Genomic DNA, 55588 nt, shown 5'->3' on the forward strand with positions numbered 1-55588 from the left:
TCGACGCGGTCGTCGGAGGCCGCGAAGTCCGGAACCGCAGTCGGTTCGTCGCGGAGTTGAATCACGATGTCGTCGGTGCCGCGGTCCATCAACTCGTCGGGGCTGGCGACTTCGAGGATGCGCCCCGAATCGAGGATGGCCACCTCGTCGCAGAGGCGTTCGGCCTCCTCGATGTAGTGGGTCGTGAGGAGAATCGTGGTTCCGCGTTCGTTGAGGTCGATGATGGTCTCCCACAGCTCGTGGCGGAGTTGCACGTCCACGCCCGCGGTGGGTTCGTCGAGGATGAGCAGGTCGGGGTCGGTGATGAGCGCCCGCGCGAGCATGAACCGGCGCTTCATCCCGCCAGAGAGCCAGTCGAATCGCGTGTCGCGCTTGTCGTAGATGCCGACCCGCTTGAGCACCTCGTCGGCGCGTGCTTTGGCTTCGCTCTCGGGAATCCCGTGGTAGCCCGCCTTGTGGACCAAGATTTCGTGAATCGGGAAGAACCGGTCTACGTTGTGCTCCTGCGGGGCGAGTCCGATGACGTCGCGTGCCTCGCGGTAGTCGTCTTCGACGTCGTAGCCGAAGACGCGCGCGTCGCCGCCGGATTTCCGGACGAGTCCGACGAGGATGTTGATGAACGTCGTCTTTCCTGCCCCGTTGGGTCCCAAGAGTCCGAAGAACGACCCCTGTGGTACGTCGAGGTCGATGCCGTCGAGCGCGTGGACCTCGCCGTACGACTTCGTCAAGTCGCGTATCTCAATCGCAGATTCCATTCGTTGGTGGCCGGTCAGACGTGGACGCGATTAAGCGTGCTGTCCGCGGAATGGCGTGGTTGGGCGTAGCACACCGCGACCATGGCATGCAATAGCATGTCATTTTAACCACCTAGTAGACCTGTGTGCCAAAATAAGTCATTAACGAATATTATCATTATTATTCATTAACTTTATCTCCGAGTTCGAAGACAACCCAATCGAGGTTCAGCACATGACCGTATCCGCAGTATCCGACGCATCCGCCGCAGCACATCTCACCGAATCGACCGATTTCGACCGCTATCGACCACGAACACCACCGAACATCCAATGACAGACCGAACTGACTCGACCCGAACCCGTACCGACCGACCGACCACGACCCCCGCGCCGACGCGAACTCCTCGCCCGCGCAGGTACCCCAACAACGAGGAGAACATGAACGCGCCGTTGGTCCCGCTTCTCGACCAACCGACGCAGGAGAACGACATCGAGCAGATTCGCCGCGACCTGACCGCCCTCCGACTGCAACTGACCCGCATCGAACGAGCGATGCAGACCGAAAACCAATGAATCCACGAGAACTCGACAGCGACGTCTTCACCCGCGATATCGACAACCCGAACGGCCGCGCCTTCCGCGAGATGCTGGACACCCAGAACTTCGTGTTCGCACCCGGCATCTACCACGCCCTCGACGCCCGACTGGCAGAGATGGCCGGTCACGACGCCGTCTACATGTCCGGCTACTCGACCGTTCTCGGACAGTTTGGCTTCCCCGACCTCGAGATGGTCACGATGACCGAGATGGTCGAAAACGCCAAGCGCATGGTCGAAGCCACCAACCTACCGGTCATCGCCGACTGCGACACCGGCTACGGCGGCATCCACAACGTCCGCCGGGCCGTCCGCGAGTACGAGAAGGTCGGCGTCGGCGCGATTCACATCGAGGACCAGACCTCGCCGAAGCGCTGTGGCCACATCGCGGGCAAGCAAATCGTCTCGCGCGAAGAAGCCCGCTCGCGGTTCGAGGCGGCCGTCGATGCCAAGCAGAGCGAGGACACGTTCATCATCGCCCGAACCGACGCCTACGGCTCTGCGAACGGCGACTGGGACGAACACCTCGAACGCGGCCGCATCTACGCCGACGCCGGCGTCGATATGGTCTGGCCGGAGATGCCCGACCCCAGCCGCGAAGACGCCATCAACTACGCCGAGACGATTCACGAGACGCACCCGGACCTCCCGCTCGCGTTCAACTACTCGTCGTCGTTCGCGTGGTCGCAAGAGGAGGACCCGCTGACGTTCGAAGAACTGGGTGACCTCGGCTACGAGTACATCTTCATCACCCTCTTCGGCCTGCACTCGGGTGCACACGCCGCCTACGAGGACTTCAAGACGCTCGCCCAAGAGGACGAGCGCGGACAGTTCGACCTCGAACAGCGCTACCTCGGCCACGAGACCGAGAGCCACCACGAACTCTCGTTCGTCTCGCGCTTCCAGGACATCGAATCGCAGTTCGACCCCGAAGCGCGTCGTCGCATGGAACAGTCGGCGGGCTTCTCCGAAGAGAACGACGCGCCGATCCAGAGTCAAAACGACGACTGACAGTCCGCAAAAACATCATTTCGACGACAATTCTTAACCCAAGATAATGCAATTGATAACACATGACTGAACGAAGACACGGCAGACAGTTCGTGCGGACGTTCTTCACCTCGCCGACGGCCGTCGAGGGCGAAGACGACTCCGCCAAGATGCTCCGACGAGCGATTCAACTCCGCGGCATGCAGGCCCCGGACGTGTGGGTCCCAGACAACGAGGACGCGACCGCGCCGTCGATGCGGGACGAAGGTGCCCGGAACATCGTTGAGGTCGTCTCCGAAGACGGTGCCGACTTCCCCGGCGAGATTCACCCGCGGGTGGTCTGGCACCGCGATAGCCCAAGCGCCCGGTATCGGGGCTTCCAACACATGCTCGAAATCACCGACCCCGAAGGCGGTGCCGTCGAGCACATCGACGGCTTCGTCATCCCCGAGGTCGGCGACATCGACGACTGGAAGAAGGCCGACGAGTTCTTCACCATCGTCGAGAACGAACACGGCCTCGAAGAGGGCAGTCTCACCATGTCCGTCATCATCGAAAGCGGGCAGGCCGAACTCGCCATGGAGAGCCTCCGCGACGAGATGGGCAAGCCCACGAACAACCTCGAACGGTTGTTCCTCCTCGTGAACGGCGAGGTCGATTACACCAAGGACATGCGAGCGATGACGCCGACGGGGTCGCTCCCGCCGTGGCCGGAACTCCGGCACAACACCTCTCGCGGGGCCAGCGCCGCCGGTCTCATCGCCGTGGACGGTCCCTACGACGACATCCGAAACGTGGAGGGCTACCGCACGCGCATGACCGAGAATCAGGCGAAGGGGATGATTGGCATCTGGTCGCTGACGCCGGGGCAGGTCGTGGAGGCGAACACCTCACCGCTCCCACCGAAGACCGGGAGTTGGCTCCTCGACGTGGACGGCCAGCGAGTCGAACTCGAATCCGAAGACGGCATCGAAGTCTACGATGGCGACTACGTGTCGCTCGACGCACTGGGTGACGACTACGAACTCCTCGTGGGAAGCACGACACGGACGCTCACCGGCGAGGAGTTACACGAAGAACTCCTCAAGATGACCTCGTACGTCCCGAGCATGGACGACATCGTGGACTCCATGGAGGAGTTCGAGGCCGCGAAGGAAGCGGGTCGCGGTGCCATCGCCATGGAGCGCTCGACCACGCTCCGAATCGGCCAGACCGAGTTCGACATCTCGACCGACCGAATGTGGGACGAAGCGACGTACCAGGCCGCGATGACGCCGATTAGTCTCTTCCAAGACGTGTACGAGAACCGCCCGGACCAACACGAAGAACTGGAAGAGCGCTACGGCGCAGACGTGGTCGAGCGCGCGATGCAAGTCGGTCGCTGAAGGCGACGACGCGGTCTTGATTTTTTCGAAACCAGTCAACGGACGCTGACTGTCTCGTTCCCCCGACGCCACGCTCAAGTAGAGTCCGCGCCAGAGTAGTGTGATGGACGATTCGTCAACAGTGATGTCGAGCGGAAGACGTCACGACGTGGGAGAACCCGTCATCGTCGATTTCGAGGAGACGGCCGACGAGATAGACGACGAGGTGATGAAACGCCTCCGAACGGTCAGTTTCTACCTCGACAACGCGATCGAGATTCCCGGGACGAACTATCGTATCGGGCTGGACCCGTTCTTGGGACTCATCCCCGGCGTCGGCGACGCCACGGGTACCGCGCTCTCCGCGTACATCCTCATCGAGGCGGCGACGCGCGGCGTGCCCCGCGAGACGCTGCTTCGAATGTTCGGGAACCTCCTGCTCGATTCGACCGTCGGCGCGGTTCCCGTCGTCGGCGACGCCTTCGACGCCGTGTGGAAAGCCAACGCGCGGAACGTCCGACTCATCGAGTCGCACGGCGAACTCCCCGCGGAGCGACAAGCGGCGGACCGGAAGTTCCTCCTCGGTGCCGTCGTCGTCATCACGGTGCTCCTTCTCGGTCTCGGCATCACGACGACGCTCGCCGTGCTCTGGTTCCTCGGCCAGTTCGGCCTGCTCTAAATTCTGATTTCTGACACTGCACATTGTGAGTGTGGGACAGGCTATCGACGGACAAAACATAAAGTAAAAGACATTTATGCGCAGGGTGGCAAATTTTGCGACATGGAACGACGAACGTTCATCGAGAGCGCGACGAGCGCGAGTGCCCTCCTCCTCGCCGGTTGTCTTGGCGGTTCTGTTCCGTCCGGGTCCGAAGGCGAGAGTACAACCGAAGCGACGACCACGACACCCGAGCCGACGCCGGCACCGGAGTCGGATATCGTGTTCCGCACCGAGAGCGGCGTCCTCCGCGCGGTCCACATGGGCGGCGACGAAATCGAAGCCGAGTCCACGACCGAAGTGTACGTCACCGTCGATGGCGAGCGTGCCCTGACGTGGGTCGATGAGAGCGAAGAGACGCAGTCGTACCCCATCTCGGTCGGGAACTACGTCGAAATCCCGTCCGCGGAAGTGGGTTCGACCGTCGAAGTCGTCTGGGTCGGTGCCGCCGGAAACGAGGAAGTCCTCGCCACACACGAGGTTCCTGCTGCTGAGACGGCCACCGAAACGACGACTGCGGCCGACGAGACGACGACCGCGAACGAGACGACCACGACCACGACGAACGAAACGGCAACTACCACCGAAGCGACGACGACGGCCGCGACGAACGAGAGCGCGTAAGCGCGCTCGCGGTGACGACTCTTCTCAGTATAACTCGGTCCCGAGCGCCGCGTACATTTAAATACGAATTCGCCTCAGTCGTCCGCAGGGGCGTGACCCCGATTCGAGGCTTCCGGCGAGACGAGACCGCTCCGAATCCCGAGACGGACGAGTCTCGGTTCGAGCGCGTCACGCTTCATAAAGCCGAACCCGACGAGGATGAGCACGAAGCCAGTAATCGTCGCCGGGCCGACGTGCTCGCCGAGGAAGGCCCACCCGCTGATGGCGGCGACGACGGGAACCGCGTAGTTGACGAGGCTAATCTCCACCGCGCCGAGTTCGTCGAGGAGGACGAAGTAGATGAGAAAGCCGACGGCGCTACAGAGGACGGCGAGAAACAGCAGCGCTGCGACGACGAGCGGCGACCGCGCGACCGATTCGAGACCGGGTTCGCCGAGTGCGGGGCTGACGGCGTGGAGCATCCCCGACCCGAGGAGCATCATCCACGCCTGCATGGGGACGACAGGGGGGTTGCCGGGCAGGCGTTTGACGAGCACCGAACCGAACGCCCACGCCACTGCCGCGAGGAACAGGAGGACGACACCCACGAGTTGCCCGCCGACCGACCCCGACGAGAGCGCGATGACGACGGTGCCGACGAGACCCAAGAAGACGCCGACGAACCCCGTGAGGTCGAGGCGCTCTTCGGGGAGTAACGACCACGCGAACACCGGCGTGAGGACGGGTGTGAGACTCAGGACGATGGCCGCGACGCCGCTCGTGACGTAGCGCTGGCCGGAGAAGAGGAGCGTGAAGTGCGTCCCGATGAGGAGCGCGCCGCCGACGAGGACGACGACCCACTCGTCGCGGCCGCGGGGTCGCCAGTCTTCGGCCGCGAGGAGACCGTAGACGAAGAGGACTGCCCCGGCGATATCGTAGCGGAGCGCGGCGAAGAGCGCCGGTGGGAGAACGTCTAACCCGACCTCGATGGCCATGAACGAGGTGCCCCAGAGAACGGCGAGGAGAGAGAACAGTGCGAAGTTTCGATGCGAAGATGAGGTGTGTGTCACGAGAAGGTCTCCTAATCCCAGGTGTTGCACCGGCTACCACGTCGCCGTACATTAATTTTCTCGGAAATAAGATAGCACGTAACCCGGGTGAGAATGCCACCCACTGGACGGGACGGCAATCCGAATCCAGCGCAGAACAACGCACCCCGCCGAACAAAGCAAGATAGTTACGCCCGCCGCGTTAGTCCCCGAGTATGAGCATCCTTGCGGACGCCCGAGAACTCGCCGCGAGCGGGCCGGTGTGTGACGCCTGCCTCGGCCGGGTCTTCGCCGAGCGGAGTTTCGGGTTGACGAACGCCGAACGGGGGCGGTCGCTCCGAATCGCCGCCGCACTCGACGACGACGAACCGTACGACCCCGTCAATACCGAAGACTGCTGGGTGTGTGAGGGCTACTGCGCCCAGTTCGACGAGTGGGCCGAACGCTGTGCAGAAGCCATGGAAGGAACCGAAGTTGCGACGTATCAAGTCGGCACGCGTGCGCCGCCGCTCGTCGAGGAGAACGAACTCCTCCTCCGCGAGGGTGCGGGGTTGCCCGAAGACGCCGGCGAACGGTTCAAATCCGAGTTCAACCGCGAAGTCGGCAAGCGCGTCGGCCGACTCACCGGCACCGAGGTGGATTTCACTCGACCCGACGTGCAGTTCTTGCTCGACATCGACGCCGACACCGTCGAGGCGCAGATTAACTCCGCGTTCGTCTACGGCCGGTATCGAAAGCTCAAGCGCGACATTCCGCAGACCGAGTGGCCGTGCCGCGAGTGCGACGGCTCCGGATTCGTCGGCAAAGAGTCCTGTGACCACTGTGGTGGCTCTGGCTACCTCTACGACGAGAGCGTCGAGGGCTTCGTCGCGCCCGTCGTGATGGACGTGATGGACGGCGTCGATGCGAAGTTCCACGGTGCAGGCCGCGAGGACGTGGACGCGCTCATGCTCGGCACGGGTCGTCCGTTCGTCGTGGAGATTCTCGAACCGCGTCGCCGCGACATCGACGTGGAACAACTAGAGGGCGACGTGAACGCGATGGCCGGTGGCTCGATAGAAGTCGAAGGTCTCCGACTGGCCACCTACGACATGGTCGAGCGCGTGAAGAAACTCGACGCGAGCAAGCAGTACCGCGCCGCCGTCGAGTTCGACGACGACGTTTCTGAAGAAGCACTCCAGAGCGCACTGGACGAACTGGAGGGCGCGACCATCGAGCAGTACACCCCGCACCGGGTGGACCACCGCCGCGCCAGCATCACCCGGACGCGCCACGTCTACGACACCTCCGGCGAACTCGAAGACCCGCGCCACGCAACCGTCGAAATCCACGGCGAGGGCGGTCTCTACATCAAGGAACTCGTCTCTGGCGACGAGGGCCGGACGAATCCGAGTCTCGCGGGCATCCTCGGGACCGGAAGTATCGTCACCGCGCTCGACGTCATCGCCGTCGAAGGCGAGGACGAACCGTTCGAGGACGACGACTTCTTCAAGGAGTAAGATGCGAATCGGCATCGACGAGGCCGGCAAGGGACCCGTCTTGGGTCCGATGGTCGCCGCGGCGGTTCGGGCGGACTCCGACTCGCTGCCCGACGGCATCGCAGACTCGAAGCGACTGACGCCCGCGCGACGCGAGGAACTCGCCGCGGAACTCCGGGCGCGAGAAGACATCTCGGTCGGCGTCGCGTTCGTCGAACCCGCGACCATCGACGACCCGGAGACGGACATGAACCTGCTGACGGTTCGGGCGCAGGTCGAGGCCGCCGTTGAAATCGCCGTCGCCGAGGACGAGGTCGTCTGCGACGCGGGCGACGTGAGCGAGGAACGATTCGGGCGTCGCGTCCGCGACGGAATTGCAGAACGGGGAACGAGCGTCACCGTCCACGCCCAGCACCGCGCCGACGACGAACACGCAATCGTGGGCGCGGCGAGTATCGTCGCCAAAGTCGAGCGCGACCGCCGAATCGAAGCGCTCGAATCGGAGTACGGCGAGGTCGGAAGCGGCTATCCGAGCGACCAGACGACGCGCGACTTCTTGCGGGAGTTCGTCCGCGAGCACGGGATTCTCCCCGCGTGTGCTCGCAAGTCGTGGTCCACGTGTAGCGACCTGTTGGCGGCCCACGAACAGGCGTCGCTCGGGGACTTCTGACGCGAGAAAAATACAGCGGGGTGTTGCGGGGTTCAGGCCATCTCGGCCAGCGAGACGTACGACCCTTCTTGTGCAGAGAGCCACGTCGTCAGCAGTTCGTCCTCGGAGAGACCAGCGGGGAAGATGGTACACTCGTCTGGGGCGTCGTCGTACGGCGCGATAATCGCCGTGTACTCCACGTCGTCTGCCGGAACCGATTCAGATTCCAGTAAGTCGAAATTCGTCGCAGCCGAGTCGTTGGGTCGAACTGGTGAGGTACTCATTGGTTTGGAGGGCGTGTTGTCACCGACACGCGGCGGTAATTCATACCACGCTTCGTTCAATAGTCGATTCACCATCTATATTATTGTGTCGGAAAGTATGCAATGGTTGAAATAATGACTTTCATCTACACAGTAAGAACCGGGATAGTTATACGATACCACGGGTGAAACCGAAGAATCCCTTCGAATCGGCGGAATGCCTTCGCTTTGGGCGATTGGAAGACGTGTCGAAAAAGAGAGTCGTTAGCGGTCGTCGGTCAGGAGGATGCGCAGGATGTCACCGTAGGCGGGACGGGTGACGAGCACGCCGACGAGCACGCCGAGGATGGTGAAGATAGCGAACCCTTGGAGGTCACCGAGCGAGAGCACCGCGAGCGGACTCATTGCGATGATAGTCGTCGCGGCGGCCGCGGCGATGACCCAGAACGCGCGACGGAAGCGCGACTGGAAGACCTTTCTCGACTTCACGGAGCCTTCGGCCATCACCTCGTCGGCGATGATGATGAGGTCGTCCACACCGGTCCCGATGACGGCGATGAAGCCGGCGATGACCGAGAGGTCGAGCGGGTAGCCGATTGCCGCGGCGAACCCGAGCAAGACGTACACCTCGGAGAGACCGGTGACGACCATCGGCAGTGCGACCTCGGGTTTGCCGTAGCGGAGGAAGACCACGCCAGCGACCGCGAGCACGGCGATGATGCCCGTCAGAAGCGAGTCGAACTTGAAGTTCTCACCCTGACTCGGTGAGATGTACGACGAGGTGCCGCCATCGACCCCCGAGAGGTCGAGTTGCGCCGGCAGCGCACCCGCACGAAGGTTGATGGCGATTTGCTGTGCCTCGGAGGTGTTGCGCGTCTGGAGTTGGAAGCTCGGTGCTTCTGCCCACTCGCCCGTTCGCATGCCGTCTGCGAGACCCGGACTCATCCCGAAGGCGTTGACGACCTCGCCGTTGACGACGAGCAGGAGACACGCTTCGGTCGTGTTCGGGTTCTCCATGTAGGTACAGCGCGTCCCGCCTTGCTGGGCGAGACCGGTCTCGACGACGTCCTCTTGGAACGTCTGGGCTGGCTGGTCACGAACCGAGACGGGGACGAACGCGCCGCCGCCGGTCTGTGGTTCCTGTGCCGTTCCGATAGACGTGAAGTCGTCCTGCGTCAGGACGGCTTCGCGGGTGTCGTAGCCCGACCCGCTCTCGTTCGGATAGTAGATGTCGATTTGGACGGTCCCGCGCTCGCTCACGAGGTCAACCACGTCGCCGCGGTCGCGGTTCGGCACTTCGATGAGGACGAAGTGCTCGCCCGTCGCGGTGGTCACCTGTTGGACCGTCCCGCCGGAGAGACCCGCCTCGTTGATCTTGGATTCGAGGACGCGAACCGTCTCCTGGCGCGTCGTCTCGGTCACGCCGTCTCTCACCTCGCCGTGGGCGTAGCCTGCGGCGTCGAGCGCGCTCGTGAGTTCGTCCGCGGTGACGTTTCGAGCGGTCACTTCGACGGTGTTCGACTGCGCGCCGAGACGTGCAATCACATCTGCAGCGTCGGCACCCTCGATTTGGGCGGCCACGTTCTGCTCGACGACGCGTTCGGAGTCGCCGTTGAACTCCACTTCCTCGGCGGTGATGCCGATGAGCGGGGCGCGAATTCGCGTTCCGCCGTTGAGTTGAAGCCCGTACTGGAGGTTCGTCAGGGAGGCGTCCTCGCCGACGGCGGGTTGACTGCCGACGGTCGGCGAGAAGAGCGCGAACGTCGAGAGGAGGATGGCGACGACGAGGAAGATGACTCGCCAGTTGTCTCGGAGCGTGCTCATCGTTTCACCCCCTCGTACTTGTACCAGCGAAGCAGGCTCACGTTGAGCAGGTAGGTGTTCATCAGATCGGCGGCGAGACCGAAGACGAGAACCGTCCCGATTGCGGCGAGCAGTTGGATGCCGAAGATAGTCGCCGTAATCGTCATCACGATCATCGCGGCGATGGAGGTGAGCGTCATCGTCACACCGGTGCGCATCGCCCGGTAGGTGGATTCGTAGAAGTCACCGGAGCGTCGGAGGACGTGGTTGTTCAGGAGGATGTCGGAGTCCACCGAATACCCGATAAGCATCAAGAGCGCCGCGACGGTCCCCAAGGACAACTCGATGCCGAGAATGTTCATCAGGGCGACGGGAATCACGATGTCCGAGAACGCGGAGATGACGACTGCGATAGAGGGGACGAACGTTCGAAAGAGCGCGAAGACCAAGAGGCTCATTCCGACGAACGCGACGGCGACGCCGCCGAGCGCGAGGAACTGCGTGTCTGAACCGAAGTTCGCCGACACGGCGTCGATAGAACGCACTTCGTAGCCGGCCGCAGCGGCCTGTTCTTCGAGTTCGGTCGTCGTTGCACTGCCTGCTTGGAACGTCAAGACGTACGTGTTGTCGGACGGCACAGCGCGAATCGAGTCGGGAGCGGGGGAGAACGCTTGTTGGACTTCGCTCTGTGGGGCGTCCGTTGCGATACGGAGTTCCGTGCCACCGGTGAAGTCGATACCCGGGTCCACGGGTGCGCCAGTCACGACGAACCACCCGGCGATGACGAGCAACGCCACCGCCAGTACGGCCAGTGGTATCGCCGCGAGTTGGCGATTCGTGTACTGGGTATAGTCTACATCCGGTACCGTAAACTCAACCATGAGTTCCGGTCCCGAGCGATGCGGAATAAGGTTTCTTATACGAGGTAGGGGTACGGGTTGTGAACCCGCGACAACGACATACGCCTCGAAGGCGAATCGTGACCTATGGCGACCGAATCGGCGACGAACGTCGTCGTCTCCTTCCCGGACGAACTGAGCGCGTGGGGGCGCGACCAACTGTTCGCCTCGCGCTTCGTGAACTACCTTCGGCGCGTCCACACGACGGCCGCCGTCGGCGACGAGTGGGACGAGTTCCTCGACGTGGGGTGTTGCGGCGACTCGCTCACGCTCACCCTGCGAGTCGAGGCAGTCGAACCCGAGGGAGCGACGGCACTCACCGGAAAGACGGAGATAGAGTACGTCGAGCGCGAGGGCGCGGTCCACGGCGGGTGGCGCGTCCAGAGCGCCGACGGTCCGGCCGCGACGACCGGCAAGGAATCGTGAGAAACGACTCCGAGAATCGAACGAATCAGGGCATGTAGCGAACCGCGACCACGCCGGGTGACGAACGGATTTCGACGCGGTTCACGTCGAGACGGGCGGCCCGCGAGAGCAGGCCCTCGCGGTCGTCGAGTAGGTCTTCGACGGCCTGTTCGGTCAGGTCTTCGGGGACCGAGAGGATGTGAATCTCGCCGCGGCCGGCGCGCTCGGTGCGGACGAGTTCGCCGTCGCCCTTGTCGCTGGCAATCTCTTTGGAGTTCGTCGTCGGCGACTCAGAGGACTGTTCGATACTGAGTTCCCATCGCGTCTCGATATCGACGAGTTGCCACGAGACGTTCATCGGCGGGTCGGGTGCGACGGTACCGCGAACGGCTTCGTCTTCTGCGACGCCGGGGTTGGACGAGAGCGTGTGTACTTGCCCGGATTCGACGTTCTTCAGTACTGCCGACTCCTCGTCGGCGGCCGTCACGAGGAACGTCCCCGTTTGTTCGGACTCGGTCATCGTCCGCTGTAAGTCATCAGGCCTTTTCCTCGTTTCGAGGTCAGTCGCCTTCAGCGAAGCAGTCGGTGCGCGCCGAAGATGGCCAGCGCGCAAACGAGCGGCGGAATCAGCCCAGCGAGCGGCGGCAGGTCGTAGAGGAACTGGACGACGGGGACGAGCGCGGAGATGGTGATGGGGCCGAGCGTGAACGGCGCGGGCGGCGTCTGCAAGTCCACCGGAATCGAGATGACGAGACCCACGTAGACCGAGAGCATGAACGCGAACCCGGTCAGTGCGAGGGTCACGTCGTAGCGGCGGTCAGAGCCAGTTCTCCGATGTCGGCGGGCGACGAAGAGAATCGGGGCGACCAGCGGCCCGACGATGAACAGTCCAACGAGGATGTAGAACGAGCGCGAGAGGGTCAGCGCCCCGCCGGGAATCGCCGCCGTCGCCGCGATGAGGACGATGAGTCCGAAGACGACGAAGAGCGAGACGATACCCGCGGCGAGCGCGCCGAGGACAACGTAGGCTTTGAACACCCACGAGTCGCTGTGCCGGAACGCGTACGGAAATGCCCCGAAGACGCCGCCGTAGTCGTCAGCCATTAGCCGGTCTTGGAAGGGACGCCGATTAAACCGACCGGTGTCGTTTTCACGCCGGCGCGCGGGCATTTTGACATGCAGATAGACCTCGGCAACGTCCTCGATACGGCGTCTGTCCACGGCGTCTCCCGAGAGACGCTCGAACGACTCGACGACCGCGTCGCGGCCGCTCACGACCGAATCGAGCGGGGACGCGAGACCGACGAACACGGCTACGCGTCGTTGAACCTCCCGTCCAGCACCGACCCCGCCGAAATCCGCGAGGCCGTGGGTGGGTTCGAAAACCCCTCGGCCATCGTCACGGTCGGTATCGGCGGGAGCGCGCTCGGCGCGGCGACGCTCACCGACGCCCTCGACAGCGACGTCGAAGCCCACTACCTCGACAACGTGGACCCCGAAGCGGTCGCCTCGCTCCTCGACTCGCTCGACCTCGGTTCGACCGTCGTCAACGTCGTCTCGCGCTCCGGCACGACCGCCGAGACGCTCGCCAATTTCCTCGTCGTCCAGGAAGCGATGGACGACGCGGGCGTCGATTGGGCGGACCGAACCTTCGTCACGACCGGCGAGGAAGGAAATCTGCGCGACCTTGCAAACCAACACGACCTGCCCGTGCTCCCGGTCCCCGACGGCGTTCCCGGCCGGTTCTCGGTGCTCTCGACGGTCGGTCTCGCCGCCGCCGCGCTCTGCGGCCACGATATCGAAGCGGTGCTGGAAGGGGCGGCCGCCCAGGAAGCGCGCCTCTCGGACTCGCTGTTCGACTCGCCCGCCTACGCCTACGGCGCGGTGTGTTTCGCCCTCGCCGAGCGCGGTTACACGGCGAACGCGATGATGCCGTACGCCGAGTCGCTGGAGACGTTCTCCGAGTGGTTCGCACAACTGTGGGCCGAATCGCTGGGCAAGGACGGACTGGGCCAAACCCCACTTCGCGCGCTCGGGGCGACCGACCAGCACTCGCAACTTCAACTCTACCGCGCCGGCCCGCGCGACAAACTCGTGACGCTCGTCCGAGCGACCGACCGCGAGGACGTGTCGATTCCCGAGACGGACCTCGACGGACTCGCCTATCTCGGCGGCTCGTCGCTCGGCGAACTGCTCGATGCGGAGTTCGAGGCGACCGAAGCCAGTCTCGTCGCCGCCGGGCAACCGAACGTCCGCATCGAACTGGACGAAGTGAACGAGTACGGACTGGGCGAACTACTCTACGCGATGGAGACCGCCTGTGTCGTCTACGGCGAACTCGCCAGCGTCGAGACGTTCGTGCAACCGGCGGTCGAGTGGGGCAAGCGCGCCGCACGCGGCCTGCTCGGGGGCGGCGACTTCGAGGAAGCGGACGCGGTTGCGGACAAAGAGCGACTGATTATCGACTGACAGCGCGGGCCGCCAGCGAGGGGAGCGGGACGCGTTGCCGTGCTGTGGTCGCCGTCTCGCCCGCCGGGCGGGACACATCGACGGCTTCGACGACGACGACCGTGTCGATACCCTGGTCGGCGAGGATTTCGCTGCGAATACTATCTGCGAGTCCCACAGGCGGGGTTCCGTCCTCGGTGTGGACTCGCACCGTTATCTCGACTTCCTCGCTGAACAGTATCGATTGGAGGAGCGAGACGTCGATTCGAATCTCGACGAGGCGGACGCCCTGATACTGGTTCTGCGCGAGAACGTCGGTGACCTCGCCAGTCAGGTTCGACTTGAACTGGGCGTCGGCGACGGAGAGCAAACTGACGAAGGTGAGTACCAGCCCGAGGACGACGAGCGCGAAGACGATGATGCCGAGCAACTGGAGGGTCCGTTTTCGAGCGTATCCGGTCTGGTCTTCGAGTACGGGGCGATAGCCACTGACCCACAGCAGCGAGAGCGCGACGAGGTTCACCGCGAGGATGTTCACGAGGAGGAGCGTCCCGGCTTCGAACACCGCGAGCGGGGCGTTCCACGCGATGCCGATACCGACGGTGGCGGCCGGCGGGACCAACGCGACGGCAATCATCGCGCCGACGAGCACCGACGAGACACCGCGCGTCAGGCTGAACACTGCCGCGACGCCCGCCCCGATTGCGAGCACGAGCGAGAGGACGTTCGGCGTCAAGCGTTCTTGGACCTGCGGCACCTCTATCGGATTGAACCCCGGCGGGACCAACAGCGCCTCTTTGACGAGTATCGAGAACGCGAGCGCACTGACGATAGCGAGCGAGACGCCGAGCACTTGCAGGCCGACGCCGCGACGGAACAGTTTCGGTTCGTACAGCACACTGCCGACGGAGGCGGAGATGGCCGGTCCCATCACGGGCGCGATAATCATCGCGCCGATGATGACCGCCGCCGAGTTCGAGAGCAGTCCGGTCGTCGCCACGACGGCGCTCACGATGGTCATCACCACGAACGTCGAGAGCGCCGGGGCCATCTCTTCGGCCCGCGAGACGAGTTCCGCCCGCGAGAGCGACAGGTCGGTGTACTGCGCCCGCACGTCTGCGAATCGCTTCGAGACGACTGTCTCGGCAGAGAGGACGATGGTGTAGCCGTCGTCTTCGATGCCGACGTTTCGGAGGCGGGTCAACACCGGTTCGACGGCGCTCGTCGGGACGGGAAACGAGACCTGCGCTTCGTACTCGCCTCTGCCGACTTCCTCGCTCACCGCGTAATCGATACCTTCCGCGTCCAACTCGTCGAGGACGGCTTCTGTCTTCCCGATGGGAATGAGAACGTGGACCAATCGCATTGACCCGTAATTATACAGTGCTGACAAGAATAAATTAGTGAGACAATAGTCCGTTTAATTCTGAATTTCAGGCGATTCAGACCATGTCGCACTCGGGACGGTCCGAAAGGGACAGACCCGAATCGGTTATCCGCCTCGCATACGAAACGAAGTCCAATGGCGCACGATACCGCCCGGTCTTCGGCCACCCCCGCCGACCACCTCCAGGCCTACGGTGGCATCATCATCGTCGTAGCTCTCTCCATCATCGTCGGCGGTCTCTTCGGTTCTATCGCACTCGGACTCGCTTCCGGGTTCGTTCCGGCGGATAGCCCCGTCGCAGCTGCGTTCAGCACCGCCGCGCAGTTTATCGGCTTCGGCGCGGTCGGACTCGGCTATCTCGCCGTCCGCGACGAGTGGGACTTGATTCGCCTCGAACGCCCGACGCGACGCGACATGCTATGGGTCGGCGGCGGGCTTCTCGCCCTCTTCGCCGTCTACCTCGCCGGAAGCGCGGTCATGTCAGCACTCGGCATCGAAAGCGGCGACAGCGTCCTCGCCCAGCAGGGCGAGGCCAATCCGGTCTACTTCCTCTATCTGACCGTCATCACTATCCTCCTCGTCGGCCCCGCCGAGGAACTCATCTTTCGGGGCATCGCCTACGGCGAACTCCGGCGACTCTGGGGACCGATTCCCGCAATCATCGGGTCGAGCGCAGTCTTCGCGTCGATTCACGTCTGGTCGTTCTCGGGCGACGGCGCGATTATCTCGCTTCTCATGGTCTTCATTCTCGGGAGTGTCCTCGCCGCGATTTACGAACGAAGCGGGAACCTCGTCGTCGTCGCCGTCGCGCACGGCCTGTTCAACGCGGTGCAGTTCGTGGCGAGTTACCTGAGCGTGACTGGATTGCTCTGAAAGCGACGTGACTCGATTGCTCTGAGCGCGAATCGAATCGAAAAACGAGCCCTCGTTACGCCGGGTTCTTGCGCGTCATGTGCATCCCGCAGATGGGACAGCGCTCTTTCTTCTCGTCGAACTCGCGGCCACAGCCCTGACACTGGAACTTCCACTGTCGCTGTTCTTTGATGCCCTCTTGGGCGATGACATCGACCGCGACGTCGAGACGTTCGGCCACGTTCTGCATGGCGTAGTCGTCGGTGACGAGCACCGCGTCGAGTTCGAACGCCGCCGCGATGAGGCGAGTGTCCGTCTCCGAGAGCACGTCCTTGTCGCCGGTTTCGCCGGCCGCGCTGAGCACCTTCTCCACGGTTCCCTGTCCGGGGATGTGGACGTACATCCCAGCGCCTTCGAGCGCGTCGAACCGGAAGGCGTGCTCGCCGGTCAGTTCCTCTTTGACCATCGGGATAGACGCCGTCTCGTCGTCGGTATGATACTCGTTGATGAACGCAGAAGAGTCGAGAATCCGCATCTGAATCTATCGCTGAACGACGATGTAGTCTTTGACGGCCTGCACGCGGTTCACGGGAATCTTGAAGCGTCCGCGGTCGTCGCGGTCGAAAGCGACGCGACCCGGTGCGAGTTCCTCGTTGGGTTGGACGAGCAAGTCGTGGAGGGCGCCCGATTTCAGGTCCATCGTGATGTTGTACAGCATCCCCAGTTCCGTGCCGTCAGACCCCATGACGGCCTTCCCCGAGAGGTTCTCGGCGAGTATGTCGGCCATACCCTGCCTTCCTCGTCACGTCACATAAACGCCACGGGCGCGTCTGACGCTGGGCAGACGACGAGACCTGTCCGAATGACCGAAGGAAGACGTGACGATGGACTTAACTTGAATCACCGACTCGAATCGGACAAGTAACCTTCTCCGGGGCGATTCTCCATGTCCGACACTGATTCGCAAACACATACCGATACACTACGCACACCCATCGTGGCCGTCCTCGGTCACGTTGACCACGGCAAGACCAGCCTCCTAGACAAAGTTCGCGGCTCCGACGTGACCGGCGGCGAAGCCGGTGCGATTACCCAGCACATCGGCGCGACGGCCGTCCCCCTCGATACCGTCTCGCAGATGGCCGGCGCGCTCGTCAACCCCGACGACTTCGACCTGCCGGGCTTGCTCTTTATCGACACGCCGGGCCACCACTCCTTTAGCACCCTCCGCTCTCGCGGTGGCGCGCTCGCCGACATCGCCATCCTCGTCGTGGACGTGAACGACGGCTTCCAACCGCAGACGAAGGAGGCCATCGACATCCTCAAGCGAACCGGGACGCCGTTCATCGTCGCGGCCAACAAAATCGACACCACGCCCGGCTGGAACCCGCAGGAGGGCGAACCGATTCAGAAGTCCTACGAGGCGCAGTCCCAGCGCGCCCGCTCGAAACTGGACGAGAAGCTGTACGAAATCATCGGCGAGATGTCCGAGATGGGCTTTTCCTCGGACTTCTACTGGCGCGTCCAGAACTTCCAGAAGAACATCGGTGTCGTCCCCGTCTCCGCGCTCACGAGCGAGGGGATTCCGGACCTCCTCGGCGTCCTCATGGGTCTCTCCCAGCGCTACATGAAAGACGAGATGGCCATCGACGTGGCCGGACCCGGTGCCGGGACCGTCCTCGAAGTCAAGGAAGAACGCGGCTTCGGTGCGACCCTCGACGTGGTGCTCTACGACGGCACCATCCGCAAGGGCGACACCATCGTCGTCGGCGGCGCGAACGAACCCATCGTGACCGAGGTTCGCGCGCTCCTCCAACCCCGACCGAACGCCGAGATTCGCACGGAAAAGCGGTTCAACAAGGTTGACGAAGTCGCCGCCGCGGCCGGTGTGAAAATCGCCGCCCCCGACCTCGAAAACGCGATGGCCGGCGCGCCGGTTCGCGTCGTCCGCGACCGCGACATCGACGACGTAATCGCCGAAGTGCAGGCCGAACTCGCAGATATCGAAGTCACCACCGAAGAAGAGGGCGTCGTCGTCAAAGCCGACACCCTCGGCAGTCTCGAAGCGATGGCGAACGCCCTGCAAGAGGCGGAAGTCCCCATCCTCCGGGCCGAAGTCGGCGACATCGCCCCGCGCGATATCGCCGTCGCCTCGACCGCCCGCGAACCCGAACACAAAGTCATCCTCGGGTTCAACGTGGACGTGCTCTCGAACGCCGAAGACGAACTCGACCACAGCGACGTGAAACTGTTCGAGGACGACGTCATCTACCAACTCATCGACGAGTACGAGGAGTTCGTCGATGAGATGAAGCGCGCCCAGCAGGAGACGATTCTCGACAACATCGTCCGGCCGTGTCGCTTCCGCATCCTCAAGGACCACGTCTTCCGCCAGAACAACCCCGCCGTCGTCGGCGTCGAGGTCATGTCCGGCACGCTGAAAAACAACATGAACGTCGTGAAGTGGGAGGGCAACGACGCCAAGCGCGTCGGCCAACTCTCCGGGATTCAAGAACAGGGCGAGGACGTATCGAGCGTCCGCGCCGGCTCTCGCGTCAGCGTCGCCATCGACGGCCCGACCGTTGGTCGCCAAATCGGCGAGGGCGACGAACTCTGGATCGAACTGCCCGAGAAGCACGCGAAGATTCTCGAACAGGAACTCCGCGACGACATCCCGACCGACGAGTTGGAGGCGCTCTCCGGCTATCTCGACAAACACCGCCGCCGCGACCCGTTCTGGGGCAAGTAAGGAGACTAGACGCTAGTCAACAGACTACCGCTGCCCCCACGTCAACACAGTTATATTATTTTCTTATTTTATATAGGAACAGTATCTCTTAACCAATGGTTGGCGACAATTCAAGTCAATTTGAAATCGACATAGAAGAAGCAAAACGCCGGATTGATTTTCAAATTGAAACAGTTCGTGTCAAGAGACACCAAGCAACTCGAGTAATACGCACATTGGTCGCAGTGACGGGTTTGGTTATTTCAGCTTCTTTCGGCCTATATAACCTATTCATCAATGGTAATATCCAACCTCCAAATTTGGTACCCCCTTCTGTTGCAGCCAAGAACCTCGCTAATTCATTGGGTTTTTTACGACCAACTGGCGCAAATTTCCTGTACTCACTGGCCGTTATATCTGCCTTGGTTAATTTTGCTCTAGCTCAAGGTCGTCTCACTACAGGATTACAAGCTGTATTCGCAATTATATCTCCAAAAGTAGTAGAACCAGGTCTGGAAGCTGAAACAATCCAGAATAGATTAGATAATCCACAGGACTACCAAAACAAGCATCAGGCCCAAATTGAGGCACGCGAAGAATATTCTCGAGTTGTAAGAGAAAATCAAACAGTCGTTTCCGATGTTAAACGAAACTGGGAAGAGACATACACCAGTTTACTCAGAGGTGGTCTAAATTTATTTGTATTAATTTTCACTGCCGGGTCCCTGTTGAGTGGTAATTCAGGTCTCATAGAAATCACACTCGTTATCCTCACGTTCCAGATCATATTCGGGATTAGCACCCATATTCCGAAAGAATGGCTGAAAAACACATACACCTACAATATTAAGTCAGATTCCCCATTCATCATCACCTTTCTATACCTTATCTATCTATTCGGTCATCCACACCAAGAAACAATTCTATATTCGTTAGTCGTTTTACTGGGGTTACTTTTGTCGATACTTTCGTCAATTTGGTCTGTATGGGTATCCCAGAATGAGCACAATTTACACACAATCATTAGAAATACTTCAATTTCTATTCTATTGGTAGTTCTAATGACAATTTTCCAACCATTCTCCTTCAGTTCCGGAAGGTACGGTATCGAAGTTATTGGTGCTAGTTTGCTTTTCACATTTATCTGGCAAGCGATGATAATCACCACGGTCAACTTATCCACAATCGTTATGAATTCAAAGTCACGTCTGACCAATCTAGCGAGAAGTGCTATAGAGTACATAATGAGTGAATGGTCGAGAGGCCACTGGTCTTCTAAGCACAATCGAAATGAAGATAATTGAAACAGAGCCAACAATGGCCCTCCTCTTCTCGGGACTTCAATAGAAAGTGAGAATGGGTGGACTTGTCAAACCGCACGACAACGGCGAAACGTATAATATCCGAACCTTCGTACTGACTCGGTAGTGGTATCATGCGCTCACAAACACCCCATAGCGACGGCATCGGTTCGCAGACGACCTTGTACGACGTTATTCTCGTTACCTTACCCCTCCCGTTCGTGGTCGGCGTCCTCCTCGGACGGATGACGACACTGCCCACCTCGCTCGTCGTCGGCGTCTGCGGTCTCGTCTCGGTCGCGGTCCTCGCGTATGGGCTGTTTATCGCGCCTCCGACGACGCCGCTCGCGTCGAACCACGTGGAGTCGCCACTCGACGGTGTCGAAGCGAGTACGACCGAGAACGCCGGACAGAATCGGCGTCGCGGGAGTTTCTAAGCGGACTCTTCTGGCCGACCCCACTCCCAGAACCAGTAGGCCGCTCCGAACAGCATCAAGCCAGCGCCGAGCGCTGAGGTCGCAGGTTCGGGGAAGACGAACAGGAGGAACCCGACGAGGATGAGCGCCGTCGGTCCAATCTCGTCGGCGTAGGAACTGAGGGATACCATAGGTCACCTACGCGGGCGAGCTAAAAGTGCCTTGTCACGAGACAGTGCTGCGGGCGAGAAGACGGAGCGTAACGTGAAAACGGGGCGTCCCGGTCTCTGGTCGTCTATCGAGCGGCCGGTGTCAGGTCGTCACCGACGGCGTTCATCACTTGCAGCGCCGCGCTGGCGGCGAGACCCTGTGCGACTTCGTTGCGGTCCTCGTCGGTCAGTCCCGTTTCGAGTTCGTCGGCGTCGGGGCGGAAGCCAGCACTCACCGGATGGCCGACCGGCGGGTGGACGGCGACGGTGGCCAGCGGGCCGTTCGGTCCCGTCGAGAGTTCCGACCCGACGGCGAACCCCTCCGGGAGGTACGATTCGGTCTGCGAGACGATACCGGCCACCGCGCGTTTGAGCGTCGCTATCTGTGCTGTCGTGAGCTCAGAATCGGATAGCTGACCGGCACCAGACACGCCGGGAGCGCCCGCATATGGGTGATTCCCGTTCATCAGTCGCTATCGCTACGCGTAGGACGTGTAAAAAACCGTCGTCGGGAATCTGTCCCGGAGGCCAACGGGACGGAGATGGCGACGACAGTCCCGTGCTGGCCCGGGCACAACACCGACAACGTCCCGTTCGACGCCTCGACGATGGCGCGGACGAGCCACAATCCGATACCGCTGGTGTGCCGAAGCGGCGTCTCGGTCCCGGCTTCGAGCGCCTCTTTGTCGATGGGAGGTATTCCCGGTCCGTCGTCCGCGACGGTCACCTGCGCGGTGTCCCGAAAGTGTTTGACGGTCAGTTCGATGGACGGAGAATCGGACTCGGCGTGGACGACCGCGTTTTCGAGGAGTTCCGTCAGGCTTCGCGGGAGGGCCGGGTGGGCGCGGACGACGACCGATGGTGGCGTCTCGACAGAGACGAACACGTTCTCGTATTCGAGCTGCAGGTCTTCGGCGGCATCGCGTACCGACCGGGCGAGGTCGATATCGACGGCCGTCCCTTCGGCGACTTCGACTTCCCGAAGGAGCGAGACTTCGTCGCTCACCTCGACCAGCTGGCTCGCTCGGTTTCGAATCGCCTCGACCGGATGGACGCCGCTCGGAGCGTTTGCGGCCGGTTCGACGAGCTCCGAGTAGCCGAGAATCGACGTGCACGCGTTGCGGATGTCGTGCCGGAGGATGCGATGAAGGACGCTCGTGTGCGTGAGCAACGAATCGAGACGCGAGGTGGCGTCTCGAACGTCCTCGTTGCTTCGTTTGATGAGCACATAAAGCAGGAACGCCGAAAAGAGCACGAAGAGCCACCCTTTTGCAGTCTGGACGAGCGCGGCGTTCGGGAGTCGCGCGACGAGTCGGTCGCCGACGAAGATCCACGTGAAGCCGGAAATCGCGTACAGGAGTGTAATAACCAGGGGCGAGAAGCGGAGGCGACTCCCGCCGTTCATTTCGTCTACTTTAGCGCTCTATGCAATGAGTACATCGGTCGGGTACTGGCAACTAGATAATGGGTTCGCTCTGTCCGTAGGCCGCGACCGTGACCACCGTCGTGTAGCCCTCGCCCTCGTGAGTGGCCGTCGAAATCGTGACCTGTTCGTCGTCGAACTCCCACTCACGAAGGTCACGTCCGGCGTCCAAGCCGTCGAGAATCGACGCTTCGACCGACGCCTCGTCCGCGCCCGAGGCTTCGTAGAACAGACCCGGACCGGGACCGGTCGTCCATCCGAGTCCAGCGGAGATGGTTTGGCCTTGCTCCGAAGTCGTCTCGCGCGCCTGGACCACGGTGAGTCGGTTGCCGGCGGGGCCGAGGTCGGGCGCGATGGGGACTTCCTCGACAGTCGCGTTCGCGGGGACGACAGAGGAGACGGCGACGAGGTTGTAGTTGTGGACGTTCGCGTCCGCGAGTGCCGCATCGTAGGACGCCATCTCGGTGGGCGCAGTGCCGACACCGCGGACGACGTAGATGGTGCTCATTGTGTGACCACTCGTGCGCGGGAAAAAGGCGGTTACGAAACGCGCCGGGACCGTGGTTCGACCCGTTCGCCGTCCGCACTCGTTCAGTACTGGTAGTCGGTGAACCCGGAGATGGGACCGATACCCGTCGAATCGGTCTTCGAGAGCTTTTCGTAGGCCGCTTCGAAGTCAGCCATCGTCACCGTGTCCCACTCGTCGCGGATGGCGACCATGCCCGCTTCGGTCGCCAGCGACGCCACGTCGGCACCCGAGTAGTCGTCGAGGAGTTCGGCGAGTTCCGTGAGGTCCACGTCGTCGTCGGTGTTCATGCTGTTCGTGTGGATGTCGAGGATGCGCTTTCTGCCCTCGACGTTCGGCTTGGGCACTTCGATGAGGCGGTCGAACCGACCGGGACGAAGGATTGCCTCGTCCAGCATGTCGAAGCGGTTCGTGGCGGCGATGATGCGGATGTTGCCGCGTTCCTCGAAGCCGTCCATCTCCGAGAGCAGTTGCATCATCGTCCGCTGGACTTCGGCGTCGCCGGAGGTCTTCGAGTCGGTACGCTTCGATGCGACGGCGTCGATTTCGTCGATGAAGATGACCGCAGGTTCGCGTTCGGCCGCGAGTTTGAACAGGTCGCGGACGAGGCGCGAGCCTTCGCCGATGAACTTCTGGACGAGTTCCGAACCGGCCATCTTGATGAACGCCGCGTCCGTCTCGTTGGCGACGGCCTTGGCGAGCATCGTCTTCCCCGTGCCCGGCGGTCCGTACAGGAGGACGCCGGACGGCGGGTCGATGCCGACCTCTTCGAACATCCCCGGGTTCTCCAGGGGGTCTTCGACCGCTTCTCTGACTTCGCGGACTTGGTCGTCCAGGCCGCCGATATCGTCGTAGGTGACCTCGGGAGACGCGACGACTTCCATCGCCTGCGCACGCGCGTCGGTCTCGTCGTCCAGAATCGTCTGAACGGCGAAGGAGTCGTTGATGGCGACACGGTCACCGGACTCGATGTCCTCGACGGAGAGATGCGGCGCGAGGTCGGTCAGCACCTCCTGGTTGTTCCCGTGTTGTTTGATTATCACACCATCGTCGCTCACTTCTTGGACCGTCGCAATGTAGTACGAGGCGGTCTTCAACGCGTCGTTCCGCGCTTTCATCTGCTCGACCTCATCGACCAACTCCGCACGACGGTCGTCGGCGGTTTCGAGTCGCTGGCCGAGTTCGCGGTTCACTTCCAGCATGCGCTCGAAGTGGCTACGAAGGGCAGACAAGCGCTCACCATCCGACATGTCGGGGTCCAGATCGAGATGTGGGCGTTCTGGGAGAGATGGACTCCGTGACATGTAATTGAACCGCACTTAGGCATGCGCGTAAATGTGCCTTTGGGTCGAAGCACACTCGTTGCTAGCCAGAAGTCTCTTTTATCCTCGCGCTCGGCGCGAGTGAGGTGGTTGGAAGGAAGTGCGGAAGCGGACGATTCACAGGTCGCCCCTCGCTCGGCCCGGACGTTCCCCGCTTCCACTCATATACACGTCCTGGACGAACTTGAAATAAATTAGCCATTCCCGAGAACGTCGGGAAAACGATTATGTTGGTAACGAACCGGTATTATTCGGTTCGCTCGCCCTGATAACTCCCGTCGTAGGTGCCGTCGTGGTCGGCCGTCGAGAGGACGAGTTGGGCGACTCGCGCGCCGCGTTGGAGTTCGATTGGGTGGTGGACCTGGAGGAGTCCTTCTCCCTTTCCTTCGTAGCCAGCGTCCCACACCGCCGTGTTGAGCATACACGAGTTTCGCATCAGCGACGAACGGGGGTAGATGTAGCCGACGTGGTCTTCGGGAATCGACACCGTCTCGGCGTACTGAAGCACGTAGCCGCCGGGTTCGAGGCGGTACGTCTCGGTGTCCGGGTCGGCGAAGGCAACGGGTTCGCGCTCGCCGATCGTCTTGCCGTCGCGGGCGAGTCGGCCGACCGAGACCTGTTCGAGGATGGCTTCGAGCGTCAAATCGACACCGTTCGGTTGGACTTGCTCGTCGTCGATTTCGGAGAGGTTCGAGGCGACGAACGACCCTGCACGGAACATACGTGGAGGAGGCGAGAGCGAGTCCAAAATGGTGCCGGTGTTCCCGCACGAGCGGGCTGTCTCCCCCGGCGAACGACACCGTCATCCCCGTGTGAGTGGCGTGTCTGTTCCACGGGAGTAGTGCCGATGTGCGCCGTGAAACAGGGGTAACCTAGAGAAGTGGTGACGTGCCTCAATGGGAAACCAAAAAGGAGTTTAATCGACCTTAAACGCTTGAAACCCCGAGACAGCGCAATCCTTCACGTTCGACAATAGGGAAGTACGCGGGATTTATATTCGTAGCCAATCGACTGGCGAATGTTATGGGACAGACGCTCACGGAAAAGATTCTTTCAGACCACCTCGTAGAAGGTGACCTCACTCCTGGAGAGGAGATTGGTATCGAAATCGACCAAGTCCTCATGCAGGACACGACTGGCACGATGGTGTGGCTCCAGTTCGAGGCGCTCGACCTCGACGAAGCCCAGACCGAACTGGCGGCACAGTACTGTGACCACCAGACGTTCCAGTTCGACTTCAAGAACACGGACGACCACCGCTTCCTCCGCTCTGCGGCAGGCACATATGGGGCACACTTCTCCCGTCCGGGCAACGGTATTTGCCACAACGTCCACAAGGAGAACTTCGCCGCACCCGGCAAGACGCTCCTCGGCTCCGACTCGCACACGCCGACCCCCGGCGGTCTCGGCCAACTCGCAATCGGTGCCGGTGGTCTCGACATCGCCGTCGCCATGGGTGGCGGCGCGTACTACGTCGAGATGCCCGAAGTCGTCAACGTTCGTCTCGAAGGCGAACTCCCCGAGTGGAGTTCCGCCAAGGACATCATCCTCGAGATGCTCCGCCGTCTGAGCGTCAAGGGTGGCGTCGGCAAGGTCTTCGAGTACACCGGCCCCGGTGCGAAGTCGCTCTCGGTCCCCGAGCGCACGACCATCACCAACATGGGTACGGAACTCGGTGCGACCTCGTCCATCTTCGAGACCGACGAGAAGACCAAAGACTACCTCGAACGCCAGGGTCGCGGCGACGTGTACACGGAACTCACCGCCGACGACGACGCCGAGTACGCCGACGAAATCGTCATCGACCTCTCGGAGATCGAACCGCTCATCGCCTGCCCGTCGATGCCCGACAAGGTCGTTCCCGTCCGCGAAGTCGCTGGCGAGAAGGTCGAGCAGGTGCTCGTCGGTTCCTGTACCAACGGTGGCTACGAGGACGTCCTCCCCGTCGCCAAGATGGTCGAGGGCCGCGAAGTCGCAAAACACCTCGAACTCATCGTTGCACCCGGTTCGAAGCAGGCCGGCGAAATCCTCGCCCGTCAGGGCTGGACCGCCGAAATGATGGCTGCCGGTGTCAACGTCTCCGAGGCGACGTGTGGACCGTGTATCGGTATCGGCCACGTGCCGGCGTCCGACTCCGTCTCGCTCCGTACGTTCAACCGCAACTTCGAGGGCCGCTCCGGTATCGAGGACGACAACGTCTACCTCTGCTCGCCGGAAGTCGCCGCCGCCGCGGGTCTCAAGGGCGAAATCATCGACCCACGCGACCTCGCCGACGAACTCGGCGACCTCGACGCACCCGGCGTCGAACTCCCCAAGAAGTACGACGGCTCGAAGTCCGACCTCATCTACGCCGAGGAAGCAATCGACGACGAACTCATCAAAGGACCCAACATCGGCGACGTGCCGCTGAAGGACCCCCTCGGCTCGAACATCGCAGGCGAGACGCTCCTGAAGATGGAGGACAACATCACGACGGACCACATCATCCCGGCGACGTCCGACATCCTCAAGTTCCGCTCGAACATCGAGCGCCTCTCGGACTTCACGCTCTCGCGTGTTGACGAGACGTTCGCCCAGCGCGCGAAGGAAGCCGGCACCGGCGTCCTCGTCGCAGGCGAGAACTACGGACAGGGTTCCTCCCGCGAACACGCGGCCATGTGTCCGATGTACCTCGGTATCGAGACCGTGCTCGCACAGTCGTTCGCACGCATCCACAAGGCGAACCTGTTCAACTTCGGTATCGTCCCCCTCGCCATCGACGAGGAGACGTACGCGAAAATCGACCAGGGCGACACCGTCGAAATCGTGGACGACGTCGCAGACGCCGTCGCATCCGGCCAGGTCGAGTTCACCATCCGCGTGAACGACGACTGGGAAGCCACCGCAGAGCTGAACGCCTCCGAACGCGAGCGCAACATCCTCGCAGCAGGCGGCAAGCTCCCCCTCACGAAGCAGCAGGCTGAGGGCGGCGCTGCACCCGCAGACGACTAAGCGAACACCAACACTCGTTTTTTCTTTCTACCCGCTGAGCGTCTGCTACGGCTCGTTTTTCGGCTGACTCGGAATCCCCCGAACCCCGAAGGCGTCGGGCTTTTGCATCCGTACTGCGTATCGCCGGACGTGACGGGTCTCGACGATATCGTCGTCCGGCAGGTCGAACGCGGCGACTTGCTCGATGTGCTTCGTATCGAGCGCGCGAGTTTCACACAGCCGTGGCCCTACGCGGCGTTCGAGTCGTTCGTCGATGAACCCGCGTTTCTCGTCGCGGCCCGCGGGACCGACATATTGGGCTACGTGGTCGCCGACGTGATGCCGAATCACGGGAACGATATCGGCCACATCAAGGACCTCGCGGTCCACCCCGACGCTCGGGGTGAGGGGTTGGGACGGAGACTACTCCAACAGGCGCTCTCGGCGGTAGCACTCGCGGAAGCGACCATCGTCAAACTCGAAGTCCGCGTCTCGAACGAGCCTGCGTTGTCACTCTACCGGGACATGGGGTTCGAATCGGCACACCGAATCCCCCGCTATTACGCCGACGGTGAGGACGCGTTCATCATGATTCACGACGTTCGAACGTGGATTCGTTGATAGGTGGATTCGTTGATGATACTAGTTAGTTGCCAACCATGGGAGGAATTAACACGAAGTACGTTGTACGAGAGTTGTGTTACCGTCCACCGCCGTGCTGTGTGTGAGTGATGATGACCGGTTCGTCGAAACCGTAGAGTCATCGTTATCACAGGGTTCGGACGCGACAGTCCGCCACGTCCGAGAGACTGGGGCTGCGCACGCTGAACTCCGTTCGGCAAGCAGTGTGATTCACTGCGTCATTCTCGATATTCCACTTACTACCGGTGATGGGATTTCCTTTCTGCGCGAGTTTCGTGAACGCGACCTCGGTCTGCCGGTCATCGTCGTCGCACAGACAGAAGAAGACGCCACCGTCGCGGTCGATGCGGGCGCGACTGACTATCTGATTCGTGACCGAGAGACCGACTCGGCCCACTGGCTCGGCTTTCGAATCCGGACCGCGATTCGAGACCACGAGGTCGAACTCTCGTACCGTGCGCGTCTCGAACAACAGCGCGTCGTCTCCGAGATTGGCACTCGCGCCTTGGCGGACGTGAACGTCGCCGACGTGTTCGACCTCGTGACGACGCGGGTGAACGACGTGCTCGACGCCACCTCGGTCGTCGTTCTCGAACGCCTCGACGACCGCGACGGGTTCGTCGTCCGTGCATCTGCCGACAGTTCGACGACGCCGAAGCACGAGTTCGTCGCCGACTGTGACGAGAGCCACGTCACCGCGACGTATCACGAGGGACACTCACTCGTCGTCGATAACTTCGAGGCCGCCGAGGAGTACGACGACGCCTGTGCGTTCTCTTCGATAGCACTCCGGAGTGGCATGTGTACGCCAATCGCGGGCGACACCCGTTCGTGGGGGGTGCTCGGAGTGTACGCGGACGAAACGACGCACTTCTCGGACGACGACGTGCTCTTTTTGGAAAACATCGCCACGATTCTCGGGGCGACAATCGAGCGCTACGAGCTCAGAAACGCGCTTTCGGAGGTGTTAGAACGTATCGACGAAGCGGTTATCGCCGTCAATACGGACTGGGAAGTGACCTACGTCAACGGCACCGCAGAGAGCGGGTTGAATCACGACGCGGTGGAGATTCTCGGCCACGAACTGTGGGGACTCACCGACAACGACGACGAGTTCCGCACCAACCTCGAAACCGCGATGCGGACCCAACGGGCCGTCTCGTTCGAGACCTACTCCGAACAGTTCGAGTCGTGGTTCGACGTGAACGCCTACCCGTCGGACACCGGCCTTTCGATATACTTCACGGACATCACCGAAAAGCGAGCGCGGGAAGCGGAGATAAAACAGTACGGTCGCATGCTCGAAACCGTCGCGGACGCGGTGTACGCCCTCGACGTCGAGGGGCGGTTTACGGCTATCAACCCGGCCTTCGAGCAATTGACCGGTCTCCGGCGCTCCGACGTGCTCGGTTCGTCAGCGGGTCTCTTCGTGGCCAACGACGACCCGACCGACGGGGGCGACGAGGCGTTCGCCGCCACCTCGAACCAAATCGTCGAGTTCGAGATGACCAAACCCACCGGAGAGGTCATCCGCGTCGAGAATCACCGAACACCGCTCGTCGCCGAAGGCACCGAGTTCGGGTCCGTGGGCGTCCTCCGCGACGTGACGGAACGCCATCGCTACGAGCGGTTGCTCGCAACGCTCCACGAACGCACCCGCGAGATGATGCGTGCACCCGACCGCGACGCGATTCTCGCCGCGGCCGCCGAGGCGTGTGACGAAGTGCTCGGTGACGCTCGAACGGAGTTGTTCGTCTTCGACGAGTCGAAGACGCTCCTCCGACGAATCGGCGAGGCCGGAACCGGATTCGGAGACAAGCCAATCGGAGTAGGAATCGGCGAGGGCGGCGTCTGGGAGGCGTTCGTCTCCGGCGAAGTTCGCGTCGTCGAACTCGCACCGGACGGCGGCGTGGTCGATGGCGTCGAACGCGTCATCGCGGCCCCGATGGGTCGTCACGGCGTCCTCGTGACCGGCCATCCCGGCTCTCTCGCCCCGAACGACGTGGACGTCGAACTCGTCAACTTGCTCGTGGCGACCGTCGAGGAGTTACTCGAACGCGTCGAAGCGGAGACGGAGTTGCGCAAGCGCGACGAGCGACTGGCGAGCCAGAACGCGAAACTAACCAAACTCGACCGGGTGAACACCACGATTCGTGGCGTCGTCCGCTCGCTGATTCGCGCACCGACGCGAAGTGACGCGCTCGAAGCCGTCACGAAACAACTCGCCGAGTCGGAGAACTACGCGGTCGTCTGGTACCTCGAAGCCGACCAGTTCGAAAGAGGGTTCAAACCCAGCCAGGACGCCGTCCACGGCGCGGACTCGGCGTACGTCGAACGACTCCGGGAAGTCGCCGGTTCGGAGCCGTTTTCGACACTCCTCGAAGATGCCATCGACTCGAAACAGATGCAGACGGTCGGCGACGTCCTCGACGACCCGGCGTGGGGGAACCACCGAGGCGACGCACTCGCCTACGGCTTTCGCTCGCTCGCGGTACTGCCGAGTGTCGCCAACGACCGTGTCGAAGCGCTCTTCGTCATCCACGCGACGACGCCGAACGCGTTCGTCAACGGCGACAGCGCGCTGCTCGCCGAGTTAGGCGAGACCATCGGCTATGCGATTTCGACGACGGCGCGCGCCGCCGCGATGCTCACCGGGCGAAAAGCGGAACTCGAAATCGCCCTCGACGGTGACCGACTCTCGGTCGCTCGACTCGCGCGACGGATTGGCTGTGAGGTCACCGTCACCGGCGTCGTCCCGCAAGAGAACAACGGCATCCTCGCGTTCTTGGTCACCGATGCCGACCCAGAGAGAGTCATCGAGGTGGCCCGCGACGTCGCAATCGACGCGTGCGTCCTCTCGGAAGACGAAGACCGACAGTTGTTCGAACTTCGACTGCCGCGCGAGGCGCTGTTCGAGACGCTCTACGCATCGGACGCGACGTTACGCGAACTCGTCTCGACCGGCGCGGCGACGACACTCACTGTCGAAGTCCCAGAACGCGTCCGCGTTCGGTCGTTCGTCGATGCGATTGCCGCGGACTATCCGGCGACGGAACTCCGCTCGCGTCGGATGCTCACGAAGGGCAACGACTCGCCTGCGACGTTCCAGATGGCACTCCGCGAGCAGTGGACGGACAAACAGTACGAGGCGCTCCACACCGCATATCTCGCGGGGTTCTACGAGTGGCCGCGACTGAGTACGGCCGCGACACTCGCCGAAGCCCTTGGCATCAGCGCCCCGACGTATCAGTACCACTTACGTGCCGCTGAGAGAAAATTAGTCCGAGAAATGTTCGGATAAATTACACCTCTTTATAAACGACTCTAGCCTACTAGAGTCGTCACGAGTGGTGGTACTAGTCTGATAGCAACGAGTGATATATCCACACACGACGAATGACGCTTGTCGGCAAGACGCCGACGCGAACCGAAATCATGGACGAAACACGCGTTGCTTGGCAACCTGAAGTGGACAGGAACACTGGCACGAGAGACAGGGTCGTCGCTCGACACGACTGGAATGGACGGGACACACTCGCAGTGACAATCATCACGGCGACATCTCAGGCACGTGCCGAGGACCCACTCTCACTTCCCCCACTCGCAGAGACAATCGACCCAGATGCGCTCGATGGGTTGTTCGCTCCGCTGGTTCGGGCACCACGAGAAGACACCGCAGAGCGCGGGTCGAAACAGCCAGCACGCGGTCACGTTCGATTCCGGTATGCTGCCTGTGACGTAACCGTCTGGGCCGACGGAACGGTTACCGTCATGTCTGCCTAATCAGCATCACTACCCGGTGACTATCACATCACCACATCACCACCACCACCACCACCACACCATCACCACCACAGCAGTACGTGGCTTCGTCGGCCGTCCGCCACTCCCCACCACCATCTTTGGCGGACGCCACATGCTCCCTTCCGAGAGAGCGATACACTTCTGAACGAACTGTAAGGCATTTTTGTACCCGCAGAGTAGGACACGTATGGGATACGCATGTCCAGTGTGCGACGCACCACAACGCGACGAGACGCATCTCGCCAACCACCTCGCGTTGCAGGCACTCGTCCACGGTGACGACCACGAGGCGTGGCTGGACGAGCACGAACCGGACTGGGAGTCGATGAACGCCGACCGACTCGGCCCGCTCGTCGCCGAGTTCGCCGAGGAGGGCGAGTACGGCGAGGTGTTCGAAGACACCGTGGACCGCCGTTCGGGTGGCTCGATGGGGAGTGCCCACGGACATGGACACGGCCACGACCACACCCATAGCCATCCTCACGGCGACGAACACGCGCAGTCCCAACCGTTCGGCGGGGAGAGCGAGCAGTTGACCGGCGACGCAGCGGACATCTTCCAAGAGGCCAGACGACTCACCAAAGAGATGCAGGCCGACGAGACACGGACCGAGGCTGAGGAATCCGACGACGAGGACGCCGACGAGACCGACAAGAAAGAATCGTAAGTCTCGGGTTCGAATCGGACAGCGATGGAAACCCACGGGACGCTCGCACCGGAGACGCTCGACGCCGCGGCCGACGAATTCGACCGACTCGGGCCGACGACGCAGGTCGTCGTCCGCGAGACCGCCAAGGCGATGGAGTTCGACCGCGAGGAGTACCGCTCGCGCGTGACCGGAACCGTCGTCGAGACCGCCCGAAACGCGCTGTTCGCCGAGTTACTCGCCGTCACCGTCGGCTCCCGCGACGAGTTCGACGCGTGGTGCGACGACCACCCGGGCTACGAAGTAATCGAGTTGGGGAGCCCCGAAGTCGAGCGCGTCGCGTGGCACGCCGCCCCCTTCGCGGAAACTGTTATCGCCACGACGTTCCAGAACGAGCGCGAGGCCGCCGTGAGCACGCTTCGACGCAACGCCTTCGGACGTATCTATCGGGAGGCACTCCTCGGCGACGAAGAGAAAGAGGAGGATACGGGAGACGAGACGGCGGGTGAGAACCAGTGAGTGACGACGGGCGGCGACACGAGCGCCTTCCGGACCCCGCGTGGCCGGTCCTCGAAACCGAAGTCGAGTACGAGACCGGCTGGTTCACCGGCGGCTACGACCTCGTCGAACAACCCAACGGGACGACGAAACGCTACTACTGGGCGGAGTTGGCGACGGCCGTTGTCGTCGTGGCCGTCGCCGAGGACCACGTCGTCTTCGTCGAACAGTACCGACCGAACATCCGCCAGACGCAACTCGAACTCCCGGCCGGCGTCGTCGAAGCGGGCGAGTCGTTCGTCGATGCCGGACTGCGAGAACTCCGCGAAGAGACGGGGTTCGAAGCCGGGTCTGCGGCGCTCCTCGGCGACGTGTGGTGTTCGACCGGCGTGCTTCGCCATCGACGCGGGTTCGTCTTCGCCACCGACCTGACTCCGGTCGAACAGGACCTCGACGACAACGAGTTTCTCTCCGTCCGTGCGGTTCCCGTCGAGGACGTGGTCGAACTGGCGACCAGCGCGCCGACGAACGACGCGACCGTCGAGGGCGTGCTCTTGGCCAGCGAAGAAGGATTGTTGTAACGCTGCGAGTCGTTTATCCGAGTGGCCGCGGTGGTGTGACTATGGACCGCGAAGTCTCCCCCGCGGCGGTACAGGAACTTCTCGACGGCGACGACTCACCGCTCGTGGTGGACGTGAGTGCCCCCGACGAGTTCGCCGACGGCCACATTCCGGGGAGTCTCAACGTCCCGCTCGACGACCTCGTGACGCACCTCGGTCGTCTCGCCGGTGCATCCCACATCGTCACCGTCTGTCCCCGTGGCGAAGCGAGCATTCAGGCCGCGCGCCTGCTCGCGGCCTACGAGGGGACGAACGAGGCGCGTATCGAGAGCATGGAAGGTGGCCTCGACGTGTGGGACGGTCCCCTCGAAACCGGTGCGGACGAGTGGAACCCAGCAGAGGAGTGAAACCCGACCGAAGAGTGACCGAGCGCCGTCGCTCGTCGGTGGTGAGTTCGCCGAAAATCGCTTGGAGAAGAGAGGTTAGACGGTATTCACGCGACGTTGAACCCTTTCCCGCGGAGGAAGTCCTCCACGCGCCCGCGGTGGTTCCCTTGGAGTTCGATTGAGTCTTGCTCCACGGTACCACCGCAGGCAAATTTCGACTTCAGGTCCGACGATAGGCTGTCCATATCGACGTCCTTCGGGTCGAATCCCTCGATAACTGTAACCTCTTTTCCGTAGCGGCGCTCGTCGATGCGGATGGTTATCTCCTGAGACTCTTTGGCGACGTCTTCACAGACGCAGAGTTCTTCAGGCAGACCGCACGTCGAGCAGACTTCCGACATTACAATGTGAGGCTACAAGATGAGGATATTAAACAGTATCGGGACTCCGTAACACGGAGACGGTTATTCGTCTGCCGTCCCGCGTTCCCTGTCGTCCGGAGACGAGTCGGTCGTAGTCGTCTCTGAGTCGGTGTCGTCGGTCGTCGTCGTGTCGTCTGTCGTCGTCTCCGAGTCGGTCGTCTCGTCGCTGTCGGTGGTCACCGTCGTGTCGTCGGCGTCTTTGGCCTGTTTCCCACGGTTCGAGTTGTCGTTCTCCTTGTCCGACCCGCGGTCGTTCGGACGGCGGTCAGAGGCGCTGTCGCTCCCGTTTCCATTCCCGTTGCCGTTCCCACGCGCTTCTTCGGCACCGTCTTCACCTGCGTCGGCCGTCTCGTTCTCCTCGTCGTCAGATTTCTCCGACTTGTCACGGCCGAGTCCCTTGCCGGGGTTGTCGCCAGCGAGGTCACGGGCGATAGCCGAAACTTCGGGTCCGGTGAGGTTGTTCGCTCGCGTCCGCAACTCATCCAGTTCGGTGGTGTTCACACCGCGCTCGCGGAGGTCCGAGTCGGGCACCGTCGTCGCCGCCGACTCGGTTCGGTTGAGAATCGATTTCGTCTGTTCGAGTTCCGCGACGACGCGCGTCATCTGGACGCGGTAGCGCGCTTCGGAGATGTTGCCTTCCTCGTGGAGCGTCTCTAAGCGCTCTTGGCGTTGCTGGAGGGTGTCGAGGCGAGCGCGGGCGCGTTGCAGTTGCCCGGCCACGACGCCCGCTTTCGACCCGTTCGAGTTCGCGTTCTCGAAGCGGCGGTCGAAACTCCGGCGGTCGAGTTCGCCGTTCGTCTCAGAGCCTTGGACGCCGATGACGCCGGCGAGTTTCTGGCCCGGCGGCGTCTCGGTGTCGTTGGTAGACGCGTTCGTGGAGTCGTTGGTCGTCGTCGCGTTGGTCGTCGTGGTCGTACTGTTGTTGGCGGCCGTTTGCAACGCGGCCGACTCGTCGAGCGCATCGGCGGTGTTCGCGGGAGTCGCCGGTGCGGCCAAAGCGAGCGGTGCACCCATCGACACCACGACGAGCGCGGCGGCGAGCAGTGCAACAATTCGTCGGCTCATTACGCCACTCTTCGGCCCGTTCTCCCATATAAACTGACGGTCGTCTCGGCCAATCAACCGCGTTCAACGGGGTTTTTCGTCGTTCGAAAAGTGGCCGCAGTCTGCCGATTAGACGAACTCGACCGGTGTAAACGGTCGTAAGATATTTATTCTGGGTTTCGTCCGTCCGCGGACTCGTCTTCGTCTTCTTCCGGCAGTCGAAGAACGTTCTCGCGGCCGAGACGGAAGCCTTCGATAGTCCCCTCGTCGCGCATGCCGCGGACGACTTTGCTCGTCTTCGCGTCCGTCCAGTCGAGCGCGCCGGCGACTTCCTGTTGTTTGACGCGACCACCCTGCGATTCGATGAACTGGAGGACGCGCTCTTCGTTGCTCAGCAGTTCGGCCGGCGTCTGGTCGGCACCCGAATCGTCGCTGGCGGTCTCTGTGGTCGAGTCCGCCGATTCGTCCGATTCGGCCGTCGCCGCGGCCGTGCCTGTAGCACCCCGTTCCGAGACCGGTTCGGTGTCCACATTCGCCCCCGAATCGTCGCCAAAGACGCCGCGAGAGCGGGCGTAGAGCACGCCACCGCCGAGGAGCAACCCGACCACGACGAGTCCGCCGAGTGCCGTCGTCGTCGGGAACGGGTCGTCCGCGACGTTGCCGTCGCCGCCGGGCGTATCGTCTGTCGTCGTCGCCGTCGCGGGCGAACCAGCGCCGGGTTCGAGGACGACCCGCGGTTCGCCGGAGACGAACTCCGTGTCCGACCCGCGCCAGATGACCGTGTTCTCGCGGGTCTCGTCGGGAGAGGGTGCGACCGAGACGCTGCCGTACGACTCGGGCCACGAAATCATGAGCCGCGAGTCGGAATCGAGGAAGAAGCCCTCGATAGCGTCGCCGACGACGAGTCGGTCGCCATCGACGGCGGCGAAGTTCGACCACTCGAACGAGTAGGTGACGACCCCGTAGCTATCGGGGAGCGAGCGCGTGTCGGCCGAGACGGAGACGTTCGAGACGGCCATGTCGCGGCCGGTAGAGTTCTCGGCGGCCGAGACCGTTCCCTCGATTCGGTCGCGGAAGTCGGCCGTGTAGTTGTCGGGATTGTCGCTGATGTCCGCGCTGAGCGAGTCGAACGCCTCGGTGGTGTTCTGGTCGTCGAGGCGGGTCCAGTACTGAATCTGCCAGTGGGCGGAGCCGTTCTCGCGGATATCGACGGTGATTCGCGTGCTATCCGGGACGACGCCCTGCTGGACGAGGGGTTCTACGCCGGGACCGGCGGCAGACCCCTCGGGAGTGGCCGCGACGGGCGCGACCATCGCCAGCACACAGAGTAGCGCACAGAGCACCGCGGGGACAGCGTCTCGTATCGCCATTGCACAGTCATCCACAGTGAGGCGTCAAAAAGGGACGAGGTTCAGCACGCACAGTTCGAGCGGTCGGCGCGCACTCGCCGGCGGTCAGCGACCCCAGCGCTTGAGCACGGGCAGGCGCGAGCGAATCGCGTCGTTGGCGATGCTGACCGCTTCCGTCGCGTCTTCGCGCGAGACGCCCCGGCCGTAGCGTGCGCGCTCGTACAGCACGCCGAGCGACTGCGTTCGGGTATCGACGCCGACCCGCGAGAGCGCATCGAGGTAGTTGCGGACGGTCTCACCCGAACGCCGCGGGCGATACGTTCGTTCGAGGATGCGTTCGAGGCGGTCGTAGGCCCGTAGCACGTCTTCCGTCGGCTGGTCCGTCCGTCGCTGGAAGACCAGATAGAGCACCAACCAGAGCTTCTGCGGCACCCGCAAACGTCGTGCGCCGGCGACGATACCGACGAAGCCGGCGAACCAGACGAACATGGTCTCCCGAGAGGGCGTCGTCGAGAACAGCCCACCGTTCGATTGCGAACCGCCCGATGCTGGCGGTGTGATGCCGAGACGGTCGTCCAAGCCGGGTCCGAGGTTGCTCGCGTTGGAGTCGTTCCCCGCCGGCGTGGCCGTCGAGTCCGGCGAGTTGTTGGGCGTGGACGTCTCGGTCTCGGTCGTGTTCTCGGGCGTCTCCGGGCGCGTCTCGTTGGTATCGACGCCCTGTTCGCCGTCGTCTCGCGCCTGCACGAGGCGCTGGTCTTCGGCGGCGCGTCGGGGTTCGGTGGGCGTCGGGTCGAAGCGCACCCAGCCGGTGTCTTCGAAGTAGACTTCGACCCACGCGTGGGCGTCGAGGCCGCGGACGACGTATCGACCGTCTTCGACCGGTTCGCCGGTCGTGTAGCCGGTGACGAACCGTGCTGGGACGCCTTCGGAGCGCAGGAGCACGACCATACTCGACGCGTAGTACGTACAGTACCCCGAGTCCATCTCGAAGAGGAAGCCCTCGACGATGTCTCCGTCCGGGCGACTCACTTGCAGGGAGTACTCCTTGTTCTCCTCTAACCACCGCTCGATAGCGACGGCCTTGTCGTAGGGCGTCTCCGCGTCTGCAGTGATGGTCGCGGCCTGTTGACGAACGCGGTCTGACGTGCTGTCGGGAAGTGCGAGATATCGGTCACGAATCTCGTCGGGGTAGTCGGTTCCGGTCCGCCGGAGCGAGGCGGCGGTGTACTGCGGTATTGCGCTGGTGACGGTGTAATTTTCGCCTCGCTCGATGGTTCGACCCGGCCGGATGGTCCCTTGGGTCGTGACGAGCGTCTCCGAGGCGACGTCGCCATCGACGGTGAGTGGCCGCCACGCCGCGGGCATCGCATCGAGCGGTGTCGCGGGCGTGACAGTCTGTTCGACCCGCCGCGATGGTCCCGGTGGTTCGTCCAACCGACCACCGCTGTAGGGGGCGGTGTTGCCGGTCCGAACCCACCCGTTGCCGGTGTAGCGGTCGAACGCCGCGGTCTGCCAGTACGACGGCGTGTTACTCTCGACTTCGAATCGCACCTCCGGCGAGAGGCTGATGCTCCCGACGATACCGACGCTGTCGGTCGAACTCACGAGACTCGCTTCGACGGTCGGTTGGTCGGAGAGACCGCTGTTCGGGATGATTGGCGCGGCACCCGCACCGGGGAGGACGCTCACCGTCGCGGCGACGACGATCATCGCGGCGACGACGAGGATGAGCGCGTCGAGTTGGCCACCGGAAGCACCGAATCGGTCGAGCGAGTCGAATCCGAGCGCGGCCGCACCGGCGCACACGCCGACGAGGGTGAGCAAGCCGTCTGCGTCGCCGGTGAGGACGAACAGGCCGAGACCGACGCCCGCGACGACGACCGCAGGACCGTAGCGTCCGCGGACGGCGAAGTACCACGCGAGAAACAGCGGGGCGGGCGTCACCGCGAGTGCCCACACGTCGGCGGCGACCAACCGAAGCACCGACAACCCGCTGGCCAGCGCGAGCGAGTCGGACGCGAGCTGGTCGAACGAGAGGAGCGCGAGCTGGCTCTCGGGTAACGACAGGATGTAGATGCCGAAGCCGCCGCCGAGGATGAGCAGGGTCAGTGTGAGCGCAATCGCCGGACGGAGCGTCTTTCCGACGAGTGTCGCCGCGGCGAACGTGACCACGACGAGCAGGACGAACTGGTCGCGGCGGCCGACGATGTCCGTCACGTCGTAGAGGACGGCCAGGAACGACCCGAGTAGCACGACGAGCGACGCCAGCGCGAGATACCGGGTCGGAATCCCGAGTGTCGTCCGCGACGTTCCGGTCGCCGAGTGGGTGCTCACGAGACCACCTCTGACGCGGAGCGACCGCCGAGTGACGCCTTCACGCCGCCGTCTTCGCGGAGTTGTTCGAACGAGAACTCACGGCCACTGAGGATAATCGTCGTCTGTGCCCTCTCGCCGCGAACGACGACCTCTGCGCTCGGTTCGGGCACCGAACCCGGGTGCAACTGCGCGAGGTGCGAGAGCACGTGGCGACGACTCCCCGACACCGCATCGAGCGTCCCGACGGGCGTCGAGAGTTCGATGGGAATCTCCAGTTCGAGGAGCGAACAGCAGACGGCCGCGGCCGCTTCGGCCACGTCGTCTTCGCTTCCTTCGACGCTCCCGACCGAGACCTGAACGGCACTCGGGTCCGTGCGGTCGGTGAACGCCTTGACCATGAGGTCGTCGGACTTCGCGCTCGACTTCCAGTGGATATCGCGGAGCGGGTCGCCGTGGACGTACCCGCGGAGGCGGTCGAACTCGCCGCGCTCGTCCGAGACGCCACTGTGAGAGAGTCGTGCGAGCGTTCGGCGAGCGGGCGTCGAGAGCGCGCGCAATCGCGGGAAGACGAGCACGTCGGTCCGGTCGGAGACCTCGAATCGCCGCGAGAAGAATCCGAGGACGTCGTAGGCGACGAGCGTCGTCGGGCCGAGCGTCTGTCGCCCGCGATGGAGATACTCGACTTCGTAGGTGACTGGGTCGTCGCCGACGACGGTTTCGACCGTCGAGTCGCCGGCCAGTCCCTCCGAAAGACTATCGGTGATGCGTGCCGGAAACGCCGGACTCGCGTCGAACGAGAGCGAGACGGTGCGCCGTTCGTCGGGGAAGCCGTCGTCTACGGGGGTTCGGGAGACGCGAGGCTGCGAGAGGCGACGGAGCTGAATCGCGGAGACGACGAGGGCGACGACGACGGGAACGACCACCGCGTTGAGTGCGCGTGGGCCGAAGGCGACGGCGTTGCCGACGGCGGCGGCGACGACCACGAGCGCGAACCAGCCGCGACGTGTCGGTTTCATTCGACGGTGACGTCGGTGAGCGCCCGTTCGACGATAGTCCGACCGGGGGTGCCCTCGGAGGTTCGAATCCGGTGTGCCCACACGCTCTCGATTTCGCGTTGGACGTCGTCCGGAACGACGAAGTCACGCGCATCGAGGACCGCGCGTGCTTGCGATGCGCGGACGAGTGCAATCGACCCGCGGGGACTGACCCCGAGATGTGCGTGTTCGCGGGTGGCCGCCGCGAGACGGGAGACGTAGGCTCTGACGGGTTCGCTCACGGTGACGCCGAGGACGGCCTCTCGTGCGCGTCGAACGTCGCCCGCGGTGGCGACCGCCGAGAGCGACTCGATTGGGTGGTGGCCCGACACGCGCCCGAGAAGTTCGGCTTCGTCCGCTTCGCTCGGATAGCCGAGGTGAATCTTCTTCATAAACCGGTCGAGTTCGGCGAGCGGCAGGTCGTACGTTCGGTCGGGTTCGACGTCGTTCTGCGTGGCGATGACGGTGAAGGGGTCGGGGACGCGCCGGGTCGTTCCGTCTACGGTCACCTGCAACTCCTCCATGACTTCGAGGAGGGCGGCTTGCGTCTTCGGCGGTGCGCGATTGATTTCGTCGCCGAGGACGACGTTGGCGAAGACGGGACCTTGCCGGAACTCGAACTCGCGGGTCTGCTGGTTGAACACGTTGACGCCCGTCACGTCCGAGGGGAGGAGGTCTGGCGTGAACTGGACGCGCTTGAAGGAAGCGTCGATAGACGTGGCGATAGCGCGGGCGAGCATGGTCTTGCCCACGCCCGGCACGTCCTCCAAGAGGAGGTGACCACGGGCGAAGAGGGCGACCAGAATATCTTCGATAGCGTCGTGGTGGCCGACGATGACCTGTTCGACGTTGTCGGAGATACGTTCAGCGAGGTCTGCTACCGACTCGACAGAGAGGGCAGGGTCTAAGTCGGATTCTGCGTGTGCGTCAGTCATTGATAGAGGGAACAGTCCGAGGTGCCGCGGTGGACTGATTCATTGATCATGTATATTGGCTGGATATACCTAACGTTGCTGGATGTGTGCATACCACAATCCAACCTACGTGAGCGGGCGGAACCGCCACGAGACGGCTTCCCGAAGCTTTTGTCCCTCGGCGACTGCGTACAGGTATGAACGCGGACGCCCCGAGCACAGCGGTCTACGGCGCACCCGAGGAGATGCTGGCGGTGCGCGAGGACCTGACCCCGATGCTCTCGCAGTACGCCGACTGCTGTGAGAGCCACGACGACGCGCTCGTGCTCTTTCAGGTCGGCGACTTCTACGAGGCTTTCTGCGGCGCGGCCGAGACGGTGGCACGAACCTGCGAGGTGACGCTCACGAAACGCGAGGATTCGACCGGGACGTGGCCGATGGCCGGCATCCCCATCGACAACGCCGCGGGCTACATCGAACGTCTGCTCGACGCCGGCTATCGCGTCGCCCTCGCCGAACAGGTCGAAGACACGTCCGAGGCATCGGGACTCGTGGACCGGGCGGTCACGCAGCTCATCACACCCGGCACCGTCGTAGACGAAGAACTCCTCGAAGCAGGCCGAGCGACCTACCTCGGCGCGGTGGCCCGCGACGGCGACACGTACGGTCTCGCCGTCGTTGACGTTTCGACCGGCGAGTGTCTCGTCACCGGCGCGGACCGCGCGCTCGCACTCGAAGAACTCGAACGCCTCGCCCCGGCCGAACTCGTCGTCGGCCCGGATTGCGACCTCCCGATTCTCTCGTTCGACCCGATGGTCACGCCGTTCGACGCGTCGGCGTTCGACCTCGACTCGGCGCGCGAGACGCTCTCGTCCTACACGACCCAACCCGACGCAATCGTCGAGTCGGAGGCCGAACTCAGCGCGGCGGGCGCGCTCCTCGCCTACGCCGAGTACGCCCACGGCGAGGAGAAGTTGGAGTACGTCTCGCGTCTCACGCGCTTCGACCCCCGCGAATTTCTGCAACTCGACGCGACGGCGCTTCGAAGCCTCGAACTCTTCGAATCCCGGAGCGTTCGCGCCGGCAGCACGCTTCTCGACGTGCTCGACGAGACGGCCTGTGCGCTCGGCCGCCGCAGATTAGAGGCGTGGCTTCGCCGCCCGCTGGTCGAGCGCGAGGACATCGAGCGCCGACTCGACGCAGTTGCCGAACTCACCGACGACGCGCTCCTCCGCGACGACCTGAACCAACACCTCTCGGCCGTCTATGACCTCGAACGACTCGTCACACGCATCTCTCGGGAACGCGCCAACGCCCGCGACCTGCGCTCGCTGAAAGCCACGCTCGACCGCGTCCCCGAACTCACCGACGCCCTCGCCGATGCAGAGTCAGACCTCCTCCGGTCGGTTCGCGCCGACTTGGACGAACTCGAAGACGTGCGCGAACTCGTCGGCGACGCCATCGTCGGCGACCCGCCACAGGAGATTACCGAGGGCGGCGTCATCGCCGACGGCTTCGACAGCGAACTCGACTCAGTTCGCTCGACTGCGACCGACGGCAAAGAATGGGTCTCGAACCTCGAAGCCCACGAGCAGGAGCGAACCGGCATCGACTCGCTCGAAGTCGGATACAACCAGGTCCACGGCTACTACATCGAGGTGACGAACCCGAACCTCGACCGCGTCCCCGAGGAGTACGTCCGCCGGCAGACGCTCAAAAATTCAGAGCGATTCTACACGCCCGAACTCAAAGAGCGCGAGGACGAGATTCTGCGCGCCTCCGACCGCGCCGACGCCCTCGAATACGACCTCTTCTGCGAGGTCCGCCGCGACGTGGCCGCCGAGAGCGAGCGAATTCAGGGCGTGGCGGGCGCGCTCGCCGTCCTCGACGTGCTTCGGACGCTGGCCGACGTCGCAGTCGCTAACGACTACGCCCGACCGGAGTTCGGAAGTGAGAACATCGACATCGACGCCGGGCGGCACCCCGTGGTCGAACGGGCCCAGTCGGAGTTCGTCCCCAACCCGGCGTCGCTCCCCCGCGGGTCGATTGCACTCATCACCGGGCCGAACATGTCCGGCAAATCGACCTACATGCGACAGGTCGCGCTCGTCGTCGTCCTCGCGCAGGTCGGCAGTTTCGTCCCGGCCCGGAGCGCCCGCCTCCCCGTCATCGACCGCATCTTCACGCGAATCGGTGCCTCCGACGACATCGCGGGCGGGCAATCGACGTTCATGCGCGAGATGAGCGAACTCACCGAGATTCTGCACAACGCGACGGAGGACTCGCTCGTCCTCTTGGACGAAGTCGGCCGCGGCACCTCGACCACCGACGGACTCGCCATCGCCCGCGCCGCGACCGAGTTCCTGCACGACGACGTGGGGGCGACCACCCTCTTTGCGACTCACTATCACGACCTGACCGAAATCGCGGGCGAGTACGAGGGCGTGTTCAACCTGCATTTCACCGCCACGCAGACGGAGGGCGAGGTGACGTTCCTCCACAGCGTCGCCGACGGTCCTTCCTCTTCTTCCTACGGCGTCGAAGTCGCCCAACTCGCGGGCGTCCCGCACTCTGTCGTTGACCGGGCACGAACACTGGTCTCGGATGGGGCCACAGAGAACGATTCGAGGACCGACGAGCGAGAGACAGCGACGAGAGAGACGCTCGACGCCTACATCGACGGGTTGGAGAACGGCCACGAGGAGTCCGAAGACTCGACAACTGCCGACCAGCAAGTCGTCGCCGACGAACTTCTCGCCGCCGACCTCGCTTCGACCACACCGCTCGAAGCGCTGAACCTTCTCTCCGAACTGCAGAACCGACTGAAATGATTCGCACACTCGACGCGGAGACGCGGGCCAAAATCGCCGCCGGCGAGGTGGTCGCACGCCCCGCGAGCGTCGTCATCGAACTCCTCGAAAACGCCCTCGACGCGGGCGCGGAGACGATACAGATAGCCGTCGATGGCGGCGGGACCGAGCGAATCCGCGTCGTGGACGACGGCCGTGGAATGAGCGAGGCGGACGCGACGCTCGCCGTCGAGCGACACACGACGAGCAAACTGTCCGACGCCGACGAGTTGGAGATGGTCGAGACGCTCGGCTTCCGGGGCGAAGCACTCCCGAGCATCGCGGCCGTCGCCCGCCTCGACCTGACGACGAACGACGGCGGCGAACGCGGCACGCGCGTTGTGGTCGAACGCGGCGACAAGACCGTCTCGCCCGCCGGACGCGGACGCGGAACGACGGTCGAAGTCACCGGTCTGTTCGCCGAACGACCCGCCCGGAAGAAGGCGCTCGCGGCGGCCGAAACCGAGTTCGCGCGTATCACGAGCATCGTCACTCGCTACGCGCTCTGCCGGCCCGACGTTCGGTTCGTCCTCCGGCACGACGACCGTCAGACGCTCTCGACGCCGGGCAGCGGCGATTTTATCGCGGCGATGCTGGCCTGTTACGGCCGCGATGCCGCCGGGCAGGCATCGACGTTCGACGCCACACAGGTCGTCTCCGTCGGCGACGAACGCGCGGAGATTCGCGTCGATGGCGTCCTCTGCCACCCCGCAATCAGTCGCGCGCGGCGCGACCACGTCCACGTCTCCGTGAATGGGCGTGCACTCGCCGAACCGCGGATTCGGCGGGCAGTCTCCGATGGCTACGGGACGCTCCTCCCCGATGGCCGGGAACCCGTCGCCGTCGTCCGACTCGCGCTGCCGCCAGCGTGGGTTGACCATAACGTGCACCCCGCGAAAGACGAAGTCGGCTTCCGCGACCCGCAAGCGGTCGCAGAGACCGTCGAATCGGCGGTTCGAGACGCGCTCTCGACCGCTGACTTGGCTCGGAGCGCCGACCTCGCCATGGACCTCGACTCGTCTCTTTCTGCCCGCGGCGAAGAGTCGGTCTTCGACGACGTGGCCGTCATCGGTCGATTCCGCGACCTCTACGTCCTCTGCGAGGCGGGCGACGAGTTGCTTATCATCGACCAGCACGCCGCCCACGAGCGGGTGAACTACGAGCGACTTCTGGAGGCCGTGGCCGACGCCGGTATCGACTCAGTGGAGGTAGAACCACCCGCGCGAATCCGACTCTCCGCACCCGAAGCGGCGCTCTTCGAGGCGAATCGAGAGGCGGTCGAGAGATTGGGATTCTCGGTCACGGCGGCCGGGTCTGGGACCTATCGCGTCGAGGCGGTGCCCGCGCCGCTCGGACGGGCGTTCTCGCCGACGGCACTCGTGGACGCGATTGCCGACGTGGCCGCAGGCGACGTGAGCGACCCACGGGACGAGTTACTGAAAGACCTCGCGTGCCATCCCTCTATCAAGGCCGGCGACGCGTTGACCGACGAGGAAGCGAAGCGACTGGTCGAACGACTCGGTGCATGTGAGACGCCGTACAGTTGCCCGCACGGCCGACCGACCGTCTTAGCGCTCGACGAAGACGCGTTCGTTCGCGGGTTCGGCAGGCGGAGTGGACGGCGCGGGTAACCTCACCACGACTTACAGTCGTCGCAGACGTACTCGTCGTCGTCGAGCCATCGCTTTTGCACTGCGGTTCCACACCGCGGACAGGCGGTCGCCTCGGGCGTCCAGCGGTATGTGGCGAGCGTGTCGATTTCGGGCGAGTCGTCGTCTGGTTCGACACGCTCGTCTCGGTCTTCCGTGTCCGCCTCGTCGCCGTCGAAGTCGTCGAGCGAGAAGTTCGCCATCAGGTTCGAATCGCGTGTGCGAGGGCTTAGCCGTGGCGCACGCCGTGCGAAACCCACACAATCATTAGCCCCCGTTACCGAGAGTCGCGTATGGCTACGTTCACGGATTTCCTCGTGGCGCTCGTTCAGAGTATCATCGACCTGACGGTCGCGTTCGCAGACGTCGCGCTGAGCGACCCACTCTCGACGATTAGCTTCCTCTTCGGAAACCTCTTCATCATCGCCTCGGTCGGGGCGCTCGTCTACCTCGTCCTCGGAGCGCTCGTCTCCGAACTCGTCGTCACGACCGGTGCGGACCGTCGGTCGCAGCGTAAGCCCGCGCAGCGAGAGTAATCGCTTCTTCTACGTCGGGTCCGAGCGGCGACCCGACGACTAATCCGTCCGCGTGTTCGAGCACCGCGGCCATTCGCTCGGTGACTTCCTCGGGCGTCCCGGCCATCGAGAAGGCGTCTATCATCGCCGGTGTGACGAGACCGAACGCTTCCGAGAACTCGCCCGCCGAGATGCAGTCGCCAATCTCTGCGGCGCGCTCGCTGTCGATGCCGTGTCTGTCGAGGACCGGCGGGGCCGCCCCGGCGGTGATGAACGCGACCGGCGGGCGGGCGGCCTCGCGGGCGGCGTCGGCGTCTTCGGAGATGGAGACGCTGGCGTAGGCCGCGAGCGTGAACTCGCCGCGCGAGTCTGGTCGGTCCTCGCGGCCGATATCGACCTGTTCGCGCGCCCACGCGAGGTCGTCGGGGTGCGACCCGTTGAACAGCAGGCCGTCAGCGTGCTTGCCGGCCATGCGGCACATGTGCGGGCCTTCGCCGCCGACGTAGACGGGAATCTCGCCGGGCACGTCGAAGTTGAGACCGGCGTCGTGGGCTTCGAACGTTCCCTCGTGGGTGACGCGCTCGCCGTCCCACAGGTCCTGGGCGACTTTGAACGCCTCCAAGACCGAGCGAAGGCCGCGTTCGTCTTCGAGACCGAGGTTTCTGAGCGTAGATGGGTCGCCCGGCCCGATACCGAGCAGGCCGCGGCCGCCCGAGGCCTCGGCGACGGTTGCCACTTTGCCCGCCAGCGTGACGGGGTGCATCTCGTAGGGGTTGACGACGCCGGGACCGAGGCGGATGTCGTCGGTCTCGGCGGCGAGTCGCGCGAGGACCGCGAAGGGGTCGCGGTTGTTGTAGTGACAGGAGACGAACAACGAGTCGTAGCCCGCGTCTTCTGCCTGCGTTCCCAGTGCAACGAGGTCGTCTACCGGGTGTTCCGGCGTGAGTTCGAGTCCGAACATTATGGGTCGTACCTCCAGTTTCTGAGTGCCTGTCTGACGAAGTCGCCCTCCACGTCGCGGAAGTGGGCGTCGCTCTCGCCGTGGTCGCCCCACTCGAAGTCGCGGACGACGACGATTGGGGTACCGTCTGCGCCTTCTCCCTGAAGAAGGTTCGCCGCGGCGGCGAGTTCGTCCACGACGCTCTCGACGGTGACGCCGAGTTCGCGGCCGTCGCGGTCGGGTTCGCCGCGCCAGTCTCGCGCGGGAGCCATCCCGGCCCAGCCGATGGCGACACCGCGCTGGCCGTGTCGGAACGGACGCCCGCACGTGTCGGTGACGACGACGCGGTCGGCGTCGATTCCGGCGCGGATGCGCTCGGCCGACTCGCTCGGGCGTTTCGGGAGCAAGAGCAAATCGTGGTCGGCGACGTTCGAGCGGTCGATGCCGGCGTTGACGCCGACGTGGCCGAATCGCGTCTCGGTCAGGAGAAACGGTTCCTCCATCACGAGTTCGACGCTCTCTTCGAGGACGGCCTGTGCGAACCGCGGGTCTTTCTCGTCGCCGGTCAACTCCGAGAGGCGACCTGCGAGTTCGCGGGCGCGCGGTCCGGCGGGGAAGTCGGAGAGGTCGAACAGCCGACCTTCCGCTTTCGAGACGACGGTCGAAGCCACGCAGACCACGTCGCCGGGGCGCAACTCGACGCGTTCCGAGACGATGGCCGCGAGGTCGTCGCCCTCGCGTATCTCGGGGACGTCGGGGACCGGAAACAGCTTCATAGAGTGGGAGAAGCATAGCGCCCCCAAAAACAACGGGGTGCTGGCGAACCGGGCCGGTATCGCCAGCGGGGAGTGCAAGTGAATCAGACAGCAGCGAGTCAGACGGCAGTGAGTCAGGCTTCGCCGTTCGAGACGACCTCGACCGAGAGCGTTCCGTCCACGATGTCGCCTATCATCATCGTCGAGGCGTCGCCCACGTTTGCGCCGGTCGCACTGCCCGGATTGAGGACGCGCACGTCGTCCCGCGTCTCGTCTACGATGTCGTGGATGTGCCCGCAGATGCCGATAGCAGTGTTGCCCGCGGACCCCCGAACCATGTCGGCGACGCGTTCGACGTAGCCGGTTCTCGGCCCCGTGCCGTGGGTGACGACGAACGTGAGACCGCCCGCTTCGACCACCTCGACGGTCGGTAGGTCCACGTCGTCCGAGTCCATGTTACCGCGGACGCCGACGAACTCCGCCGAAATCTCTCGGATGTGGTCGAGCGTCTCTGGAGAATCGAAATCACCCGCGTGGATGACTAGATCAGCATTCTGGATGTGGTCTTCCACCCACGAGGGAATGGAGTCCACTCGCCCCGGAACGTGTGTGTCGCTCAGGATAGCGAGCTTCATGGCCACATATACGCACCGAATGAGATAGTCGTTTTCCCGTCTGCACACGAATGACGGCCATGAACCACGTCGTAACGGCGTTTTGCCGACACGACGGGCGAATCCTCCTCGCCCGCCGGAGCGGAGACGCCGGAACCTACCCCGGACGGTGGGCCGGGATTTCGGGCTACGTGGAGGGTTCGACTGACGACACCGAACCCGACGCCCGCCGCGAAGTCAGCGAAGAGACCGGCCTCACGAGCCTCGAACTCGTTCGCGCCGGCGACCCGCTCCACCTCGTCGATGGCGACGACGAGTGGATGGTCCACCCGTTTCTGTTCGACACCGAGACCCGCGACGTGCGCCCGAACGAGGAACTCGCGGCGACCGAGTGGGTCCATCCGACGGCCATCCGAGACCGAGCGACGGTCCCCGAACTGTGGGAGACGTATCGCCGGGTCGCGCCGACGCTCGAAACCGTGCAGACCGACGAGACGCACGGCGCTGCGTGGATTTCGATTCGTGCGCTGGAGGTGCTTCGAGACGGTGCCGCCGAAGCGAAATCGTGGGACACCGTGGCCGAACTCGCGGACGCACTCCGCGACGCGCGGCCGAGCATGGCCGCCGTCACCAACCGAATCAACCGCGTGATGGCGGAACCTGATGGGGACCCGAAAGCGGTCTGTCGCCGCGCCGAACGCGCAATCGACGCCGCCGTCGCCGCCGACAGAGAGGCCGCTGCTGTGGCCGTCGAACGACTCGAAACAGACGCCCCCGTCCAGCGCGTGGCGACGCTCTCCCGGTCGGGAACCGTACTAGCGACCCTTCGAGGTGCACGCCCGGCCGTGTTCATCTCCGAATCTCACCCCGGCGGCGAGGGAAAGGAAGTCGCCGAAGCGCTGGCCAACGACGGACTCGAAGTGACGCTCACGACGGACGCCGCGGGGCCGGGTCTAGTTCTCGATGGCGCGGTTGATGCCGTCCTCTTCGGTGCCGATTCGGTGCTCGCCACGGGCGACGTTGTGAACAAAGTCGGGAGCGTTCCGCTCGCGTTGGCCGCAGCGCGTGCATCGATTCCCGTCTACGCCGTCTGCGCCCGCGACAAGATACGCGGCGACGACACTTTCGTCGGGGAGGGCGGTGGGTCGCTCTCGTCCGCGGAAGGTGTGACGAGCGAGAATCCAATTTTCGAAGTCGTTCCCGCCGACCTCGTGACTGGCGTGATTACCGAATGGGGCGTGCTCGATGCCGGCGAAATTGCGACCGTTGCGGCCGAACACGCCGAACTCGGGGACTGGGCCGACGGAGACGACGGGAGTCGGAAGGGTTAGTCACTCGCGTGACTGGCCATCTCGCCCGCCGAACCGACGCTGTCGCGCTGGTGAAGCCAGTAGAGGAAACCGAAGAACGCCGTCGCCAGCACGTTCAGGACGGCCTTGTAGTTGAGTTCGATACTCACGTCCGCGATTTGGGCGGTCGATGGGTCGGGGATGAGACCCGCCGCGCTGAAGACGAAGTGGACGACGACGCCGGTGACGACGGCGGCGACGAAAATCATCCCCGAGAGGATGGCCGCGAACGTCGTCCCGTAGTACTCGCGGTAGGCGTCCACGATGGGCGGGACGATGAGGTCCGCGTAGATGTAGCTCAGGACGCTCCCGAACGGAAGCCCGTTCGTCCAGAGAATCGTCCCGAACGGGACGTTCCCGACCGAGCAGACGAACGTCGCCACGCCGATGACCGCGCCGACGATAGCGGTCCAGAAGACGTACACCGGGACGCCGAACGTCGGCCCGGAGAAGATAGTCGTCCAGACCTGTTCGGGGATGAATCCGGCGATGAGACCGGCGAAAATGAAGCCGATAGCGATTTCGTCCCAGAGCATGCCCCACTCTTTCCACTGCTTGTCGGCGAGGGCTTTCCACCCGCTGAGCGAGGTCGCTTGCGCACGAATCGAGGTCTGCTGCTGTTCGGGGTCGAAGCTCTCCTTGCACGACTTCGAACAGAAGTAGTACGTTTTCTCATCCTGTTCGACCGAGTAGTCGGCCTCGTCGGGCGTGAGTTCCATCCCGCAGACGGGGTCTTGGACCTTCTCGACCTCGTCTTCGACGTTCTTTCGGGCCTGTTCGACCACCTCGTCGGGGACGAGATAGACGAATCCGAACGCCATCAGGCCGATGAGGATGAACCCGCCGAGGATGTCGGCGGCGAGGAACTGCCACCCGAGCAGAATCCAGATGACCGCGCCGATTTCGATGACGAGGTTCGTCGAGGCGAACATGAACGCCCCGAGGGTGGCCGCGGCGGACCCGCCCTTTTTGAACAGGTTCTTCGCCGTTGCGATGGCGCTGTAGGAACACGACGACGAGACGAACCCGAACGTCGTCCCGTAGCCGAGTTCGCGCAGACCGTGGCCGTCGAGCAACTCCGAAATCTCCTCGTCGGAGGTCCACGCCTCCACGCCGCCGGCGATGGCGAAGCCGACGACGAGCGCCCACCACGTCACCCACGCCATCGCGGCGGTGGTCCGCAAGAACGTCTGGGTGCTCTCGACGAAGAACGTCCCCAGCGGTTTCGTGGTCGTGACCACGCCGATTCCGACGGTCAACAGTGCGATGCCAGCGAGCAGCGCGTACTCTGCTCGGTCCATGGGACGTCTAGTACGGGCTGGATATTTTACGGAGTTTCGGCTCACAGAGTCGGGGTGAGCGAGGGAGTTGTGTTTGGAAGTGCGGGAATCCGCAGCCCCGAGAATTTGGAAATCGGTGTCCGTCTCCGGCGGCGAGCTTCGTCGCCCTCGACCTGTATGATTCTATTCAGGAGCGTCGAGGGTGTCGAACGCCCGTCCCGGTGGTCGTGGCTTGGCGTTGAGTTCCCATTCGATTCCGAACCGGTCCTCGAACGTTCGATGGTGTGACGCGGTGTGCGAAACCGTGGTCCCGAGTTCACTCGCGCGTTCGGAAATCGGTATACGAAACCACTCCGTGCGAGTCGTCCTAAACGTGTGGTCGAACGGGCGCGGCGGTATCCGATAGCCTCACTTCGTCAGTTCGACTTGAATCGACTTCGCCGTGCTGATTACCTGTCCCGTGATGTCCTCTTCGAGGTAGCGACCGGACAGCCTGCTCGACGGTCCAGAGACGCCAATCGCCGCCGCTGGCCCGCGCTCGTTGAGGCCGATCGACGATGCGATGCCGATAGTTCCCTCTGCGTGTTCTCCTCTGCAAAACGCGATGCCGTTCTCGCGGATGGTGCGGAGTTCGCTGTGGAGGGTCTCAGGGTCGGTAATCGTCGCGTCCGTGTAGGCGGCGATGCCGTGGTCGTCGAGTATCTCGTCGATACGGCTCGGGTCGAACGATGCGAGGATGGCCTTCCCCGGGGCGGTCACGTGAAGTGGGAGACGGCTTCCACACGTGTGTTCCGGCACCCAGTCACTCACCCCGAACGACGTGTAGATGCAGATGCCAACGCCACCCTCTTCGACTACCAGCGTCGTCGCCTCACCGGTGACCTGCGCCAGATTATCGACGTACGGTCTCGCCACGTTGTACAGTCTCAGGCGAGTGCGAGCACCCTCTCCGAGAGCCAGCAAGCCCATCGACGGGAGGTACTTTCGGTCTCGCTTTTTCACGTACCCCAGTTCGCGGAGCGTCGAGAGATGCGTGTGGACGACTCCCTTCGACAGGCCGACGGTGTCTGCGAGTTCAGTGACACCCAGCGGCCGGTCGGCGTCCACCAGTTGCTCCAAGATTCGAAACGAGTTGACCGTAGCATCGACTGTCTTCGCCGAGGACATAGTGTGAGGACGTAGCACGACTATATAGAAATTGTTCTTCAGAGCAGAACAGTGGCGCACTCAGCCCGCGTTCGAGTGCGCCACGAAACCCACATTATTGTTCATCATCATAATATTTCCTACAGTACCATTCGGATAATATCTTCGTTCTGCTGTGCAAAACAACTCTCAAGCCCCGATTTCGGCATTCTGGGGCACTCACAGGGAGTTTTAGGAATTTGACCCGTAGTTATTTTACTCCCTTTCTGGCTCGCATGAGATGGATACCAACGATGAGAACAGTCGAATTGACGGACACACACACGGTGGAAGTCGGCAACACGACCCGACCGGAGCCCGCCCGCGACGAGTTGCTCGTCGAGGTGAACGCCTGTGGTGTCTGTACGACAGACCTACACATGTATACGGGGTCGCTCGCGGTGGATTACCCACTCGTACCGGGACACGAGAGCGCTGGCGACGTCGTCGAAGTCGGTGACGACATCGACAGCTATCGGGTGGGTGACCGAGTGGCTATCAACCCCTCTGTCCCCTGTAACGAGTGTCGAGCGTGCAAGTCCGGCCGCGAGAACCTCTGTCACGACCTCACCTCCATCGGTGGGGCGGCCAAGCACATCATCGACGGCGCGTTCGCCGAATACGTGACCGTTCCGGCCGGGAACGTCGAGCGAATCGGCGACCTCGACTACCGAACGGCGGCGTTCGCCGAACCGCTCGGATGCGTCATCAACGGCATCGACCAGGTAGACTTGACCAGCGGTGAGACCGTCGTCGTGGTCGGTGCCGGGTTCATCGGACTCCTGCTCGTCCAGACGCTTCGGGCGAGCGGCGCGGGGACAATCGTCGTCTCCGAACCGGTCGCCGAGCGGCGAGAACTCGCGCTCGAAGTCGGCGCTGACTACACGCTCGACCCGACCGACGAGGACCCGGCGGCCGCCGTGACAGAACTCGTCGGCGACGTCGATGTCGCCATCGAGGCCGTCGGGTTACCCCAGACCATCGAACAGGCGCTCGACCTCACGGGACCCGGCGGGCGAACGCTCGTCTTCGGGGTTCCCCCGGAGGACGCGACGGTCGAACTCGCTCCGTTCGACCTCTTCTTCGAGGAGCGAGAGGTTCTCGGAAGCTACTCGCTCACGCCGAACACGTTCGCGCGGGCGGTGGCACTGCTTCAGAACGGCCGCATCGACGTGGACACGCTCGTCACTGACGAGTTCGGTCTCGATGGCCTCGCAGAAGCGTTCCACCAGATGGAGAACCGCGAGGGACTGAAGAAGATGGTCTACCCCGGCCAGTAAGCATCGCAACGACGACTGACCAAACACAGCACACACAGCACACAATGACTGACTCATACGACCGACGAACGTTCATGAAGACGACAGCGGGCGTCGCAACCGGCGTCGCACTTGCCGGTTGTACCCGCGGTGGCGAATCGACGCAGACGACGACCGACTCGGGTGGCGACTCCGCCAACCAGGAGGCACCCATCCCACTGAGCGAGTACGACGCCGATATCGACTGGAAACAGTTCGAAGGCTCGCAGATTAACATCGGTGCGGTCCAGCACCCGTGGGTAGACGCGGTCAAGCCCGCGGTGCCGACGTTCGAGGAACTCACCGGTATCGACGTGGAGTGGAACATCCTGCCGGAACAGCAGTTCCGGACCAAGCGACAGACCGACGTGAGCACCGGCGCTGGCCAGTTCGACGTGTTCTTCATGGACCAAGTCGTCAACCAGTTCCGCAACGAAGGGTGGCTCCAGCCGCTCGACCCGTACTTCGAAGACGGCAGTCTGTACGACGAGGACTGGTACGCACCGGACGACCTGTTCGAGGCATCGAAGTGGCAAGCACACGGTGGCGGGTACAGCGATACGTGGACCGGCCTGCCGATTACCGTCGAGGTCCAGACTCAGTTCTATCGGACCGACCTCTACGAGAAACACGGGCTCGAAGTCGCCGAGACGCTCGAAGAATTCCGGCAGAACGCACAGACGATTCACGAGAACGAATCGGACGTCGTCGGAACCGTCGGCCGCGGGCAGAAAGGCTACGGGATGAACATCTACGTCCTGAACACCTTCCTGCGCCAGAACGGCGCGGCGCTCTGGGATAGCTTCCCGGACGACTCCGGTCTCGACTCGCAGGGCGTCATCGACGCCGCGAACTGGTACGTCAGCCTACTCCAAGAGTTCGGGCCGCAAGGCGCGTCCACCCAGACGTGGTCCGACGTGCTCTCGACGATGCAGGAAGGCCGCGCGGGTCACATCGTCGCCGACGCCAACCTGTTCTGGCCGGGCCTGACCGGTTCCGACTCCTCTGTCGCCGACAACGTCGGTATCGCAACGGTGCCGAAACCGGCGGACGGCCAGTTCTCGCCGAACGCGTACAACTGGCAAATCTCCACGTCGAAGAACGCGAAGAACTCCGAAGCCGGGTTCCTGTTCATGCTGTGGGCCACCTCGGAACCGACCAACACGTGGATGCACCTGAACAACGACGCCGCCTTCTCGGTTCGACAGTCCGTCTGGGAGAACGACGAGTTCCGCTCCCGCGTCGGCGACGAGTTCGCACAGGTCACCCTCGAATCGCTGCAAGCGGCCGCACCGGACCCCTTCGACCGCAAGTACCCCGAGTGGGGCCAGCGCTACTCGGAAGAACTGCAGCGAGCCATCGCCGACCAGAAATCCGCCGAGGAGTCGATGACGCAAGCCGCGGAAATCGCACAGGAGATTTACAGCGGCTAACGCGACTCCAGCACCACCCACGACACGATTCAACCGCGTTCACATCACAACACGATTCAACCGCGTTCATACCACAACACGATTCACCCACGCTCACATGAGTACCAAAACGCAAACAGAAACGACACCCAACGAGCAGACGGCCACCGCCAGACTGCGCGACCTGTGGAACGACTACCTCGCGTACTGGTTCGTCGCGCCGATGGTGGTGGTGATGCTCCTTATCACCTTCTTCCCCGGCGCGTACGACCTCTACCTCAGCCTCATCGAGGAACCGACGTTCAACGTCTTCGACGCCCAATTCGTCGGCTTGGCCAACTTCGAGACGGCGTTCACGCTGGGCGGTGCGTTCCACTCGTTCGTCGTCACGATTACCGTCGTCGTCGGCGCGCTACTCCTCGAAACCGTCCTCGGCTTCTTCCTCGCAACGCTCGTCACCGGTGTGGAGTCTACGCGAGCGAAGTCGTTCTATCGAGTGCTGTTCATCGTCCCGATGGCCGTCGCGCCCGTCTCGCTCGCCACCATCGGCAGAATCATGCTGAACAGCGAAATCGGCGTCATCCCGTATCTGATAGAGGCCGCGACGCCGTTCGCGGCACCGGCGTTCCTCTCCGAGATGCCGCTGCTGACGGTGATTCTGCTCGATACGTGGAACTGGACGCCGTTTATGTTCATCATCTTCTACGCCGGTCTCTCGTCGGTGCCCGAGACGCTCGTCGAGGCGGCGCGAGTCGATGGCGCACCGCTGTGGCGGCGCTACGTCCACGTCATCATCCCGTACATGAAGCCGGTGGTGTTCGTCGCCACCCTCATTCGGATGATAGACCTCTTCCGGACGTTCGGCGTGGTGTACGGACTGACGCAGGGCGGCCCGGGGACGGCGACCCAACTGGTGAGTATCAACATCTACGAACAGATGTTCATCAACAACCAACCGGGGGTGGCCGCCGCCATCGCGGTGGTCTATCTC

Annotated in this window: 56 protein-coding genes (2 of these 56 only partly in view); 28 read left to right on the top strand and 28 right to left on the bottom strand. The window is 63.2% G+C overall.

Translation table 11 applies throughout. From position 1 onward, the window contains the following. A protein-coding gene (locus ACFQJC_RS04170; protein WP_390221991.1) for an ABC transporter ATP-binding protein crosses the window boundary here: on the bottom strand, positions 1-755 show its 5' portion. The gene continues 199 nt to the left of window position 1, outside the view; the window shows 755 of its 954 coding nt (coding positions 1-755); it begins with the start codon at positions 753-755; the stop codon falls past the left edge of the window. A 312-nt stretch (positions 756-1067) separates the two neighbouring features. On the opposite strand from ACFQJC_RS04170, the gene ACFQJC_RS04175 reads away from it, so the two are divergent. The 5 genes from ACFQJC_RS04175 to ACFQJC_RS04195 all read left to right on the top strand — a co-directional run bounded on the left by ACFQJC_RS04175 (position 1068) and on the right by ACFQJC_RS04195 (position 5029). Then, entirely contained in the window at positions 1068-1310 is a 243-nt protein-coding gene (locus ACFQJC_RS04175; protein ID WP_390221992.1) for a hypothetical protein, read from the top strand. Then, a complete protein-coding gene (gene aceA, locus ACFQJC_RS04180) occupies positions 1307-2344 on the top strand; it encodes an isocitrate lyase (RefSeq protein ID WP_390221993.1) in 1038 nt (345 codons plus the stop codon). The genes ACFQJC_RS04175 and aceA overlap by 4 nt, the downstream gene beginning before the upstream one ends. Before the next feature lie 62 nt (positions 2345-2406). Beyond that, complete coding sequence (aceB, locus tag ACFQJC_RS04185; RefSeq protein ID WP_390221994.1) at positions 2407-3708, top strand: malate synthase AceB; 1302 nt, start codon at positions 2407-2409, stop codon at positions 3706-3708. Between the two features lie 103 nt (positions 3709-3811). Next, complete coding sequence (locus tag ACFQJC_RS04190) at positions 3812-4366, top strand: DUF4112 domain-containing protein (RefSeq protein ID WP_390221995.1); 555 nt, start codon at positions 3812-3814, stop codon at positions 4364-4366. A gap of 102 nt (positions 4367-4468) precedes the next feature. Further along, a complete protein-coding gene (locus ACFQJC_RS04195; RefSeq protein WP_390221996.1) occupies positions 4469-5029 on the top strand; it encodes a hypothetical protein in 561 nt (186 codons plus the stop codon). A gap of 74 nt (positions 5030-5103) precedes the next feature. On the opposite strand, the gene ACFQJC_RS04200 is transcribed toward ACFQJC_RS04195, so the two are convergent. After that, positions 5104-6078, bottom strand: coding sequence for a DMT family transporter (locus tag ACFQJC_RS04200; RefSeq protein ID WP_390221997.1), 975 nt, complete (start codon positions 6076-6078; stop codon positions 5104-5106). A gap of 194 nt (positions 6079-6272) precedes the next feature. Between ACFQJC_RS04200 and ACFQJC_RS04205 the strand changes: the two genes are divergently transcribed. Together ACFQJC_RS04205 and rnhB are read left to right on the top strand one after the other, a co-directional pair. After that, positions 6273-7556: a tRNA pseudouridine(54/55) synthase Pus10 gene (locus ACFQJC_RS04205; protein WP_390221998.1), complete on the top strand. Its 1284-nt coding sequence runs from the start codon at positions 6273-6275 to the stop codon at positions 7554-7556. Position 7557: 1 nt separating this feature from the next. Beyond that, positions 7558-8205, top strand: coding sequence for a ribonuclease HII (gene rnhB / locus ACFQJC_RS04210; protein ID WP_390221999.1), 648 nt, complete (start codon positions 7558-7560; stop codon positions 8203-8205). A gap of 32 nt (positions 8206-8237) precedes the next feature. Here rnhB and ACFQJC_RS04215 read toward each other — a convergent pair whose 3' ends face one another. The 3 genes from ACFQJC_RS04215 to secF all read right to left on the bottom strand — a co-directional run bounded on the left by ACFQJC_RS04215 (position 8238) and on the right by secF (position 11131). Then, entirely contained in the window at positions 8238-8468 is a 231-nt protein-coding gene (locus tag ACFQJC_RS04215) for a DUF7511 domain-containing protein (protein ID WP_390222000.1), read from the bottom strand. Positions 8469-8711: 243 nt separating this feature from the next. Then, positions 8712-10271: a preprotein translocase subunit SecD gene (secD, locus tag ACFQJC_RS04220; protein WP_390222001.1), complete on the bottom strand. Its 1560-nt coding sequence runs from the start codon at positions 10269-10271 to the stop codon at positions 8712-8714. Continuing rightward, on the bottom strand, positions 10268-11131 hold the full coding sequence (secF, locus tag ACFQJC_RS04225) for a protein translocase subunit SecF (RefSeq protein ID WP_390222002.1): 864 nt from the start codon (positions 11129-11131) through the stop codon (positions 10268-10270). Before secF ends, secD begins: the two co-directional genes overlap by 4 nt. 105 nt (positions 11132-11236) lie before the next feature. Between secF and ACFQJC_RS04230 the strand changes: the two genes are divergently transcribed. After that, complete coding sequence (locus tag ACFQJC_RS04230) at positions 11237-11575, top strand: hypothetical protein (protein WP_390222003.1); 339 nt, start codon at positions 11237-11239, stop codon at positions 11573-11575. 25 nt (positions 11576-11600) lie between these two features. Here the strand turns inward: ACFQJC_RS04230 and ACFQJC_RS04235 are convergent, their stop codons facing one another. Then, the gene (locus tag ACFQJC_RS04235) at positions 11601-12074 is read right to left on the bottom strand and encodes a DUF5812 family protein (RefSeq protein WP_390222004.1); all 474 of its coding nucleotides are present in this window, start codon (positions 12072-12074) and stop codon (positions 11601-11603) included. Positions 12075-12124: 50 nt separating this feature from the next. Continuing rightward, positions 12125-12658 (bottom strand): hypothetical protein, encoded by a 534-nt coding sequence (locus tag ACFQJC_RS04240; RefSeq protein WP_390222005.1) that lies wholly within the window; start codon positions 12656-12658, stop codon positions 12125-12127. 72 nt (positions 12659-12730) lie between these two features. On the opposite strand from ACFQJC_RS04240, the gene ACFQJC_RS04245 reads away from it, so the two are divergent. Beyond that, on the top strand, positions 12731-14023 hold the full coding sequence (locus ACFQJC_RS04245; protein ID WP_390222006.1) for a glucose-6-phosphate isomerase: 1293 nt from the start codon (positions 12731-12733) through the stop codon (positions 14021-14023). Here the strand turns inward: ACFQJC_RS04245 and ACFQJC_RS04250 are convergent. Next, a complete protein-coding gene (locus ACFQJC_RS04250; RefSeq protein ID WP_390222007.1) occupies positions 14013-15368 on the bottom strand; it encodes a TIGR00341 family protein in 1356 nt (451 codons plus the stop codon). The genes ACFQJC_RS04245 and ACFQJC_RS04250 overlap by 11 nt on opposite strands. A gap of 156 nt (positions 15369-15524) precedes the next feature. On the opposite strand from ACFQJC_RS04250, the gene ACFQJC_RS04255 reads away from it, so the two are divergent. Continuing rightward, complete coding sequence (locus ACFQJC_RS04255) at positions 15525-16262, top strand: CPBP family intramembrane glutamic endopeptidase (RefSeq protein ID WP_390222008.1); 738 nt, start codon at positions 15525-15527, stop codon at positions 16260-16262. 55 nt (positions 16263-16317) lie between these two features. Here ACFQJC_RS04255 and ACFQJC_RS04260 read toward each other — a convergent pair whose 3' ends face one another. Then, positions 16318-16776 (bottom strand): NOB1 family endonuclease, encoded by a 459-nt coding sequence (locus ACFQJC_RS04260; RefSeq protein WP_390222009.1) that lies wholly within the window; start codon positions 16774-16776, stop codon positions 16318-16320. Positions 16777-16782: 6 nt separating this feature from the next. Next, positions 16783-17028, bottom strand: coding sequence for a PRC-barrel domain-containing protein (locus ACFQJC_RS04265; RefSeq protein ID WP_390222010.1), 246 nt, complete (start codon positions 17026-17028; stop codon positions 16783-16785). Positions 17029-17187: 159 nt separating this feature from the next. On the opposite strand from ACFQJC_RS04265, the gene infB reads away from it, so the two are divergent. From infB to ACFQJC_RS04280, 3 genes are all read left to right on the top strand, one after another. Then, entirely contained in the window at positions 17188-18990 is a 1803-nt protein-coding gene (gene infB, locus ACFQJC_RS04270) for a translation initiation factor IF-2 (RefSeq protein ID WP_390222011.1), read from the top strand. 95 nt (positions 18991-19085) lie between these two features. Continuing rightward, a complete protein-coding gene (locus tag ACFQJC_RS04275; RefSeq protein WP_390222012.1) occupies positions 19086-20273 on the top strand; it encodes a hypothetical protein in 1188 nt (395 codons plus the stop codon). A 131-nt stretch (positions 20274-20404) separates the two neighbouring features. Next, positions 20405-20707, top strand: a complete 303-nt coding sequence (locus ACFQJC_RS04280) for a DUF8015 family protein (protein ID WP_390222013.1) — start codon at positions 20405-20407, stop codon at positions 20705-20707. Here ACFQJC_RS04280 and ACFQJC_RS04285 read toward each other — a convergent pair. The 6 genes from ACFQJC_RS04285 to ACFQJC_RS04310 form a co-directional block, all read right to left on the bottom strand. Beyond that, complete coding sequence (locus ACFQJC_RS04285; RefSeq protein WP_390222014.1) at positions 20704-20877, bottom strand: hypothetical protein; 174 nt, start codon at positions 20875-20877, stop codon at positions 20704-20706. The genes ACFQJC_RS04280 and ACFQJC_RS04285 overlap by 4 nt on opposite strands. Before the next feature lie 104 nt (positions 20878-20981). Then, on the bottom strand, positions 20982-21362 hold the full coding sequence (locus ACFQJC_RS04290; RefSeq protein WP_390222015.1) for a DUF5811 family protein: 381 nt from the start codon (positions 21360-21362) through the stop codon (positions 20982-20984). Beyond that, a complete protein-coding gene (locus ACFQJC_RS04295) occupies positions 21362-22261 on the bottom strand; it encodes a sensor histidine kinase (protein WP_390222333.1) in 900 nt (299 codons plus the stop codon). Before ACFQJC_RS04295 ends, ACFQJC_RS04290 begins: the two co-directional genes overlap by 1 nt. Positions 22262-22352: 91 nt before the next feature. Then, positions 22353-22826, bottom strand: a complete 474-nt coding sequence (locus ACFQJC_RS04300) for a pyruvoyl-dependent arginine decarboxylase (protein WP_390222016.1) — start codon at positions 22824-22826, stop codon at positions 22353-22355. Between the two features lie 83 nt (positions 22827-22909). Next, complete coding sequence (gene pan2, locus ACFQJC_RS04305; protein ID WP_390222017.1) at positions 22910-24148, bottom strand: proteasome-activating nucleotidase Pan2; 1239 nt, start codon at positions 24146-24148, stop codon at positions 22910-22912. A gap of 265 nt (positions 24149-24413) precedes the next feature. Continuing rightward, the gene (locus ACFQJC_RS04310; RefSeq protein ID WP_390222018.1) at positions 24414-24887 is read right to left on the bottom strand and encodes a deoxyuridine 5'-triphosphate nucleotidohydrolase; all 474 of its coding nucleotides are present in this window, start codon (positions 24885-24887) and stop codon (positions 24414-24416) included. Positions 24888-25189: 302 nt separating this feature from the next. Between ACFQJC_RS04310 and ACFQJC_RS04315 the strand changes: the two genes are divergently transcribed. From ACFQJC_RS04315 to ACFQJC_RS04350, 8 genes are all read left to right on the top strand, one after another. After that, positions 25190-27157: an aconitate hydratase gene (locus tag ACFQJC_RS04315; RefSeq protein ID WP_390222019.1), complete on the top strand. Its 1968-nt coding sequence runs from the start codon at positions 25190-25192 to the stop codon at positions 27155-27157. Between the two features lie 129 nt (positions 27158-27286). Then, entirely contained in the window at positions 27287-27757 is a 471-nt protein-coding gene (gene rimI / locus ACFQJC_RS04320; protein WP_390222020.1) for a ribosomal protein S18-alanine N-acetyltransferase, read from the top strand. Positions 27758-27860: 103 nt separating this feature from the next. Continuing rightward, entirely contained in the window at positions 27861-31079 is a 3219-nt protein-coding gene (locus ACFQJC_RS04325; RefSeq protein WP_390222021.1) for a bacterio-opsin activator domain-containing protein, read from the top strand. Positions 31080-31213: 134 nt separating this feature from the next. Further along, a complete protein-coding gene (locus tag ACFQJC_RS04330) occupies positions 31214-31561 on the top strand; it encodes a HalOD1 output domain-containing protein (protein WP_390222334.1) in 348 nt (115 codons plus the stop codon). Positions 31562-31769: 208 nt separating this feature from the next. Further along, positions 31770-32249 (top strand): DUF5810 domain-containing protein, encoded by a 480-nt coding sequence (locus ACFQJC_RS04335; RefSeq protein ID WP_390222022.1) that lies wholly within the window; start codon positions 31770-31772, stop codon positions 32247-32249. A gap of 24 nt (positions 32250-32273) precedes the next feature. Next, positions 32274-32747: a DUF5809 family protein gene (locus ACFQJC_RS04340; protein WP_390222023.1), complete on the top strand. Its 474-nt coding sequence runs from the start codon at positions 32274-32276 to the stop codon at positions 32745-32747. Further along, complete coding sequence (locus ACFQJC_RS04345; protein ID WP_390222024.1) at positions 32744-33307, top strand: NUDIX hydrolase; 564 nt, start codon at positions 32744-32746, stop codon at positions 33305-33307. Before ACFQJC_RS04340 ends, ACFQJC_RS04345 begins: the two co-directional genes overlap by 4 nt. Positions 33308-33348: 41 nt before the next feature. Further along, entirely contained in the window at positions 33349-33693 is a 345-nt protein-coding gene (locus ACFQJC_RS04350) for a rhodanese-like domain-containing protein (RefSeq protein ID WP_390222025.1), read from the top strand. An 86-nt stretch (positions 33694-33779) separates the two neighbouring features. On the opposite strand, the gene yciH is transcribed toward ACFQJC_RS04350, so the two are convergent. From yciH to ACFQJC_RS04380, 6 genes are all read right to left on the bottom strand, one after another. Next, positions 33780-34073, bottom strand: coding sequence for a stress response translation initiation inhibitor YciH (gene yciH, locus ACFQJC_RS04355; protein ID WP_390222026.1), 294 nt, complete (start codon positions 34071-34073; stop codon positions 33780-33782). Between the two features lie 63 nt (positions 34074-34136). Beyond that, positions 34137-35159 (bottom strand): DUF7096 domain-containing protein, encoded by a 1023-nt coding sequence (locus tag ACFQJC_RS04360; RefSeq protein WP_390222027.1) that lies wholly within the window; start codon positions 35157-35159, stop codon positions 34137-34139. A gap of 146 nt (positions 35160-35305) precedes the next feature. Then, positions 35306-36508 (bottom strand): DUF7345 domain-containing protein, encoded by a 1203-nt coding sequence (locus ACFQJC_RS04365; RefSeq protein ID WP_390222028.1) that lies wholly within the window; start codon positions 36506-36508, stop codon positions 35306-35308. Positions 36509-36592: 84 nt separating this feature from the next. After that, positions 36593-38821, bottom strand: a complete 2229-nt coding sequence (locus ACFQJC_RS04370; RefSeq protein ID WP_390222029.1) for a transglutaminase TgpA family protein — start codon at positions 38819-38821, stop codon at positions 36593-36595. Continuing rightward, positions 38818-39819, bottom strand: a complete 1002-nt coding sequence (locus ACFQJC_RS04375) for a DUF58 domain-containing protein (RefSeq protein ID WP_390222030.1) — start codon at positions 39817-39819, stop codon at positions 38818-38820. Before ACFQJC_RS04375 ends, ACFQJC_RS04370 begins: the two co-directional genes overlap by 4 nt. Beyond that, positions 39816-40772, bottom strand: coding sequence for an AAA family ATPase (locus ACFQJC_RS04380; protein ID WP_390222031.1), 957 nt, complete (start codon positions 40770-40772; stop codon positions 39816-39818). Before ACFQJC_RS04380 ends, ACFQJC_RS04375 begins: the two co-directional genes overlap by 4 nt. A gap of 176 nt (positions 40773-40948) precedes the next feature. On the opposite strand from ACFQJC_RS04380, the gene mutS reads away from it, so the two are divergent. After that, positions 40949-43582 carry a DNA mismatch repair protein MutS gene (gene mutS, locus ACFQJC_RS04385; RefSeq protein WP_390222032.1) on the top strand — a complete coding sequence of 878 codons (2634 nt, stop codon included), beginning with the start codon at positions 40949-40951 and terminating at the stop codon, positions 43580-43582. After that, positions 43579-45231, top strand: coding sequence for a DNA mismatch repair endonuclease MutL (gene mutL / locus ACFQJC_RS04390; protein ID WP_390222033.1), 1653 nt, complete (start codon positions 43579-43581; stop codon positions 45229-45231). Before mutS ends, mutL begins: the two co-directional genes overlap by 4 nt. A 2-nt stretch (positions 45232-45233) precedes the next feature. On the opposite strand, the gene ACFQJC_RS04395 is transcribed toward mutL, so the two are convergent. Next, positions 45234-45452, bottom strand: a complete 219-nt coding sequence (locus ACFQJC_RS04395; protein ID WP_390222034.1) for a DUF7573 domain-containing protein — start codon at positions 45450-45452, stop codon at positions 45234-45236. Between the two features lie 90 nt (positions 45453-45542). On the opposite strand from ACFQJC_RS04395, the gene ACFQJC_RS04400 reads away from it, so the two are divergent. After that, positions 45543-45785 (top strand): hypothetical protein, encoded by a 243-nt coding sequence (locus ACFQJC_RS04400; RefSeq protein ID WP_390222035.1) that lies wholly within the window; start codon positions 45543-45545, stop codon positions 45783-45785. On the opposite strand, the gene ACFQJC_RS04405 is transcribed toward ACFQJC_RS04400, so the two are convergent. The 3 genes from ACFQJC_RS04405 to ACFQJC_RS04415 form a co-directional block, all read right to left on the bottom strand. After that, positions 45733-46725 carry a 5,10-methylenetetrahydromethanopterin reductase gene (locus ACFQJC_RS04405; RefSeq protein WP_390222036.1) on the bottom strand — a complete coding sequence of 331 codons (993 nt, stop codon included), beginning with the start codon at positions 46723-46725 and terminating at the stop codon, positions 45733-45735. The genes ACFQJC_RS04400 and ACFQJC_RS04405 overlap by 53 nt on opposite strands. After that, positions 46725-47480: a coenzyme F420-0:L-glutamate ligase gene (locus tag ACFQJC_RS04410; protein ID WP_390222037.1), complete on the bottom strand. Its 756-nt coding sequence runs from the start codon at positions 47478-47480 to the stop codon at positions 46725-46727. The genes ACFQJC_RS04405 and ACFQJC_RS04410 overlap by 1 nt, the downstream gene beginning before the upstream one ends. Positions 47481-47593: 113 nt before the next feature. After that, complete coding sequence (locus tag ACFQJC_RS04415; RefSeq protein ID WP_390222038.1) at positions 47594-48094, bottom strand: metallophosphoesterase family protein; 501 nt, start codon at positions 48092-48094, stop codon at positions 47594-47596. 59 nt (positions 48095-48153) lie between these two features. Between ACFQJC_RS04415 and ACFQJC_RS04420 the strand changes: the two genes are divergently transcribed. Continuing rightward, positions 48154-49404 carry an eIF2B alpha/beta/delta subunit family protein gene (locus ACFQJC_RS04420; protein ID WP_390222039.1) on the top strand — a complete coding sequence of 417 codons (1251 nt, stop codon included), beginning with the start codon at positions 48154-48156 and terminating at the stop codon, positions 49402-49404. Here ACFQJC_RS04420 and ACFQJC_RS04425 read toward each other — a convergent pair. Both ACFQJC_RS04425 and ACFQJC_RS04430 read right to left on the bottom strand, forming a co-directional pair. Then, complete coding sequence (locus tag ACFQJC_RS04425; protein ID WP_390222040.1) at positions 49401-50723, bottom strand: permease; 1323 nt, start codon at positions 50721-50723, stop codon at positions 49401-49403. The genes ACFQJC_RS04420 and ACFQJC_RS04425 overlap by 4 nt on opposite strands. Before the next feature lie 387 nt (positions 50724-51110). Next, on the bottom strand, positions 51111-51869 hold the full coding sequence (locus ACFQJC_RS04430) for an IclR family transcriptional regulator (RefSeq protein WP_390222041.1): 759 nt from the start codon (positions 51867-51869) through the stop codon (positions 51111-51113). 272 nt (positions 51870-52141) lie between these two features. On the opposite strand from ACFQJC_RS04430, the gene ACFQJC_RS04435 reads away from it, so the two are divergent. From ACFQJC_RS04435 to ACFQJC_RS04445, 3 genes are all read left to right on the top strand, one after another. Then, on the top strand, positions 52142-53167 hold the full coding sequence (locus ACFQJC_RS04435) for a zinc-dependent alcohol dehydrogenase family protein (RefSeq protein ID WP_390222042.1): 1026 nt from the start codon (positions 52142-52144) through the stop codon (positions 53165-53167). 44 nt (positions 53168-53211) lie between these two features. Beyond that, positions 53212-54618, top strand: coding sequence for an extracellular solute-binding protein (locus tag ACFQJC_RS04440; protein ID WP_390222043.1), 1407 nt, complete (start codon positions 53212-53214; stop codon positions 54616-54618). 97 nt (positions 54619-54715) lie between these two features. Next, positions 54716-55588: the 5' portion of a carbohydrate ABC transporter permease gene (locus ACFQJC_RS04445; RefSeq protein ID WP_390222044.1), read on the top strand. 66 nt of this gene lie beyond the right edge of the window; the window shows 873 of its 939 coding nt (coding positions 1-873); the start codon lies at positions 54716-54718; the stop codon falls past the right edge of the window.

The sequence above is a fragment of the Haloferax namakaokahaiae genome, assembly GCF_042663225.1.
In the GTDB taxonomy this organism is placed as follows: domain Archaea; phylum Halobacteriota; class Halobacteria; order Halobacteriales; family Haloferacaceae; genus Haloferax; species Haloferax namakaokahaiae.

Excerpts from the sequence above, each read along its gene's own strand:
- ACFQJC_RS04175 (WP_390221992.1), top strand. The coding sequence starts at position 1,068 with ATGACAGACCGAACTGACTCGACCCGAACCCGTACCGACCGACCGACC.
- aceA (WP_390221993.1), top strand. The coding sequence starts at position 1,307 with ATGAATCCACGAGAACTCGACAGCGACGTCTTCACCCGCGATATCGAC.
- aceB (WP_390221994.1), top strand. The coding sequence starts at position 2,407 with ATGACTGAACGAAGACACGGCAGACAGTTCGTGCGGACGTTCTTCACC.
- ACFQJC_RS04190 (WP_390221995.1), top strand. The coding sequence starts at position 3,812 with ATGGACGATTCGTCAACAGTGATGTCGAGCGGAAGACGTCACGACGTG.
- ACFQJC_RS04195 (WP_390221996.1), top strand. The coding sequence starts at position 4,469 with ATGGAACGACGAACGTTCATCGAGAGCGCGACGAGCGCGAGTGCCCTC.
- ACFQJC_RS04205 (WP_390221998.1), top strand. The coding sequence starts at position 6,273 with ATGAGCATCCTTGCGGACGCCCGAGAACTCGCCGCGAGCGGGCCGGTG.
- rnhB (WP_390221999.1), top strand. The coding sequence starts at position 7,558 with ATGCGAATCGGCATCGACGAGGCCGGCAAGGGACCCGTCTTGGGTCCG.
- ACFQJC_RS04215 (WP_390222000.1), bottom strand. The coding sequence starts at position 8,468 with ATGAGTACCTCACCAGTTCGACCCAACGACTCGGCTGCGACGAATTTC.
- secD (WP_390222001.1), bottom strand. The coding sequence starts at position 10,271 with ATGAGCACGCTCCGAGACAACTGGCGAGTCATCTTCCTCGTCGTCGCC.
- secF (WP_390222002.1), bottom strand. The coding sequence starts at position 11,131 with ATGGTTGAGTTTACGGTACCGGATGTAGACTATACCCAGTACACGAAT.
- ACFQJC_RS04230 (WP_390222003.1), top strand. The coding sequence starts at position 11,237 with ATGGCGACCGAATCGGCGACGAACGTCGTCGTCTCCTTCCCGGACGAA.
- ACFQJC_RS04235 (WP_390222004.1), bottom strand. The coding sequence starts at position 12,074 with ATGACCGAGTCCGAACAAACGGGGACGTTCCTCGTGACGGCCGCCGAC.
- ACFQJC_RS04240 (WP_390222005.1), bottom strand. The coding sequence starts at position 12,658 with ATGGCTGACGACTACGGCGGCGTCTTCGGGGCATTTCCGTACGCGTTC.
- ACFQJC_RS04245 (WP_390222006.1), top strand. The coding sequence starts at position 12,731 with ATGCAGATAGACCTCGGCAACGTCCTCGATACGGCGTCTGTCCACGGC.
- ACFQJC_RS04250 (WP_390222007.1), bottom strand. The coding sequence starts at position 15,368 with ATGCGATTGGTCCACGTTCTCATTCCCATCGGGAAGACAGAAGCCGTC.
- ACFQJC_RS04255 (WP_390222008.1), top strand. The coding sequence starts at position 15,525 with ATGGCGCACGATACCGCCCGGTCTTCGGCCACCCCCGCCGACCACCTC.
- ACFQJC_RS04260 (WP_390222009.1), bottom strand. The coding sequence starts at position 16,776 with ATGCGGATTCTCGACTCTTCTGCGTTCATCAACGAGTATCATACCGAC.
- ACFQJC_RS04265 (WP_390222010.1), bottom strand. The coding sequence starts at position 17,028 with ATGGCCGACATACTCGCCGAGAACCTCTCGGGGAAGGCCGTCATGGGG.
- infB (WP_390222011.1), top strand. The coding sequence starts at position 17,188 with ATGTCCGACACTGATTCGCAAACACATACCGATACACTACGCACACCC.
- ACFQJC_RS04275 (WP_390222012.1), top strand. The coding sequence starts at position 19,086 with ATGGTTGGCGACAATTCAAGTCAATTTGAAATCGACATAGAAGAAGCA.
- ACFQJC_RS04280 (WP_390222013.1), top strand. The coding sequence starts at position 20,405 with ATGCGCTCACAAACACCCCATAGCGACGGCATCGGTTCGCAGACGACC.
- ACFQJC_RS04285 (WP_390222014.1), bottom strand. The coding sequence starts at position 20,877 with ATGGTATCCCTCAGTTCCTACGCCGACGAGATTGGACCGACGGCGCTC.
- ACFQJC_RS04290 (WP_390222015.1), bottom strand. The coding sequence starts at position 21,362 with ATGAACGGGAATCACCCATATGCGGGCGCTCCCGGCGTGTCTGGTGCC.
- ACFQJC_RS04300 (WP_390222016.1), bottom strand. The coding sequence starts at position 22,826 with ATGAGCACCATCTACGTCGTCCGCGGTGTCGGCACTGCGCCCACCGAG.
- pan2 (WP_390222017.1), bottom strand. The coding sequence starts at position 24,148 with ATGTCACGGAGTCCATCTCTCCCAGAACGCCCACATCTCGATCTGGAC.
- ACFQJC_RS04310 (WP_390222018.1), bottom strand. The coding sequence starts at position 24,887 with ATGTTCCGTGCAGGGTCGTTCGTCGCCTCGAACCTCTCCGAAATCGAC.
- ACFQJC_RS04315 (WP_390222019.1), top strand. The coding sequence starts at position 25,190 with ATGGGACAGACGCTCACGGAAAAGATTCTTTCAGACCACCTCGTAGAA.
- ACFQJC_RS04330 (WP_390222334.1), top strand. The coding sequence starts at position 31,214 with ATGGACGAAACACGCGTTGCTTGGCAACCTGAAGTGGACAGGAACACT.
- ACFQJC_RS04335 (WP_390222022.1), top strand. The coding sequence starts at position 31,770 with ATGGGATACGCATGTCCAGTGTGCGACGCACCACAACGCGACGAGACG.
- ACFQJC_RS04340 (WP_390222023.1), top strand. The coding sequence starts at position 32,274 with ATGGAAACCCACGGGACGCTCGCACCGGAGACGCTCGACGCCGCGGCC.
- ACFQJC_RS04350 (WP_390222025.1), top strand. The coding sequence starts at position 33,349 with ATGGACCGCGAAGTCTCCCCCGCGGCGGTACAGGAACTTCTCGACGGC.
- yciH (WP_390222026.1), bottom strand. The coding sequence starts at position 34,073 with ATGTCGGAAGTCTGCTCGACGTGCGGTCTGCCTGAAGAACTCTGCGTC.
- ACFQJC_RS04360 (WP_390222027.1), bottom strand. The coding sequence starts at position 35,159 with ATGAGCCGACGAATTGTTGCACTGCTCGCCGCCGCGCTCGTCGTGGTG.
- ACFQJC_RS04365 (WP_390222028.1), bottom strand. The coding sequence starts at position 36,508 with ATGGCGATACGAGACGCTGTCCCCGCGGTGCTCTGTGCGCTACTCTGT.
- ACFQJC_RS04375 (WP_390222030.1), bottom strand. The coding sequence starts at position 39,819 with ATGAAACCGACACGTCGCGGCTGGTTCGCGCTCGTGGTCGTCGCCGCC.
- ACFQJC_RS04380 (WP_390222031.1), bottom strand. The coding sequence starts at position 40,772 with ATGACTGACGCACACGCAGAATCCGACTTAGACCCTGCCCTCTCTGTC.
- mutS (WP_390222032.1), top strand. The coding sequence starts at position 40,949 with ATGAACGCGGACGCCCCGAGCACAGCGGTCTACGGCGCACCCGAGGAG.
- mutL (WP_390222033.1), top strand. The coding sequence starts at position 43,579 with ATGATTCGCACACTCGACGCGGAGACGCGGGCCAAAATCGCCGCCGGC.
- ACFQJC_RS04395 (WP_390222034.1), bottom strand. The coding sequence starts at position 45,452 with ATGGCGAACTTCTCGCTCGACGACTTCGACGGCGACGAGGCGGACACG.
- ACFQJC_RS04400 (WP_390222035.1), top strand. The coding sequence starts at position 45,543 with ATGGCTACGTTCACGGATTTCCTCGTGGCGCTCGTTCAGAGTATCATC.
- ACFQJC_RS04405 (WP_390222036.1), bottom strand. The coding sequence starts at position 46,725 with ATGTTCGGACTCGAACTCACGCCGGAACACCCGGTAGACGACCTCGTT.
- ACFQJC_RS04410 (WP_390222037.1), bottom strand. The coding sequence starts at position 47,480 with ATGAAGCTGTTTCCGGTCCCCGACGTCCCCGAGATACGCGAGGGCGAC.
- ACFQJC_RS04415 (WP_390222038.1), bottom strand. The coding sequence starts at position 48,094 with ATGAAGCTCGCTATCCTGAGCGACACACACGTTCCGGGGCGAGTGGAC.
- ACFQJC_RS04420 (WP_390222039.1), top strand. The coding sequence starts at position 48,154 with ATGAACCACGTCGTAACGGCGTTTTGCCGACACGACGGGCGAATCCTC.
- ACFQJC_RS04425 (WP_390222040.1), bottom strand. The coding sequence starts at position 50,723 with ATGGACCGAGCAGAGTACGCGCTGCTCGCTGGCATCGCACTGTTGACC.
- ACFQJC_RS04430 (WP_390222041.1), bottom strand. The coding sequence starts at position 51,869 with ATGTCCTCGGCGAAGACAGTCGATGCTACGGTCAACTCGTTTCGAATC.
- ACFQJC_RS04435 (WP_390222042.1), top strand. The coding sequence starts at position 52,142 with ATGAGAACAGTCGAATTGACGGACACACACACGGTGGAAGTCGGCAAC.
- ACFQJC_RS04440 (WP_390222043.1), top strand. The coding sequence starts at position 53,212 with ATGACTGACTCATACGACCGACGAACGTTCATGAAGACGACAGCGGGC.